This window comes from Nocardia sp. NPDC052316 (assembly GCF_044547795.1).
Lineage (GTDB): Bacteria > Actinomycetota > Actinomycetes > Mycobacteriales > Mycobacteriaceae > Nocardia.
In genome coordinates, this window is sequence record NZ_JBIUBB010000006.1 from 627,661 (window position 1) to 683,279 (window position 55,619).

53 protein-coding genes and 1 riboswitch (1 of these 54 running past the window's edge) are annotated in these 55,619 nt (G+C 68.7%); of the genes, 32 read left to right on the plus strand and 21 right to left on the minus strand.

Annotated features, from left to right (window positions below):
• The 3 genes from ACIHA7_RS30450 to ACIHA7_RS30460 all read right to left on the minus strand — a co-directional run.
• A protein-coding gene (locus tag ACIHA7_RS30450) for a hypothetical protein (RefSeq protein WP_397294339.1) crosses the window boundary here: on the minus strand, positions 1 to 226 show its 5' portion. 50 nt of this gene lie to the left of the window's left edge; 226 of the gene's 276 nt are visible here — the first part of the coding sequence; it begins with the start codon at positions 224 to 226; its stop codon lies off the left edge, out of view.
• Between the two features lies 1 nt (position 227).
• Complete coding sequence (locus ACIHA7_RS30455) at positions 228 to 803, minus strand: sigma-70 family RNA polymerase sigma factor (protein ID WP_397294340.1); 576 nt, start codon at positions 801 to 803, stop codon at positions 228 to 230.
• Positions 804 to 1,166: 363 nt separating this feature from the next.
• Positions 1,167 to 1,460, minus strand: a complete 294-nt coding sequence (locus ACIHA7_RS30460; RefSeq protein ID WP_014981828.1) for a WhiB family transcriptional regulator — start codon at positions 1,458 to 1,460, stop codon at positions 1,167 to 1,169.
• A gap of 627 nt (positions 1,461 to 2,087) precedes the next feature.
• Here ACIHA7_RS30460 and ACIHA7_RS30465 point away from each other — a divergent pair.
• The 3 genes from ACIHA7_RS30465 to ACIHA7_RS30475 all read left to right on the plus strand — a co-directional run bounded on the left by ACIHA7_RS30465 (position 2,088) and on the right by ACIHA7_RS30475 (position 4,783).
• Entirely contained in the window at positions 2,088 to 2,957 is an 870-nt protein-coding gene (locus tag ACIHA7_RS30465; protein ID WP_397294341.1) for a hypothetical protein, read from the plus strand.
• 178 nt (positions 2,958 to 3,135) lie between these two features.
• A complete protein-coding gene (locus tag ACIHA7_RS30470; protein ID WP_107654257.1) occupies positions 3,136 to 3,714 on the plus strand; it encodes a sigma-70 family RNA polymerase sigma factor in 579 nt (192 codons plus the stop codon).
• A complete protein-coding gene (locus ACIHA7_RS30475; protein WP_397294342.1) occupies positions 3,707 to 4,783 on the plus strand; it encodes an anti-sigma-D factor RsdA in 1,077 nt (358 codons plus the stop codon). Before ACIHA7_RS30470 ends, ACIHA7_RS30475 begins: the two co-directional genes overlap by 8 nt.
• Before the next feature lie 183 nt (positions 4,784 to 4,966).
• Here ACIHA7_RS30475 and ACIHA7_RS30480 read toward each other — a convergent pair whose 3' ends face one another.
• Positions 4,967 to 5,380, minus strand: coding sequence for a DUF5319 domain-containing protein (locus ACIHA7_RS30480; protein WP_022567296.1), 414 nt, complete (start codon positions 5,378 to 5,380; stop codon positions 4,967 to 4,969).
• Between the two features lie 225 nt (positions 5,381 to 5,605).
• On the opposite strand from ACIHA7_RS30480, the gene guaB reads away from it, so the two are divergent.
• Entirely contained in the window at positions 5,606 to 7,150 is a 1,545-nt protein-coding gene (guaB, locus tag ACIHA7_RS30485; RefSeq protein WP_397294343.1) for an IMP dehydrogenase, read from the plus strand.
• Positions 7,151 to 7,501: 351 nt separating this feature from the next.
• Positions 7,502 to 8,656 carry a GuaB3 family IMP dehydrogenase-related protein gene (locus ACIHA7_RS30490; protein WP_397294344.1) on the plus strand — a complete coding sequence of 385 codons (1,155 nt, stop codon included), beginning with the start codon at positions 7,502 to 7,504 and terminating at the stop codon, positions 8,654 to 8,656.
• Between the two features lie 3 nt (positions 8,657 to 8,659).
• On the opposite strand, the gene ACIHA7_RS30495 is transcribed toward ACIHA7_RS30490, so the two are convergent.
• Entirely contained in the window at positions 8,660 to 9,460 is an 801-nt protein-coding gene (locus ACIHA7_RS30495; RefSeq protein WP_397294345.1) for an alpha/beta fold hydrolase, read from the minus strand.
• A 135-nt stretch (positions 9,461 to 9,595) separates the two neighbouring features.
• On the opposite strand from ACIHA7_RS30495, the gene guaA reads away from it, so the two are divergent.
• Complete coding sequence (gene guaA, locus ACIHA7_RS30500) at positions 9,596 to 11,197, plus strand: glutamine-hydrolyzing GMP synthase (RefSeq protein ID WP_397294346.1); 1,602 nt, start codon at positions 9,596 to 9,598, stop codon at positions 11,195 to 11,197.
• Positions 11,198 to 11,259: 62 nt separating this feature from the next.
• Here guaA and ACIHA7_RS30505 read toward each other — a convergent pair whose 3' ends face one another.
• Both ACIHA7_RS30505 and ACIHA7_RS30510 read right to left on the minus strand, forming a co-directional pair.
• The gene (locus tag ACIHA7_RS30505) at positions 11,260 to 11,475 is read right to left on the minus strand and encodes a hypothetical protein (RefSeq protein ID WP_397294347.1); all 216 of its coding nucleotides are present in this window, start codon (positions 11,473 to 11,475) and stop codon (positions 11,260 to 11,262) included.
• On the minus strand, positions 11,468 to 13,087 hold the full coding sequence (locus ACIHA7_RS30510) for a PspC domain-containing protein (RefSeq protein WP_397294348.1): 1,620 nt from the start codon (positions 13,085 to 13,087) through the stop codon (positions 11,468 to 11,470). Before ACIHA7_RS30510 ends, ACIHA7_RS30505 begins: the two co-directional genes overlap by 8 nt.
• A gap of 157 nt (positions 13,088 to 13,244) precedes the next feature.
• On the opposite strand from ACIHA7_RS30510, the gene ACIHA7_RS30515 reads away from it, so the two are divergent.
• Positions 13,245 to 14,618: a PspC domain-containing protein gene (locus ACIHA7_RS30515; RefSeq protein ID WP_397294349.1), complete on the plus strand. Its 1,374-nt coding sequence runs from the start codon at positions 13,245 to 13,247 to the stop codon at positions 14,616 to 14,618.
• A gap of 127 nt (positions 14,619 to 14,745) precedes the next feature.
• Positions 14,746 to 15,381, plus strand: coding sequence for a response regulator (locus tag ACIHA7_RS30520; protein ID WP_397294565.1), 636 nt, complete (start codon positions 14,746 to 14,748; stop codon positions 15,379 to 15,381).
• A 13-nt stretch (positions 15,382 to 15,394) separates the two neighbouring features.
• Here ACIHA7_RS30520 and ACIHA7_RS30525 read toward each other — a convergent pair whose 3' ends face one another.
• Positions 15,395 to 16,519 (minus strand): serine/threonine-protein kinase, encoded by a 1,125-nt coding sequence (locus ACIHA7_RS30525; RefSeq protein WP_135234896.1) that lies wholly within the window; start codon positions 16,517 to 16,519, stop codon positions 15,395 to 15,397.
• A gap of 411 nt (positions 16,520 to 16,930) precedes the next feature.
• On the opposite strand from ACIHA7_RS30525, the gene ACIHA7_RS30530 reads away from it, so the two are divergent.
• Together ACIHA7_RS30530 and ACIHA7_RS30535 are read left to right on the plus strand one after the other, a co-directional pair.
• Positions 16,931 to 17,719, plus strand: a complete 789-nt coding sequence (locus ACIHA7_RS30530; protein ID WP_397294350.1) for a hypothetical protein — start codon at positions 16,931 to 16,933, stop codon at positions 17,717 to 17,719.
• A 139-nt stretch (positions 17,720 to 17,858) separates the two neighbouring features.
• A complete protein-coding gene (locus tag ACIHA7_RS30535) occupies positions 17,859 to 19,466 on the plus strand; it encodes a DNA polymerase Y family protein (RefSeq protein ID WP_397294351.1) in 1,608 nt (535 codons plus the stop codon).
• Here ACIHA7_RS30535 and ACIHA7_RS30540 read toward each other — a convergent pair.
• Positions 19,457 to 20,164, minus strand: a complete 708-nt coding sequence (locus ACIHA7_RS30540; protein WP_397294352.1) for a class I SAM-dependent DNA methyltransferase — start codon at positions 20,162 to 20,164, stop codon at positions 19,457 to 19,459. The two genes, ACIHA7_RS30535 and ACIHA7_RS30540, sit on opposite strands and share 10 nt — an antisense overlap.
• Before the next feature lie 187 nt (positions 20,165 to 20,351).
• Here ACIHA7_RS30540 and ACIHA7_RS30545 point away from each other — a divergent pair, with 187 nt between their 5' ends.
• Both ACIHA7_RS30545 and ACIHA7_RS30550 read left to right on the plus strand, forming a co-directional pair.
• The gene (locus ACIHA7_RS30545; RefSeq protein ID WP_397294353.1) at positions 20,352 to 21,134 is read left to right on the plus strand and encodes an alpha/beta fold hydrolase; all 783 of its coding nucleotides are present in this window, start codon (positions 20,352 to 20,354) and stop codon (positions 21,132 to 21,134) included.
• A 20-nt stretch (positions 21,135 to 21,154) separates the two neighbouring features.
• Positions 21,155 to 22,036, plus strand: a complete 882-nt coding sequence (locus tag ACIHA7_RS30550; protein WP_397294567.1) for a sucrase ferredoxin — start codon at positions 21,155 to 21,157, stop codon at positions 22,034 to 22,036.
• A 37-nt stretch (positions 22,037 to 22,073) separates the two neighbouring features.
• Here the strand turns inward: ACIHA7_RS30550 and ACIHA7_RS30555 are convergent, their stop codons facing one another.
• Positions 22,074 to 23,054, minus strand: coding sequence for an SDR family NAD(P)-dependent oxidoreductase (locus ACIHA7_RS30555; RefSeq protein ID WP_397294354.1), 981 nt, complete (start codon positions 23,052 to 23,054; stop codon positions 22,074 to 22,076).
• 156 nt (positions 23,055 to 23,210) lie between these two features.
• On the opposite strand from ACIHA7_RS30555, the gene ACIHA7_RS30560 reads away from it, so the two are divergent.
• The 5 genes from ACIHA7_RS30560 to ACIHA7_RS30580 all read left to right on the plus strand — a co-directional run bounded on the left by ACIHA7_RS30560 (position 23,211) and on the right by ACIHA7_RS30580 (position 29,361).
• Positions 23,211 to 23,666, plus strand: coding sequence for a hypothetical protein (locus ACIHA7_RS30560; protein WP_135234901.1), 456 nt, complete (start codon positions 23,211 to 23,213; stop codon positions 23,664 to 23,666).
• A gap of 23 nt (positions 23,667 to 23,689) precedes the next feature.
• Positions 23,690 to 27,043 carry an error-prone DNA polymerase gene (locus ACIHA7_RS30565; RefSeq protein WP_397294355.1) on the plus strand — a complete coding sequence of 1,118 codons (3,354 nt, stop codon included), beginning with the start codon at positions 23,690 to 23,692 and terminating at the stop codon, positions 27,041 to 27,043.
• A 92-nt stretch (positions 27,044 to 27,135) separates the two neighbouring features.
• Positions 27,136 to 28,068, plus strand: a complete 933-nt coding sequence (locus ACIHA7_RS30570; RefSeq protein WP_397294356.1) for a M48 family metalloprotease — start codon at positions 27,136 to 27,138, stop codon at positions 28,066 to 28,068.
• Between the two features lie 95 nt (positions 28,069 to 28,163).
• Positions 28,164 to 29,174 carry a DUF4349 domain-containing protein gene (locus ACIHA7_RS30575; RefSeq protein ID WP_397294357.1) on the plus strand — a complete coding sequence of 337 codons (1,011 nt, stop codon included), beginning with the start codon at positions 28,164 to 28,166 and terminating at the stop codon, positions 29,172 to 29,174.
• Positions 29,131 to 29,361, plus strand: coding sequence for a DUF167 domain-containing protein (locus ACIHA7_RS30580; RefSeq protein ID WP_397294358.1), 231 nt, complete (start codon positions 29,131 to 29,133; stop codon positions 29,359 to 29,361). The genes ACIHA7_RS30575 and ACIHA7_RS30580 overlap by 44 nt, the downstream gene beginning before the upstream one ends.
• A gap of 41 nt (positions 29,362 to 29,402) precedes the next feature.
• Here ACIHA7_RS30580 and ACIHA7_RS30585 read toward each other — a convergent pair whose 3' ends face one another.
• Positions 29,403 to 29,867 carry a tRNA (cytidine(34)-2'-O)-methyltransferase gene (locus ACIHA7_RS30585; RefSeq protein ID WP_397294359.1) on the minus strand — a complete coding sequence of 155 codons (465 nt, stop codon included), beginning with the start codon at positions 29,865 to 29,867 and terminating at the stop codon, positions 29,403 to 29,405.
• Positions 29,868 to 29,980: 113 nt separating this feature from the next.
• Entirely contained in the window at positions 29,981 to 30,889 is a 909-nt protein-coding gene (locus ACIHA7_RS30590) for an SMP-30/gluconolactonase/LRE family protein (protein ID WP_397294360.1), read from the minus strand.
• A 127-nt stretch (positions 30,890 to 31,016) separates the two neighbouring features.
• Here ACIHA7_RS30590 and ACIHA7_RS30595 point away from each other — a divergent pair, with 127 nt between their 5' ends.
• Both ACIHA7_RS30595 and ACIHA7_RS30600 read left to right on the plus strand, forming a co-directional pair.
• The gene (locus tag ACIHA7_RS30595) at positions 31,017 to 31,421 is read left to right on the plus strand and encodes a RidA family protein (protein WP_397294361.1); all 405 of its coding nucleotides are present in this window, start codon (positions 31,017 to 31,019) and stop codon (positions 31,419 to 31,421) included.
• 120 nt (positions 31,422 to 31,541) lie between these two features.
• Entirely contained in the window at positions 31,542 to 31,787 is a 246-nt protein-coding gene (locus ACIHA7_RS30600; RefSeq protein ID WP_228541161.1) for a DUF3017 domain-containing protein, read from the plus strand.
• Between the two features lie 27 nt (positions 31,788 to 31,814).
• Here ACIHA7_RS30600 and ACIHA7_RS30605 read toward each other — a convergent pair whose 3' ends face one another.
• Complete coding sequence (locus ACIHA7_RS30605; protein WP_397294362.1) at positions 31,815 to 32,456, minus strand: nitroreductase family protein; 642 nt, start codon at positions 32,454 to 32,456, stop codon at positions 31,815 to 31,817.
• Between the two features lie 75 nt (positions 32,457 to 32,531).
• Between ACIHA7_RS30605 and ACIHA7_RS30610 the strand changes: the two genes are divergently transcribed.
• Positions 32,532 to 32,903, plus strand: a complete 372-nt coding sequence (locus ACIHA7_RS30610; RefSeq protein ID WP_397294569.1) for a winged helix-turn-helix transcriptional regulator — start codon at positions 32,532 to 32,534, stop codon at positions 32,901 to 32,903.
• Positions 32,904 to 32,945: 42 nt separating this feature from the next.
• On the opposite strand, the gene ACIHA7_RS30615 is transcribed toward ACIHA7_RS30610, so the two are convergent.
• On the minus strand, positions 32,946 to 33,896 hold the full coding sequence (locus ACIHA7_RS30615) for an oxygenase MpaB family protein (protein ID WP_397294363.1): 951 nt from the start codon (positions 33,894 to 33,896) through the stop codon (positions 32,946 to 32,948).
• Positions 33,897 to 34,060: 164 nt separating this feature from the next.
• Between ACIHA7_RS30615 and ACIHA7_RS30620 the strand changes: the two genes are divergently transcribed.
• Positions 34,061 to 34,726 carry a TetR/AcrR family transcriptional regulator gene (locus ACIHA7_RS30620; protein WP_397294364.1) on the plus strand — a complete coding sequence of 222 codons (666 nt, stop codon included), beginning with the start codon at positions 34,061 to 34,063 and terminating at the stop codon, positions 34,724 to 34,726.
• A 45-nt stretch (positions 34,727 to 34,771) separates the two neighbouring features.
• On the opposite strand, the gene ACIHA7_RS30625 is transcribed toward ACIHA7_RS30620, so the two are convergent.
• From ACIHA7_RS30625 to ACIHA7_RS30635, 3 genes are all read right to left on the minus strand, one after another.
• Entirely contained in the window at positions 34,772 to 35,890 is a 1,119-nt protein-coding gene (locus ACIHA7_RS30625) for a homoserine O-acetyltransferase (protein ID WP_397294571.1), read from the minus strand.
• Between the two features lie 38 nt (positions 35,891 to 35,928).
• Positions 35,929 to 37,263, minus strand: coding sequence for a bifunctional o-acetylhomoserine/o-acetylserine sulfhydrylase (locus ACIHA7_RS30630; RefSeq protein WP_397294365.1), 1,335 nt, complete (start codon positions 37,261 to 37,263; stop codon positions 35,929 to 35,931).
• A 92-nt stretch (positions 37,264 to 37,355) separates the two neighbouring features.
• Positions 37,356 to 37,466: riboswitch (SAM riboswitch) on the minus strand.
• Positions 37,467 to 37,517: 51 nt separating this feature from the next.
• Positions 37,518 to 38,246, minus strand: a complete 729-nt coding sequence (locus tag ACIHA7_RS30635; RefSeq protein WP_397294366.1) for a TetR family transcriptional regulator — start codon at positions 38,244 to 38,246, stop codon at positions 37,518 to 37,520.
• Positions 38,247 to 38,380: 134 nt separating this feature from the next.
• On the opposite strand from ACIHA7_RS30635, the gene ACIHA7_RS30640 reads away from it, so the two are divergent.
• The gene (locus tag ACIHA7_RS30640; RefSeq protein ID WP_397294367.1) at positions 38,381 to 39,877 is read left to right on the plus strand and encodes an MFS transporter; all 1,497 of its coding nucleotides are present in this window, start codon (positions 38,381 to 38,383) and stop codon (positions 39,875 to 39,877) included.
• 305 nt (positions 39,878 to 40,182) lie between these two features.
• Positions 40,183 to 41,400 (plus strand): NADP-dependent isocitrate dehydrogenase, encoded by a 1,218-nt coding sequence (locus ACIHA7_RS30645; protein WP_397294369.1) that lies wholly within the window; start codon positions 40,183 to 40,185, stop codon positions 41,398 to 41,400.
• Between the two features lie 97 nt (positions 41,401 to 41,497).
• Here the strand turns inward: ACIHA7_RS30645 and ACIHA7_RS30650 are convergent, their stop codons facing one another.
• Positions 41,498 to 42,385: an NAD(P)-dependent oxidoreductase gene (locus tag ACIHA7_RS30650; RefSeq protein ID WP_397294370.1), complete on the minus strand. Its 888-nt coding sequence runs from the start codon at positions 42,383 to 42,385 to the stop codon at positions 41,498 to 41,500.
• 129 nt (positions 42,386 to 42,514) lie between these two features.
• On the opposite strand from ACIHA7_RS30650, the gene ACIHA7_RS30655 reads away from it, so the two are divergent.
• From ACIHA7_RS30655 to ACIHA7_RS30665, 3 genes are all read left to right on the plus strand, one after another.
• Positions 42,515 to 43,513, plus strand: coding sequence for a GlxA family transcriptional regulator (locus ACIHA7_RS30655; protein WP_397294371.1), 999 nt, complete (start codon positions 42,515 to 42,517; stop codon positions 43,511 to 43,513).
• A gap of 309 nt (positions 43,514 to 43,822) precedes the next feature.
• A complete protein-coding gene (locus tag ACIHA7_RS30660; RefSeq protein WP_397294573.1) occupies positions 43,823 to 44,989 on the plus strand; it encodes an MFS transporter in 1,167 nt (388 codons plus the stop codon).
• A gap of 52 nt (positions 44,990 to 45,041) precedes the next feature.
• Positions 45,042 to 45,686 carry a TetR/AcrR family transcriptional regulator gene (locus tag ACIHA7_RS30665; RefSeq protein WP_397294372.1) on the plus strand — a complete coding sequence of 215 codons (645 nt, stop codon included), beginning with the start codon at positions 45,042 to 45,044 and terminating at the stop codon, positions 45,684 to 45,686.
• 3 nt (positions 45,687 to 45,689) lie between these two features.
• On the opposite strand, the gene ACIHA7_RS30670 is transcribed toward ACIHA7_RS30665, so the two are convergent.
• Together ACIHA7_RS30670 and ACIHA7_RS30675 are read right to left on the minus strand one after the other, a co-directional pair.
• Positions 45,690 to 46,838: a serine hydrolase domain-containing protein gene (locus ACIHA7_RS30670; RefSeq protein ID WP_397294373.1), complete on the minus strand. Its 1,149-nt coding sequence runs from the start codon at positions 46,836 to 46,838 to the stop codon at positions 45,690 to 45,692.
• Between the two features lie 152 nt (positions 46,839 to 46,990).
• Positions 46,991 to 48,643, minus strand: a complete 1,653-nt coding sequence (locus ACIHA7_RS30675) for a purine-cytosine permease family protein (protein WP_397294374.1) — start codon at positions 48,641 to 48,643, stop codon at positions 46,991 to 46,993.
• A 389-nt stretch (positions 48,644 to 49,032) separates the two neighbouring features.
• Between ACIHA7_RS30675 and ACIHA7_RS30680 the strand changes: the two genes are divergently transcribed.
• The 6 genes from ACIHA7_RS30680 to ACIHA7_RS30705 all read left to right on the plus strand — a co-directional run bounded on the left by ACIHA7_RS30680 (position 49,033) and on the right by ACIHA7_RS30705 (position 54,882).
• Positions 49,033 to 50,238, plus strand: a complete 1,206-nt coding sequence (locus ACIHA7_RS30680; RefSeq protein ID WP_397294375.1) for a lipid-transfer protein — start codon at positions 49,033 to 49,035, stop codon at positions 50,236 to 50,238.
• Between the two features lie 55 nt (positions 50,239 to 50,293).
• Entirely contained in the window at positions 50,294 to 50,731 is a 438-nt protein-coding gene (locus ACIHA7_RS30685) for an SRPBCC family protein (RefSeq protein ID WP_397294376.1), read from the plus strand.
• Between the two features lie 61 nt (positions 50,732 to 50,792).
• Entirely contained in the window at positions 50,793 to 51,671 is an 879-nt protein-coding gene (locus ACIHA7_RS30690) for a MaoC/PaaZ C-terminal domain-containing protein (RefSeq protein WP_397294377.1), read from the plus strand.
• Between the two features lie 59 nt (positions 51,672 to 51,730).
• A complete protein-coding gene (locus ACIHA7_RS30695) occupies positions 51,731 to 52,609 on the plus strand; it encodes an SDR family oxidoreductase (protein ID WP_397294378.1) in 879 nt (292 codons plus the stop codon).
• Positions 52,610 to 52,636: 27 nt separating this feature from the next.
• Positions 52,637 to 53,899: an acyl-CoA dehydrogenase family protein gene (locus ACIHA7_RS30700; protein WP_397294379.1), complete on the plus strand. Its 1,263-nt coding sequence runs from the start codon at positions 52,637 to 52,639 to the stop codon at positions 53,897 to 53,899.
• Between the two features lie 125 nt (positions 53,900 to 54,024).
• Positions 54,025 to 54,882: an alpha/beta fold hydrolase gene (locus ACIHA7_RS30705; RefSeq protein WP_397294380.1), complete on the plus strand. Its 858-nt coding sequence runs from the start codon at positions 54,025 to 54,027 to the stop codon at positions 54,880 to 54,882.
• A gap of 170 nt (positions 54,883 to 55,052) precedes the next feature.
• On the opposite strand, the gene ACIHA7_RS30710 is transcribed toward ACIHA7_RS30705, so the two are convergent.
• The coding region (locus ACIHA7_RS30710; protein WP_397294381.1) for a hypothetical protein at positions 55,053 to 55,619 on the minus strand (567 nt) is incomplete at its 5' end.

Below are 55,619 nucleotides of genomic sequence, written 5' to 3' on the forward strand. Positions count from 1 at the left end.
CGGCGATGGCGGCGAGCAAGCGGGTGCGCAAGGTGGCCGGCGGTGGCGTCGCCGTCGTAGTGGCGAGCATGGCGAGTGCTTCTCTCGTCTGCCCGATCTCCCTGAGGAACTCCGCGCGTAGGGCGGGGTCTTCGGTGTCGAGCAGTTCTTGCACCTCATGGTGGTCTACGTCGTCGATCGATCCGAGCGCGACGGTGTGCGCGAGATCGACCTGGCGTTCGTTCATCTCACGTCACCCCCAAACTTCTTTTGAGTCGTGTCAATCCGTCCCGAATTCGGGACTTAACGGTCGGTAACCCTACTCCGAGGTAATGCGCTACCTCCGCGTAGGTCCGCCCGCCGTAGTAGGCGAGCGAGATGGCCTCCCGCTGGGTCTCGGTCAGTGTCGCGAGTCCATCGAGCACGGCCTGTTGTTCGAGCCTTCGCTCTACCTCTTCGGTTACTTCATCGAATTCGTTACCGAGAACCCGTATTCCGTAGGCGACCTCGCGTTGGGTGTGCGCCTGCTCGGCGCGTACCCGGTCCACCGCGCGCCGATGGGCGAGCGTCATCAACCACGTCACGGCCGACCCCTTGTCCGCGTCGAAACTCGCTGCGGTACGCCAGATCTGCAGGTAGACCTCCTGCGTCGTCTCCTCGGCATAGCCGGGGTCGTGCAGCACGCGCAGCACAAGACCGAAGACGCGCGCGGACGTCCGGTCATATAGCTCGGCAAAGGCTTCCTGGTCGGACTCGCCGCAACGATGTAGCAGGAGGGCGAGTTCGATGCTCTCGGCGGCGCGGGCCGTAACCGCAGAATCCACACCGGGTGGGAAGGCATCTCTTCGGAACGAGTCGCCCTCTGCGGCCGGCTGCCGCGTTGTCACAACGCTCCATTCTGTGTCATCGGTCACCACCGTAGCGTGCCGCTATAACCTCCTTCCGGCTGGGGTGTCGGCAAACCACCTGTGGCCCAGCGACTTTGCGGAAAACTTCGACACGCCAGGCGGCTCTCACAGGAGACACGCCGTGACACGCCGATAGCTAACCGCGAAACGCAGGGCTCGACAGGGTGTGCGGCTTCGGGTGGTCGCCGCCGCAGGCGTGGCGGTGGTGACCGCGTATCGCCTGCCGGTTGTTTGCTAGGGATTCGGCGCCCCGCGCCGTATGGATGGGAAGAATTTCAACTAAACCGCCATCCGGCGCCGATTGCGCCGGGCATGCATCTCGCGCTCGGTCTCGGACATGCCGCCCCAGATGCCGTAGGGCTCGCTGACCTTCAGTGCGTGACTGCGGCACTGCATCAGTACCGGGCAGGCCCGGCAGATCTCTTTGGCGCGCATCTCGCGCGCGGTACGGGCTCGGCCACGTTCGCCGTCGGGATGGAAGAACACGGCCGAGTCCTGCCCGCGGCAGGACCCTCGCATCTGCCAATCCCAGACATCGGCGTTCGGCCCGGGGAGGTGGGTCGGCATGGGCATTGTGTGAACTCCTCGTGGTGCGAGCTCGTCAGCGTTGTCGAGCAGTTGTTCTGCAAAGTGTGGTAGGCCACGGCGCTGTGTCGGCGGGTGCCCCTGTGCTCGCCCGTTGCGGTCGCTGCAATTTCGCGCGGCGCCGACCGTGGCGATGAGCTACGTTAGGTCCAGCCGCGAAATTCCGTCAATAGTTCGGCGCAGTAGTTTCCCAAATCTTAGGCTGCGAAATTTAACCTCCGAGCTGTTTACTTTTCGCATTGGTTCCGGCGATACTGATCGGTTGACCAGTGGCCGATGGCTCGCTGCTGCGCGGGGACAGGAAGTATTTCTGCTGGTAGACCCCATTTTTGGGGGCAGTGGGGCGGTCAGAGTCCATCGGCCGCCGGGTGGGGGCGGTCACAGTGGCGCACGGCGGCATGTGGCGCGAGCAGATCCGAGATGGCGGAAACGGGGCGCAGAGGTTAATTGCGCGAAACGCGTGTGAATTCCCATCGTGGGCGCTCGGGGATTGCCGGGACGAGATTTACCTGATGGAAACATCGCAAAGTCTCCGAAATGCTGAGTGGTTGCCGGTTGGCGGGCTCCGGTCTTTCTCCCGTCCACCTTGTGCGCACCCCGGCTAGAGTTTCCGCCGTGTTCGTACCTGCTCCGCTCGGAGATACCCGATTCGAGATCCTCGCTGAGAGTGCCTTCGGCGCGCGCCCCGGCTACGCCGCTGCCGAGTTGCCGACGGCGGCCGACGCACTCGGATCCTGGTATCGGGCGGTGATTCTCGGCGGCCAAGGCCGTTACGCCGCGGCCCGTGCCGAATTGCGCATCGTCCGCGCCCGCAGCACCGATCCGGTACTGCTTTCGCTGGCCGCGAGCACCGAGGGATCGCTGCTGCGCCAGCTCGGCTGGCATGCCCGCGCCGCCGCCTGCGACGGGCGGGCCGCGGCCCTGGTCTCGGCGCGAGCGCTCGGCGACCGCGCGGTGGACTCCGTGCGACCCGAGCCGCCGTTCGAGCGCGGCGACGCGATCAGTGACGCGCTGACCGGTCTCGCGGCCGACGCGCTCGGCGTCGGGCGGGTGGCGTTGGCCTGGCGGCTGCTCGCGCGCGGCGAGACGGTGCGGCCCGCGGCCGAGCTCGGCTGGCGGCCCGCCATCCGCAGACAGTGGGTCAGTGCCGAAACCGCGCTTGCCGCAGGCACTGTCGAGCCGGCGGGCACGCATGCCGCGGCGGCGCTCGAGCTCGCCGAGCGCGCGCCGTCGGTGCGGCATCTGGTCAAATCCCGGTTGCTGGTCGCCGCGGCGGCCGCGGCGGCGGGCGACCACGACCGGTCCCGTGAGCTCGCCGAGCAGGTTGCCGAACAGTGCCGCGAACACGGTCTGCTCCCGCTGCGCTGGGCGAGCGCCATGCTGCGCGCCGGGCTGGCCGTGCCCGGCGCCGCCGCGGAGGCGCGGGACTGCGCCGCGGCCATCGTCCGACGTGGCGGCCGGTTCCGGCCGAGCGCGGCGGGGTAGCCGACCGCAGCGCGTTAAGCCCGACTACATCAGGTTGTGCGGTGCCCATGGTTCCAACGGCGACCGTGTTGCCTTGTTCCGGGCGCTGTATCGCTATTGTTAGTTCCGTTCCGCCGCTTCGGCGGAAGCACTGGTCATCACGACCGTGCCACTTGTAACGCCAGGAATCTCTCTGACGATGACGAACATGGGCGAAGAGTTGGACCTCGCCGTCGCTGCGGCTGCGCAGGGCGACAGATCCGCTTTAGCTCAGGTACTGGAGATGATCCGCCCGCTGGTGGTGCGTTATTGCCGCGCGCGGATCGGAGCCGCGGAGCGTGGGCAGCTCTCCGCGGATGATGTTGCGCAGGAGGTCTGTTTGGCCGTGATGACCGCCTTGCCCAGGTATCAAGACCAGGGCAGGCCCTTCATGGCCTTCGTTTACGGAATCGCTTCGCACAAGGTCGCCGACGCCCATCGCAATGCCGCCCGTAACAAGGCGGAGGCAATGGCCGAAGTACCAGATGTCATATCCACCGACCATGGTCCGGAACAACGAGCTCTCGAATCGGAGACGAGCAGGCAGATGAACCGTCTGCTCGCGACACTCCCCGAAAAACATCGAGAGATCTTGATCCTGCGATTGGTCATGGGTTTGTCAGCCGAAGAAACCGCAGTCGCCGTGGGCAGTACGGCGGGGGCGATACGAGTGGCCCAGCACAGGGCACTCGCGAAACTGAAGTCTCAAGTGGCGAGGGCAGGTGAAATGTATGGCTAGGGATGGCGAGCGCGGTCGGGGTGACTGGAAAGCGCGGCTTGGATCGCGAAACAGCGGTCCCTACGCCGACGCGTCCGGAGACACCGGCCCGGTCGATATCGCCGCGGTACGCCGCGACGATGCGTTGATCGACGCCATCGCAAGCGATGGCCCGGTACGGACCGACAGCGCGGAGGAATATCAACTCGCGGCGATGCTCGCGGATTGGCGGGCCGAACTCATCGCACCGCCGATGACCGCTGCGCCGGATCTGGATGCGATCGTCGCCGCGGTGAACCAGGAGATCGGCGCCCGTCAGGTGCGCGTCGGCGCACAGGGCAGCGGTGGCCGCCTGCGGCTGGTTCGTCCGCTGCTCGGCGCCGCGGCGGCACTCGCCCTGGTCTTCGGCGGTATGACGGCGTTCTCCTACAACTCCGAGCCCGGCGATCCGCTGTGGCGGGTCAAGGAGGTCGTCTTCAATCAGGCGGCCCAGAGCACCGTGGCGCAGCGGGCAGGTACCGATCTGGACGAAGCGGCGAAGCTGATCACGCAGAATCCGGTTCAGGCCAAGGAACGCCTGGAGCAGGCGCGGGTGAACGCCGATCAGGTCGACAGCCCCGAAAAGCACGACCAGTTGATGCTGGAGTGGAAGCGACTCGTCAGCCAACTGCGTGCCATGGGGTACAACGACCTGGCCGATCAGCTGGATCAGGGCACGTCGACGAAGCCGTCCGACCCGGCGACCAGTACCACTACCAAGCCGAAGCCGGTACCGCCGGTCGATGCGACGTTGCCTCCGGTGCAGCAGACCAAGCCCGGCGATCCGAGCGACCAGCCGACCGACCCGACCGATCCGTCCACCCCGACCAACGACAAGCCGACTCTGCCGCCGACGGTGACCACGCCGCCGCCGACGGTGGAGCCGTCCGTCACCCAGCCGCCGTCGACACCGACCACCGTGGCCGAGCCGACGGCGGTGCAGCCGACCTCGGACAACGGCGGCGCGCCGACTCGGGTGCCGACACAAGGCAATCCGGCCACCACGTTCGTCGTACCCACCGGGTCCGGCGGCGCGGGGACCACCAGTTAGCCGACGGCGCCGGCAACCATCGAGAAACTTTCCAACAGGACGCGAACCGATTGCCAACGGGCAGTCGGTTTTCTGTTTGTCCGGGTGTCACGCCCCCGTGACGGTGCGGTGAAAATCACAGCGTTGTATGCCGCGGTGCGCGAGCCCCGAAGGGGACGCGTCATCGGTTCGGTGGCTCGAACCTCAGTTGTCGAATCCGTCGAATCCGTCGCCGTGGAAGGCCTCGTTCATCGAGGCATCCGCGTATCCCCGGCAGTAGTCCCAGGTGACATACGCTTCCGGCGTCGGATCGTAGGCGGGCTCGTGCGGGCGCACGGTGCCGTCGACCAACAGTTGAAGTAGGTTGGCGCGCAACATGTCCCAGTCGTGGTAGTGATCCTGCCGACAATCTTCGCAGCTGACCACGAGTCCGCGGATACCGCGGTGCGCTAGTAGCGCCTCGTAGACAGCGAGGTCGGCGAGATCTTCCTCGACCGCAAGGCGCTCGTGGGGATCCAGCGGCTCACCGGGCTCGATGGCGTCGAGCGCGGCGGACGGGTCGGAGGGGTCTCCGGCGAACGGATCCGGCGGCAAGCCAGGTGGTAGATGGTCACGCACATCCCCACGGTACGCAGAACAGGGTGGTCTGCGCCAGCTATGTAGGCCGCAAGTTTCGCCGGTGGGCTCACTTCGTCGATGAGTTTGCGGGACAGATACCATGGTGTCAGGCCCCGGCGAGCACCCGACACGATTCCCGGAGCCACCAGTCCATCCCATCAACTGCGCGCGGCGCCGGTGACCCCGGTGTCGGTCGCTGTCGACGTCCAGGAGGGGTCGATCCGAATGAGTAATCCCGTATCGGGCGAACGCACCGCTGTCCGCCCATCTACGGGTGGTGACGATCCGAACAAGATCGCCATGCTCGGCCTCACATTCGACGATGTGCTGTTGCTGCCCGCCGCCTCGGATCTCATCCCCAGCTCTGTGGAGACCTCCAGCCAGCTGACCAGGGACATCCGGCTGCGGACCCCGCTGGTCAGTTCGGCCATGGACACGGTGACCGAGGCGCGGATGGCCATTTCGATGGCCAGGGCGGGCGGCATGGGGGTGCTGCACCGGAACCTGGCCGCCGCCGATCAGGCCGCCCAGGTGGAGACCGTGAAGCGGTCCGAGGCAGGCATGGTGACCGACCCGGTGACCTGCCGCCCGAACGACACCCTCGCCGAGGTCGACGCCATGTGCGCCCGCTTCCGCATCTCCGGTCTGCCGGTGGTGGACGAGGTCGGCAGCCTTGTGGGCATCATCACCAACCGCGACATGCGCTTCGAGGTCGACCAGAACCGCAGGGTCGAAGAGGTGATGACCAAGGCGCCGCTGATCACCGCGCAGGAGGGCGTGACCGCCGAGGCCGCGCTCGGACTGCTGCGCAGGCACAAGATCGAGAAGCTGCCGATCGTCGATGGCAACGGCAAGCTGCGCGGGCTCATCACCGTCAAGGACTTCGTCAAGACCGATCAGTACCCGAACGCCACCAAGGACCGGGACGGCCGCCTGCTGGTCGGCGCCGCGGTCGGTGTCGGCGACGACGCCTGGTCGCGCGCCATGACGCTGTCCGACGCGGGCGTCGACGTGCTCGTCGTCGACACCGCGCACGGCCACCAGGCGCAGGTGCTGCAGATGGTCACCAAGGTCAAGGCCGAGGTCGGCGACCGGATCCAGATCGTCGGCGGCAACGTGGCGACCAGGGCCGGTGCGGCCGCGCTGGTCGAGGCGGGCGCGGACGCGGTGAAGGTGGGTGTCGGTCCCGGCTCCATCTGCACCACCCGCGTGGTCGCCGGTGTCGGCGCGCCGCAGATCACCGCGATCCTCGAGGCCGTCGCCGCCTGCAAGCCCGCCGGTGTTCCGGTCATCGCCGACGGCGGCATCCAGTTCTCCGGCGACATCGCCAAGGCCATCGCCGCAGGCGCGTCCACCGTGATGCTCGGCTCGCTGCTCGCGGGCACCGCCGAATCGCCCGGTGAGCTGATCCTGGTGGGTGGCAAGCAGTTCAAGAGCTACCGCGGCATGGGTTCGCTCGGCGCGATGCAGGGCCGCGGCCAGGCCAAGTCCTTCTCCAAGGACCGCTACTTCCAGGACGACGTGCTGGCCGAGGACAAGCTGGTGCCCGAGGGCATCGAAGGCCGGGTGCCGTTCCGCGGCCCGGTCAACCAGGTCATCCACCAGCTCGTCGGCGGCCTGCGCGCGGCCATGGGCTACACCGGCTCCCAGTCCATCGCGCACCTGCAGGAAGCCCAGTTCGTGCAGATCACCGCGGCCGGCCTCAAGGAGAGCCACCCGCACGACATCACGATGACCGTCGAGGCCCCTAACTACACTGGTCGCGGCTAGCCCGCATGATGGTCCTGCACGAGACCGTAAGGTCCGTGCAGGAACCAGGCCAGACCGATAGGGGTTCGGGGCAGGCCGATTGCACACGAAGCAGTTGGCCCATGCCCGGACCAGCCCGCCGACACCCGGCGCCGACCGCGCACGCGACGAGCTGCTGACCGCCGACGGCTAGCCTGAGCCGCAGCCTCCCGTCACGAGCACGGCCACCACAGGGCGCTTACGAGCGCCGTTCGTGGCCCGTCGCGCGTCCGAGCGGCCGAAGCGCATGCGCCGCAGGCGCGAGCCTCGGACACGCGGCACCGGGGGCCACGAACACGCCGCGCCCGCGCGGCCGATAGATAGGAGACAGACGTGCGCGACATGGTCGAGATCGGCATGGGCCGGACCGCCCGGCGTACCTACGAGCTGGACGATATCGACATCGTTCCGTCGCGCCGGACCCGCTCGTCGAAGCAGGTGTCGCTGTCCTGGCAGCTCGACGCCTACCGTTTCGAGATCCCGTTTCTGACCCACCCCACCGACGCGCTGGTGTCGCCGGAGTTCGCCATCGAGCTCGGCAGGCTCGGCGGGCTCGGCGTCATCAACGGTGAGGGGCTGTGGGCCAGGCACGCCGATGTCGCCGCGAAGATCGATCAGCTGCTCGAGCTCGTCGGTAAGGGCGGCTACGAGCGCGCCGTCTCGCTGCTGCAGGAGTTGCACGCCGCGCCGATGCAGCCGGAGTTGCTCGCCGCCGCTGTCGCTCAGGTGAAGGCGGCCGGTGTGACGGTGGCGGTCCGGGTGAGCCCGCAGAACGCCCGCGCGCTGACGCCGGCGCTGGTGCAGGCCGGCGTCGACCTGCTCGTGGTGCACGGCACGATCATCTCCGCCGAGCATGTCGGCGACGGAGAGCCGTTGAACCTCAAGACCTTCATCGCCGAGCTGGATGTGCCGGTGGTCGCGGGCGGAGTCAGCGATCACCGGACCGCGCTGCACCTGATGCGTACCGGCGCGGCGGGTGTCATCGTCGGCTACGGCTCGTTCCCCGGCGCGACAACCACCCGCGAGGTGCTCGGCATCGGCGTGCCGATGGCCACCGCCATCGCCGATGCCGCCGCCGCGCGCCGCGACTACCTCGACGAGACCGGCGGGCGCTACGTGCATGTCATCGCCGACGGTGACGTCGAAACTTCCGGGCAGCTCGCCAAGGCGATCGCCTGCGGTGCGGATGCCGCGATGCTCGGGGTGCCGCTGGCGCTGGCCGCCGAGGCGCCGGGGCGCGGCTGGTACTGGCCGTCGGCCGCAGCGCACCCCTCGGTGCCGCGCGGTTCGCTGCTCGGCGTCGAGTGGGAGCTGGAGGAGGGCACCGGTGACGCGGTGCGCCCCAGCCTGGAGCAGGTGCTGTTCGGCCCCTCGGACGATCCGTTCGGCTCGCTGAATCTGGTTGGCGGGCTCCGTCGTTCGATGGCGAAGGCGGGTTACTCCGATCTCAAGGAGTTCCAGAAGGTCGGGCTCAGCGTGCGCGCGTGAGCCCTACCGTGCGTGCGAGGGCGTGATCCGTTCGCGCAGGAACTGCCGCATGGCGACGTTCACCGGCTCCGGGTGCGTCATGGTGACCGCGAGCCTGGCTCCCGGAATCTCGACGTAGCTCGCGCCGGTGAGCCCCTCGGTCAGCTGCTTGGCCCGGTCGGGCGGGATGCCGCTGTCGGTGGCGTGAATCACCAGCGCGGGGCAGGTGATCTCGGACAACCGCTCCAGCACCGAGTCCCGGCTGAGCAGACAGCCCGCCGCGACCTCGATGCCGCGGCAGTCGCGCAGCATCCAGCGGGTGGTCCAGATGGTCCGATACCACTTGTCGTCGCCGATCAGCCAGGACGCCAACTGATTTGCCGCCTGCTGGCGGGAGCCGTCGTCGTACCACTGCGCCAGGAACTGCTGGGTGGCGTCGGACTGTTCGGGGGTCGGGCCGTTGGCCTCGGTGCTGATCAGGATCAGCGCGGACACCCGCTCCGGCGCGATGAGCGCGGTGCGCAGCGCGGTGAAGCCGCCCTGTGCGGTGCCGCCGACCACGGCACGTTCGGCGCCGAGGTGGTCGAGCACGGTCAGCGCGTCGCGGGCCGCAGTCCAGTAGGTGAACGGCAGGCCCTCGTCCCTGGTGCGGCCGTGACCGCGCGCGTCCCACGAGACGATCCGGAATTCCGGTGCCAGCGCGGCCATCTGAGCCGCGAACATCGTCCGGTCCATGAAGAATTCGTGTGCTAGCAGCACCACCGGGCCGCTCCCGCCGCTGTCCTCGTAGTGGATGTCGGCGTCGATCGCGCGGGCGAATGGCACGAGCACGAGGATAGCCAGCGGTGCGGGGGCGGGTGGGGCGATTTGCTGGCTCGCCTTTTTGCTTGCTGGAGCTGGGCTCCGCGCAGGTGCTGTGCCGATGGCTCGGGCACAAAGTGTGCTCACTAAACTGTGGCCGTGGCAGATACACAGAGACCGGTCCTCGTCGTCGACTTCGGCGCGCAATACGCACAGCTGATCGCCCGGCGGGTCCGCGAATCGAGTGTGTTCTCCGAGGTGATTCCGCACACCGCCACCGTCGAGGAGATCGCCGAGAAGCAGCCGCTCGCCGTGATCCTGTCCGGCGGCCCGTCCAGCGTGTATGCCGAGGGCGCACCGCAATTGGACGCGCGGCTGTTCGATCTCGACGTGCCGGTCTTCGGCATCTGCTACGGCTTCCAGGCGATGGCGCAGGCGTTGGGCGGCACGGTCGCGCACACCGGCACCCGCGAGTACGGCCGCACCGAGATCAATGTCGACGGTGGCGTGCTGCACGGCGGACTGCCCACCCTGCAGCCGGTCTGGATGAGCCACGGCGACGCGGTCACCGACGCGCCGGAGGGTTTCGAGGTCACCGGCACCACCGCGGGCGCACCGGTCGCCGCGTTCGAGAACCGGGCGCGCCGCCTGGCCGGCGTGCAGTACCACCCCGAGGTGCTGCACTCGCCGCACGGTCAGCAGGTGCTCAGCCGCTTCCTGCACGAGATCGCCGGCATCCGCGCCACCTGGACCCCGGCCAATATCGCCGACTCGCTGATCACCGCGGTCCGCGAGCAGATCGGCGACGGGCACGCGATCTGCGGGCTGTCCGGCGGTGTCGACTCCGCGGTGGCCGCCGCGCTGGTGCAGCGGGCCATTGGTGACCGCCTGACCTGTGTGTTCGTCGACCACGGCCTGCTGCGGGCTGGGGAGCGCGAGCAGGTCCAGCAGGATTTCGTCGCCGCGACCGGTGCCAAGCTGGTGACCGTCGACGCGGTCGAGAAGTTTCTGGGTGAGCTGAAGGGCGTCACCGACCCGGAGGAGAAGCGCAAGGTCATCGGGCGCGAGTTCATCCGGTCCTTCGAGGACGCGGTCTCCGAGGTCGTCATCGAGCAGGTAAACGAATCCGCATCTGAATCTGATGGTCGCTCCGCAGGCTCCGCTCCGAAAGTCGAGTTCCTGGTGCAGGGCACGCTGTACCCGGATGTCGTCGAGTCCGGTGGCGGCAGCGGCACCGCGAACATCAAGAGCCACCACAACGTCGGCGGTCTGCCGGACGACCTGGAGTTCGAGTTGGTCGAGCCGCTGCGCCTGCTGTTCAAGGACGAGGTGCGTGCGGTCGGCCGCGAGCTCGGGTTGCCCGAGGAGATCGTCGGCCGCCAGCCGTTCCCCGGCCCAGGCCTGGCCATCCGCATCGTCGGTGAGGTCACCGAGGATCGGCTCGCCACGCTGCGCCAGGCCGACGCCATCGCCCGCGAGGAGCTCACCGCGGCGGGGCTGGACCGGCAGATCTGGCAGTGCCCCGTGGTGCTGCTCGCGGACGTGCGCAGCGTCGGCGTGCAGGGCGACGGTCGTACCTACGGTCACCCGATCGTGCTGCGCCCGGTCTCCAGCGAGGACGCGATGACCGCCGACTGGACCCGGCTGCCCTACGAGGTGCTCGAACGGATCTCCACCCGGATCACCAACGAGGTGCCGGAGGTCAACCGGGTGGTCCTCGATGTGACCAGCAAGCCGCCGGGCACCATCGAATGGGAGTGAATCCCTACTAGCGCAACGAGAATGGCCCGTCCGATGGACGGGCCATTCATTGTTCGCCTCGGTCAGCCGCGTTTGCGCGGGGATACCACCAGCACGATGCCGACGATGATGGCGGCGAGCACCACGATCCAGCCGACCGGGACCGCGCTGGTCGTCGGCCACGACGCGGGGCCGACGAAGGCCCAGGCGCTCACGCCGAGGGCGAGCAGGCCGACGATCAGCAGCGAGGCGGAGGGGCCGCGGCGGGATTCGGTGGATTCGTTGGACTGGTCAGCCACGGTGCACCTCCGCGTTTCCGGCTCGGACATTGATGTTCAGGTCGAGCACGGGCGCGCCCTCGGTGGCCGGGCCGGTCAGGCCGTTGTCGCATTTGACCTCACCCATGGTCTGGGTGCAGTGGGTGTCGACCTTCATGTTGTTCGGCAGCCACACCTGGAAGTCGCCCATCCGGACCTCGACATCGACGGTGCGGCTCTCGGTCAGATTCAGCTGGCGCAGATCCAGCGTGCCCGATCCCATGTTGACGGTGTAGTGCGACTCCAGCTCGCTCATCGCGAGCGGTTTCCAGTCGTGCTGGCCCATCGCGCCGCGGTCGAAGTCGATCGGGCCGATCGCCGAGGCGAGCAGGACGAATCCGGCCAGCGGCGCGGTCAGTACCAGCAGGCCGTACCCGCGCCGCAGGAACGCGCCGAGGACCAGGCCGAGTCCGATCACCGCCAAGGCGGCCGCCGCGATCCGGCCTGGCGTCATCCACTCGACACCGGAGGCGGCCAGTGCGCCCGCGCCCGCGGCGGCGAGGATGGCCAGACCGAGGACCACCGGGGTCAGCCGGGAGCGTGGACGCTTCGGCGGCGGCGCGACGAGGGTGCGCACCGGGGTCGGCTCGGGCAGATCCCAGGCGAGCGGTGCGACGCCGAGCGGATCCCAGGAGGGCGGGGTGGTGCGGCCGAGCGTGGCGGGGGTCGGCGGCTTCAGCGCGGCGGGCGAGCTCGGTGCCGCTTTGCTGAGTGACGCGGTGCCGGCCTGGCCGGAAGCCGTTGGGCCCGCCGCGGTTCGCGGGTCGATGACCTCGGTGGTGTCGCCGCCCTTGTCGAGCTGGACAGTGTCCGACGTCGCGTTGTATCCACCTGGTGCTTCGGACGACGCCGCGGAATCGCTTGGCGCAGCGCCTTGATCGCCCGCGTCTGGCTTACGCAGCAGGTCGGTGTCGGCATCATGCGTCCGGCCGGTGTCGCTCGCTCCGGAATCCTGGTGCGGCAGCACGGTTTCGGTGCCCGACGTGTCCGGGACATAGGCATCCGGCAGTTTCGTGTACGGCGTGTACACGCTGGTCGGCGGCGCATAGACGTCGCTGGTGCGTGGCGCGCCCTGCGGGAAGACCGCACCGGGGTAACCGGTCGCCATGATCCCGCTGTCCGCGATGTACCCGCTGAACTCACTGGTGGTCCCCGGCGGTGGTTCCGGATTGCGCAGGTGCAGCAGCCACCAGCCTGCCAGCATCAACGCCATGCTGATCAGTCCCGACCCGCCGAGGCCGACCCCGACCGGGCCCATCGTGCTCACCGCGATGGCGAGCGCGACGATCAACACGATCGTCTTGGTCTGCGACTGCGAGCTGTGCCCCTTGCCGACCAGCGACTCCGCCGCCGACGACTCGTCACCGGCGGCGCTGAACAGCAGCCAGGCCAGCAGATAGAGCACGACTCCGGAGCCGCCGAAGATCGCGGACACCACGAAGGCCACCCGCACCAGTACCGGATCGACGTTGTACCGCTGCGCGAACCCGGCCGCCACGCCGGCGATCGGTCCCTGCCGAGGCAACCGCACCGGGCGCGTACGCCAGATCTGCTGGAGCTGATCCCCGAAGCTCGTTTTCGTCATGGTTCCCATAGTGTGCCTGACCAGCACATCCGCACATCGGGGATAACCCTGAAGAATCTACTGATCCTTTTGGACCCGGCCGGTCAGGTCGTCATCCGGGGCTCGGCAGAAGATCAGGGGGATTCCTGATGGCTAGCTGTCGGCGGGTCGTGCCACTATCGAATGCATGTACCCGTCTGCGCCCTCGTTCGACACCCGAGGGTTCGATACCACGCGGGGGTTCGAGGCCGCGCGCGGTTTCGGGCCCGCGCCGGTGTTCGATCCCGGGCCGCCGCCGCACGCCAGGATGGTGCGGCGCTCGGGCGGTCGGATCATCGGCGGCGTGGCGGGCGGGATCGCCGATCACCTCGGCGTCGACGTGTTCAAGGTCCGGATGGCGTTCGTGCTGCTCGCCGCGGCCGGGGCGGGCATCGTCGCGTACGGGTTGCTGTGGATCTTCACGCCGGGCGGCTCGGATGTAGCCAAGGCGCCCGGTTCCGAACGGCGGCAGGCGATCGGCCTCGCCATCCTCGGGCTCGGCCTCGCCGTCGGGGTGTCGTGGATGTTCAGCGGCACCGCGGCGAGCGTGATCGCGCCCATCATCGTGGTCGCGATCGGTGCGGCGCTGGTGTGGCGGGAGTACGACGCCGACGGCCCGAGGTCGCTGCTCGGCTTGCCCGCGCGCCCCTCGGTGGTGACGTGGGCGCGCATCGTGGCGGGCGGCACGTTGATCGTGGCCGGGCTCGGTGTGGTGGTGCTGGCCAGGATCGATCTGAGCTCGCTCGGGTCCGCGTTGCTCGCGGTGGCCGTCACGCTGGTCGGCGCCGGGCTGCTGACGGTTCCGCTGTGGCTGCGGATGATGCGGGCGCTGAACGCCGAGCGCTCGGCCCGCATCCGGAATGAGGAACGCGAGGAGATCGCCTCGCACCTGCACGATTCGGTGCTGCAGACGCTTGCCCTGATCCAGCGCCAGGCCGGTGACCCGCAGGAGGTGGTGCGGCTGGCCCGCAGCCAGGAGCGGGAACTGCGCAAATGGTTGTTCGAGGATGCCGGTCCTGCGCAGTCGAGCCTGGCCGCCGCGCTGCGCACCATCGCGGGCGAGGTGGAGGATCAGCACGGCGTGAAGGTGACCCCGGTGACCGTCGGCGACGTGTCGATGGATATCGGCGAGACCGGATCCGGCCTGCCCAAGGAACATTTCACCGCGCTGCTCGGTGCCAGCAGGGAGGCGCTGGTCAATGCCGCCAAACACGCGGGCGTCCCGGAGATCGACCTGTTCGCCGAGACCGAACCGCATCAGGTGAGCATCTTCGTGCGCGACCGCGGCGCCGGTTTCGACACCGCCGCCGTACCGCAGGACCGGCAGGGCCTGGCGAAATCCATCCGCGGCCGGGTCGAACGCCGCGGCGGCCAGGTGGAGATCCTGTCCAACCCCGGCCGCGGCACCGAGGTGCGAATCATCATGCCGCGCACCGACTCCGGTGAGCCGGAGCAGCCGGACGCGGAAGCGGCCGAGGTACCCGTCGACCCCGAGCAGGTGCCGGTTCATCCCGGGCAGTGACCGTTGTTCGAAGTGAGTTCGGTCGACTCGTGGCCTCATGTGGTACCGATGGGGTGTGGGCGGCCCATGGGCGCCTGCGCGCCAGGGTGGGTCGATCCACCGACAGTTGAGGAGAAGCAGGGTGGCCGTGCGGGTCTTTCTTGTTGATGATCACGCAGTGTTCCGGTCGGGGGTGCGGGCGGAGTTGAGCCGCGAGACCGACATGGAGGTGGTCGGTGAGGCCGGTGGGGTCGCCGAGGCGATCGCCGGGATCAAGGCGACCGACCCGGACGTCGTGCTGCTCGACGTGCACATGCCCGATGGTGGTGGCGTCGCGGTGCTCGCGGGCATCGAAGCGGGCCCCGTGTGCCTGGCGCTGAGCGTCTCCGATGCCGCCGAGGACGTGATCGCGGTGATCCGCGCGGGCGCCAGAGGGTATGTGACCAAGACGATTTCGGGTGCCGAACTGGCCGACGGTATTCGCCGGGTGGCCGGCGGCGACGCGGTGTTCAGTCCGCGGCTGGCGGGGTTCGTGCTCGACTCGTTCACCGGTAAATCACCGGTGCCCGAGCCACCGCTCGACCCGGAACTCGACTCGCTGACCCCGCGGGAACTGGAGGTGCTTCGGCTGCTCGCGCGCGGCTACACCTACCGCGAGATCGCCGAAAACCTGTTCATCTCGGTGAAGACCGTGGAAACCCACGCGTCCAATGTGCTGCGCAAAACTCAGCAGTCGAACCGGAATGCATTGACCCGCTGGGCCCATCACCGGCGCATCGACTGATCCGCGACGCCGGTTACATCACCGCGATGATGACGGCGATGATGATGACCAGGCCGATCAGCAGTCCGATGGCGATGGCCAGCGGCGCGTTGCTGGCCTGCGGTGCCTTGGTCCGCTGCGGTGCGGGGGCCGCGGCGGCGGCGCCCACCGGGGCGCGGTGCGGGCGCGGCAGCGGGGTCGAGTGCGGACTGCGCAGGCCGGAGGCCGAATTCCGCGCCGCCCAGGCCGGAATGGTGCCGTCCTCGGTGCGCACCGGCGCGCCGATGATGTAGGGCCCGGTACCGGGACCGAAAGCCGCGGTGAGGATTTCGTCCCTGGCCTCGGCCATCGTCGGCCGCCGCTGCGGCGCGGGCTCGAGCATGTGCAGCAGCGCGTCGGTGAGCATCCCGCTGCGCGTCGGCGGGATGATCTGTGCCATGGCCGCGCGGTGCACCAGCACATCGCTGTCCTCGTCGAGACCGAACGGCGGCTGCCCCTCGATCGCGGTGTACAGCGTGGCGCCGAGGGAGAACACGTCGCTGGCCGTGGTCGGCTGCGCGCCGCGCGCCACCTCCGGCGGCAGGTAGGCGGGGGTGCCGACGATCACGCCGTCGGGATCGTCGGAGTGCTCGCCCGCGCCGCGCGAGATGCCGAAGTCGCTGAGCTTGGCCATGCCGACGATCGGACCACGGTCGGCGACAAGGATATTGCCGGGTTTGATGTCGCGGTGCGTGATGCCCGCCGCGTGCGCGGCGGCCAGTGCGTCGGCGACCTGCGCGCCGATCTGCGCGACCTCGATGGGGGGCAGCGTGTCCACCAGCGCGAGCGCCTTGGCCACGTTGCGCGAGGGTAAGTGCTCCATCACCAGCCAGGGCTCGCCCGCCTCCAGCACCACGTCGTACACGGCGATCGCGTGCTCGTGGGAGAGCTTGGCCGCGACCCGGCCCTCGTGCATGATCTGGCTGCGGATCTCGTTGGCCTCTGCTTCGGGCAGCCCGGCCGTCGAGAGGACCTGTTTGATGGCGACGTCCCGGTCGAGCAGCCGGTCGTGCGCGAGCCACACCGCGCCCATGCCACCGCCGCCCAGCTTCGACTGCAGCCGGTAGCGGCCGGCAACCAGATAGTCGGGGCCGACAATGGGGCGAGCGCGTTCGGTCACGGTGCGAGGGTAGCGGAAAACAAGGTGCCCTACGGAGTTTGCTGACACGAACCGCGCCCCGGGTTTCGCCGACCCGAACGCCGGTGTCGCACTGGGTAGTCGATCTGTCTGCCGTGTCGTGAGTCGTGGTCGGCGGCCGTCGTCACTGTGACGCCCGCTCGAGACGGGTCTGCTGACTTGCTGCCGCGATAACGACTGAGTACAGACCGAACGGCGGTTTACAACGGCATCGTTTCGAAATCGTGGGGGCGGGGGTGGGCTCTTGACGGAACCCGGGGGTCGGTTTCTATTGAGCAGGTATCGAACGTATATTCGATACGGATCGATAGCTGAATCGGTGCTGACCTCTTGTACCTGGGGGTTCGTTCCGTGGCGTCGCCTCGGGTCCATCGTGGGAAGTAGGTGGTAGAGATGGGTTCGGATGCGAAACCGCAGGAGGGGGCACAACCGCGGGCGGTGCCGCTCGGGATGGCTCGGGAGAGCCCGCCCACGGTGGCTGAGCTGCGCAGAAGAATGGCGGCGATACCCGGTCGCGGCGAAGCGGCGGCCGAGCGTATCCCGCTGGACGCCGAACTGCGCCGGGAGTCGCTGGCGGTGCCGCCCGCGCTCGCTGCGCTGTTGCCCGGCGGTGGCCTGACCAAGGGGTCGGTCGTGTCCTACACGGGCGCGCGGTCGCTGCTGGCCGGTTTGCTCGCCGCGGTGACCGAGGACGGTGGGCATGCCGCGGTGGTCGGGGTGCCCAGGCTCGGCCTGCTCGCCGCGGTGGAGATGGGCGCTCAGCTGGAGCGGCTGGCCGTGATCCCCGATCCCGGCCCGGACCCGGTGGAGGTGGCCGCCGTCCTGCTCGACGGGCTCGACCTGGTGGTGCTCGGCCTCGGCGGCGCCGCCGTCGCCCCGGCGCGTACCAGGGTGATCGCCGCCCGCGCCCGCAGCAAGGGCGCCACCCTGGTGGTCACCGACGGCCGCTGGCCCGGCGCCGCCCTGCATTTGGACGCGCGGATCGCCGGTTACTCGGGTCTCGGGCACGGTCGCGGCCGCCTGCACTCCCTCGGTCTCGAGGTCGAGGTGCGCGGCAAGGCGGGCCCGCCACGGCGCGGGCGCCTCGATCTCCGTTCGAACTCCGGCCGGGTCGAATGGGCGGCGCACGAAACACCTACGCGCACCGCCGCACCGGTCGACGCCAGGGAAGCGGCGTCGTGAGGGCCGGGGTGTCCGTGCGGTGGGTTCCACCGCTGCCCACGCTTGCCTCGGCTGCTCCGAGCGGAGCGACACCGAGATCGGCGGGTCTGTCCATCGATGCGGCCGCAGGCGGCGGAGTCGTTATGTGCGGTGCGGCACCGTGATCCTGCCCAGCCGAGCGAAGGGCGCTGCGCGGGTATTGGCGCTGTGGTGTCCGGATTGGCCCGCGGTCGCCGCCGCCGCGGTGGCCGGGTTGCCCGCGATGCGGCCGGTGGCCGTGCTCTTCGCCAACCGGGTGATCGCGTGCTCGGCGATCGCGCGCGCCGACGGGGTGCGGCGCGGACTGAAGCGGCGCGAGGCGCAGGGGAAGTGCCCCGATCTGTTTCTCGCGCAGGCGGATCCGGATCGGGACGCACGGCTGTTCGAGCCGGTGGTGGCGGCCGTGGATGCCACGGTGCCCGGGGTGGAGGTGCTGCGGCCCGGGCTGCTGGTGCTCGGGGCGCGCGGTGCCGCCCGGTTCTTCGGCTCCGAGGAGGCGGCGGCCGAGCGGCTCGTCGACGCGGCGGCCGCCACCGGGGTGGAGGCGCAGATCGGCATCGCCGACGAGTTGTCCACGGCGGTGATCGCCGCCCGGCGCGGCGCCATCGTGCCCGCCGGGGCGGGTGCGCGGTTTCTCGCGCCGATGCCGGTGCGTGAGCTCGCGGTGGAGCCGAGCCTGGCCGCGCCGGAGCGCGACGATCTGGTGGATCTATTGCACCGCTTGGGTTTACGCCGCATCGGTGATTTCACCGCGCTCTCGCCCGCCGAGGTCGCCTCGCGGTTCGGCGCCGACGCCGTGCTGGCGCACCGGTGCGCGCAGGCCCAGCCGGAGCGCCCGCCCTCCGCGCGGCAGCCACCCAAGGATCTGACGGTGCAGCACCGCTGCGACCCGCCGATCGAACGGGTCGATGCCGCCGCCTTCGCGGGCCGCATGCTCGCCGCCCAACTGCACGCCGAGCTGTCGAACGCGGGCCTGGCCTGCACCCGATTATCTATATTCGCGGAAACCGATGCGGGGGAGGAGCTTTCCCGGATCTGGCGGTGTGCGGAACCGCTGACCCCGGACGGTACCGCCGACCGGGTGCGCTGGCAGCTGGACGGCTGGCTCACCCGGCGCGACCGGCCCACCGCGCCGATCACCCTGCTGCGCCTGGAGCCGGTCGAGGTGGTGGCGGCGGGTGCGTTGCAGCTCGGGCTGTGGGGTGGGGTCGGCGAGGAGGAGGAGCGGGCCCGGCGCGCGCTGGTCCGGGTGCAGGGCCTGCTCGGTGGTGAAGCGGTGCGGGTCGGCGTGCTCAGCGGCGGCCGCGGGCCCGTCGAGCGCATCACCCTGGTCGCGCTCGGTGACGAACCCGTGCCCGCCGCCGACCCGGCCCAGCCGTGGCCGGGCCGGTTACCCGAGCCCGCTCCCGCGCTCCTGCTGCTCAATCGGCCGCAGGTCCGCCTGGAAGCGGTGGACGGCACGCCGATCCGGGTCACCGAGCGCGCGCTGTTCAGCGCCGACCCGGCCCGCCTGCACTGGGGCAGCAGGCAGTGGCGGCTGACCGGGTGGGCGGGGCCGTGGCCGGTGGACGAGCGCTGGTGGGTCCCGGATCCGACCGAGAACGCCGACGCCCCAACCACTTTCACCGCACGCGCGCAGGTTCAGCTGGACGGTGCGCCGCCCGACGTCCGCGTACTACTGCTCGTCTACCACGACAAGGTCTGGCGCGCCGAAGGACTCTACGACTGAGCGGGCCGCGACCACACCGTCGCCATGGTGAAGGGCTGTCCGCGCAGATCCCGCCACTTCGGCTTGGCCGCGAGCCAGGTGTCGTCGATCAGCGTCTCGGTGAGCTCGGCGAGCACCCAACCCGCGTCCAGCGCCGCCGTCACATGCTCGCTGAGCAGGTGCAGGTTCGTGCTGATCGCTACCGGCTCGCCACCCTGGGGCGTGTAGTGCGTCGGCATCCCGGTCGTCATCATGAATTGCGGGTGGAAACTGACCAGCACACACAGCGCGCCGGGCGCGGCCAGCCGCCACGCCTCGGCGTAGAACGGTGCCAACTCGGGCAGGTGTTCATCGATCAGCGAGGCGATCACCAGGTCGTAGCTGCCGTCGGGCAGCCCGGTGGCGCGCACGTCCGCCTGGGTGAGCGTGGTGTGTGCCCCGCGCGCCGCGGCCCGCTCCAGCATCCCCGCGCTCACATCGACGCCGTCGATATGGGAAACCCCCTGCGCGCGCAGCCAGGCGCCGGTCCGCCCCGTTCCGCACCCCAGGTCGGCGGCGCGGCGGACCAGGGACCACTCCGGTCGCCGCAGCCGGGCCAGCAGCGCGAGATCCATCTCGTCCATGACGGTCTGCTCGTAGGTGGGTGCCCATCCGTCGTATCCGGTGGCCACATCGACGGTGCGGTAGTTTCGGCGGTCGTAATCCGCGAATGACGGCATGCGCGGAGTATTTCGCGGCCAACCAGGATTCGCCAGGCAATTTCGGCTGCTCTGCTCGCCGGGACTACCCCGGCTCTGATGGCGTTGCGCCCGAGTCCTGCACTCGACACGCGGGCGGCGAAGGGCGTGCGACCTACGATGTGGTGCCCGGCTCACGTGATCCGTGCGACAAGTCGCAGGTCGGTAGATGACAACCCCAGTACTCTCGAAGATCGTGGATCTCGCGGTAACCAGACTGGCCTTCGGTGACGTGCGGATCGCCTACCGGGATTCGGGGGCGACCGCGGCTACCGACGTGCCCGTGGTCCTGGTGCACGGCATGGGCGGGGACGGGCACACCTGGGACCGGTTCGCCCGCGCGCTGGTGCAGGCCGGCCGCCGCGTCATCATTCCCGACCTGCGTGGCCACGGCCGCAGCTCACACACCGACTCGTACCGGTTCGACGAATTCGGCTCCGACGTGCTGAAACTGTGCGACCGGCTGGAACTGTCCACGGTTGATCTGGTGGGCCATTCGCTGGGCGGCTACGCCGTATCCTGCGTCGCGCAGGAGCGCCCGGAGCTGGTGCGCCGGCTGGTCATCGAGGAGTGCCCGCTGCCCCTGCAGTCCGGCGCCGAGGAACTGCGGCTGACCCGTCGTTTCCCGACCGTGCCCGAGCTGTGGCACGCCACAAGCAGCCTGGCCAGGCATCCGCGCGCGGTGCTCGCCTTCGACCGGTCCATGACCAGGACCGCGCTGGAACAGTTCCGCAAGCCGAACCCGGAGTGGTGGGACCGGCTCTCCGACATCACCGCGCGGACGCTGGTGCTGCGCGGCGGTCCCGGCGGCATGGTCGATCCGGCGAAACTGGCGCTCATGCGCGCCGCCATCGCCGACTGCACGGTCACCGCCTTCGCCTGCGGTCACAGCATCCACCGCGACCGCTACCGCGACTTCGCGGCCGCCGTTCATCCTTTTCTCGCAGCGTGAACCACACCGGCTTCGAAGGGATGCCCTGTTCCGCCGCCGCGGCGCAAACCCCGCTGTCCGGCAGTGCCACCGAGGTGACCGGCTGGTTGTGTATCGAACACCCCGGTGCCTGGGGTCGCGATGTGATCGGCGACGAGGTGCTCGGCCCGGAGATCACGCCCGAGCTGGCGGTGCGGACCGCCGCCGCGCACGTGCGTCCGACCTTGATCCGGCGCCCCGGTCGCCATGAATTCACCGGCACCCGAACGGTGTTGATCGCCAGTTCGCGTCCGACGGGTTCCTGGTGCGAGCGTTTCGAGATCACCGATCTGAAGCAACTGCTCGATGTCGACCTGAATCTGCTGGCCGGTCCGCCGCCCGGAATCGGTGTGCCCGTGGCTGATCCGCTGGTGCTGGTGTGCGCCCACGGCAAACGCGACCAGTGCTGTGCGCTGCTCGGCCGCCCGATCGCCGCGGAACTGGCGACGAAATACCCTGGGCAGGTGTGGGAGTGCTCGCACACCGGCGGTCACCGCTTCGCGCCCGCCTTGGTGCTGCTGCCGTCCGGACTCACCTACGGCCGACTCGACGCCGCCTCTGCTGCGGAGATGGTCGAAGCGGCTCGGCGCGGCGCGGTCTCGAACACCGGCCTGCGCGGCCGCAGCTGCTACTCGCCGGTCGAGCAGGTCGCGGAAGTCGCGGTGCGCGAACAGGTTTCCGCCGCCGTCGACGATCTCACGGTCGCTCTCGACAGCGACCCCGCCGCGGCGGGCGCCGCGCTGGTCACTCACCGCGACGGCCGTCGCTGGCGGGTTACCGTGCGCACCATTGCTTTTCCGGCCCGGCAACCAAGCTGCAACGCCGCTCCCAAGGCGGTAACCGCCCTCGCGGTGGACGCGATCCAGGCCATGCCTGACGACTGACCGCGACGCCACGGAGCGAGACCTCCGATATGCGGGATTACCAGTGGGTGCCTGGTACCCAGCGGGCGGCGCGGCGCAGGGCGGTGCCGGTGACCCGGCGGGCCGCCGAGCGCGGGCGCGGGGCCGGTTGGGGGACAGCGGGTTCCGTGGCTTCTTCGGTGTCTTCCACCTGCTCGCCCTTGGCGGCGGGGGAGTCCGGCAGGGCGCGGTAGTAGCGGTGCAGGATGCGGTCGCGGAACTTGGGGGTGAGCAGGGCGCCGTATTCGGCGAAGGTGCCCAGCGGCACGTCGATGCGCTTGGGGCGTTCGGTCAGCGCGCGCACGATGGTCGCGGCCGCCCACTCGGGGGATTCGGACGGGCCCTGGTCGCCGCTCGGGGTGATCATCGGGGTGCGCACCAGCGGCATGTGGATGGTGGTGAAGGTGACGCCGTCGGCCATGGTCTCCACCGAGGCCACCTCGGCGAACTTGTCCAGCGCCGCCTTGCTGGCCAGGTAGGCCGCGAAGCGCGGCGTCGCCACCTGCACGCCCGCGCTGCTGATGTTGACGATGTGGCCGAACTTGCGCTCGCGCATCTGCGGCAGCAGGGCCAGCGTCATCCGCAGCGCGCCGAAGTAGTTGACCGCCATGGTGCGTTCGAAGTCGTGCAGCCGGTCGGTGGAGCGGTGGATGGCGCGGCGGATGGACCGGCCCGCGTTGTTCACCAGCATGTCGACGTGGCCGTGTTCGTCGAGAATGGTCTTCACGACGTGGTCCACCGAGTCGGAGTCGGTGACGTCGCACTGGTATCCGTAGGCACTGCCGCCCGCGGCCTTGATCTGCTCGACCACCGAGGCGAGTTCGTCGGCGCGGCGGGCGAGCAGGAACACGGTGGCGCCCTTGCCCGCGACAGCGATCGCGGCCGCCTTGCCGATCCCGGAGGAGGCGCCGGTGATGAGGACATGCCGACCCGTGATGTCGCGGCTGCGACGGCCGCGCCGGGTCTCGGGCAGGCCGACGTCAGCGGATGCTTGGCTCATCGCTGCTCCTTTGCAGTTTGGATGGGCATGAACTTACTCCCAAGTAAGTTTACCCGCCAAGTGGCACTGCTCACTTTTCGGGGCTTGGGTCGAGGTGGTGAACACGGGTCGAACAGCCTCTCGAAATCGATCGAACATATGTGCGATACTCGGCGCATGGCGGACGATCGGATGGCGGACATCTTTGCCGCGGTGCGGCTCGGTGGTGGGGACCAAGCGGCGGCGCGACAGGCGCTGGAGAAGTTGTGGGACGAGATCGGTGAGGGCGGTGATCCCTTGCACCGCTGCGTGATCGCGCATCACCTAGCCGATCTGCAAGACACGGCCGCCGACGCGCTGCGCTGGGACCGGCGGGCACTCGCCGCGGTGTTCGGCCCCGGCATCCCGCTGGACGAAGGGCTCCGCAGTTTCCTGCCGTCGCTGTACCTCAACCTGGCCGACAGTCACCGCCGGGTCGGCGACTTCGAGGCCGCCCGCATGCAGCTGGCCATCGCCCGCGGGCACCTCGATGTCCTCGCCCACGACGCCTACGGCGCCCTGATCCGCGCTGGCCTCGACGATGTCGAAGCGGCGCTCGCCGAGGGCTCGACGGCGCCCCTGCCGACCAGCTGACGTATCCGAGGAGGTGAGCCGCGGTGGGGTGGAGCAACGGTCCCCCTACCTGGTCCGAGCTGGAGCGGGTGCTGTCGGGGCGGCCCGGCCGGACGGACCCGGACGCGATGTACCCCGGCGACGGCGGCGACAGCCCGGCCTGGTCCCGCAAGCGCGGGGAGTACCTGGCCGAGCCGGTGCTGCCCGCCGACGGACCGACGGTGCCGTACGCGGAGCTGCACACGCACTCGGCCTACAGCTTCCTCGACGGCGCGAGCCAGCCGGAGGAACTGGTGGAGGAGGCGGTGCGGCTCGGCCTGGAGGCGATCGCGCTCACCGATCACGACGGCTTCTACGGCACCGTGCGGTTCGCGGAGGCGGCCAGGGAATGGGGGATGCCGACGGTCTTCGGGGCCGAGTTGTCGCTGGGCACGCAGGCGGCGTCGGCCCCGCGCCGCGGGCCCGCCACCATCCCGGATTCCATGCCGCGCACCGGATCCCCCGATCCGACCGGCCCGCACCTGCTGGTGCTCGCACGCGGCCAAGAGGGCTATCGCCGGCTATCTCGGGAGATCGCGGCCGCCCATATGGCGGCAGGGGAGAAGGGCATCCTCCGCTACGACTTCGACGCGCTCACCGCGGCCGCCGAGGGCCACTGGCAGATCCTGACCGGTTGCCGAAAGGGTCATCTGCGTCAAGCACTCGACCACGACTTGCGTTCGGGCAGTACGCGGCTCGTGCGCGCCGAAGCCGCGCTGCGCGATCTGACGGAGCGGTTCGGCGCCGACCGGGTGAGCGTGGAACTCACCCACCACGGCATCCCGGAGGACGACGAGCGCAACGCCCACCTCATCGCCCTGGCCGACCGCCTCGGCCTGCCCGTATTGGCCACCACCGGAGCGCATTTCGCCGGGCCGGGTCAGCGTCGCCGGGCCATGGCGCTCGCGGCGATCAGAGCCAGGCAGAGCTTGGACGAGATCGCCGGTTGGCTGGCCCCCACCGGCGGCGCGCACCTGCGCTCCGGCGCGGAGATGGCGCGGTTGTTCGCCGACTGTCCGCAGGCGGTGCGCAACGCGGTCGCGCTGGCCCGCGAATGCGCCTTCGACCTGAAGTTGATCGCGCCGAAGCTGCCGCCGTTCGACGTGCCCGCCGGCCACGACGAGAAGTCCTGGTTGCGGGCGCTCACCCTCGCGGGCGCCGCGGCGCGCTACGGCCCGCCCGAGCGAAACCCGCAGGCGTACCGGCAGATCGAGCACGAGCTCGCGGTGATCGACGAGCTGGAGTTTCCCGGCTACTTCCTGGTGGTGCACGACATCGTCAGCTTCTGCAAAGACAACGACATCCTGTGCCAGGGTCGTGGCTCGGCGGCCAACTCGGCCGTCTGCTACGCGATCGGCATCACCAATGTCGACCCGGTCAGCAACAACCTGCTGTTCGAACGCTTCCTCTCGCCGGAGCGCGATGGGCCACCCGATATCGATGTCGACATCGAATCCGACCGCCGCGAGGAGGCCATCCAGCACGTCTACACCAAGTACGGCCGCGAGTACGCCGCGCAGGTGGCCAATGTGATCACCTATCGCGGCAAGTCCGCGGTCCGCGATGCCGCACGCGCACTGGGCTTTTCGCCGGGCCAGCAGGACGCATGGAGCAAGCAGGTGAGCCGGTGGACCGGCGTCGGCGGCGAGACCGGTACCGACATCCCGGCCGAGGTGCTCGGGTTGGCCGCCGAAATCGAGGGATTGCCACGACATCTCGGGATCCACTCCGGCGGCATGGTGATCTGTGACCGCCCCATCGCCGACGTCTGTCCGGTGGAATGGGCGCGGATGCCCGGCCGCAGCGTGCTGCAGTGGGACAAGGACGACTGCGCCGCCGTCGATTTGGTGAAGTTCGACCTGCTCGGTCTCGGCATGCTCTCCGCGCTGCACTACATGATCGACCTGGTGCGCGAGCACACCGGCGAGATCGTCGAACTGCACCAGCTCGATCTGAAGGAGGCCGCCGTCTACGAGATGCTCTCGCGCGCCGACTCGGTGGGTGTGTTCCAGGTGGAGTCGCGGGCCCAGATGGCGACGCTGCCCCGGCTGAAGCCGCGTGAGTTCTACGACCTGGTGGTGGAGGTGGCGCTGATCCGGCCCGGCCCCATCCAGGGCGGTTCGGTGCACCCCTATATCCGACGCCGCAACGGTGCCGAGCCGGTGACCTATGACCATCCGGCGCTGGAGAATTCGCTGGCCCGCACGCTCGGCGTGCCGCTGTTCCAGGAACAGCTCATGCAGATGGCCGTCGACGTCGCGGGCTTCACCGCCGTCGAGGCCGACCAGCTGCGCCGTGCGATGGGCTCCAAACGCTCCCCGGAGCGCATGGAAGGTCTCAAGGAACGCCTCTATCGCGGCATGCGTGAGCTGCACGGGATCACCGGCGAAGTGGCCGACCGTATCTACGAGAAGCTGTACGCCTTCGCGAATTTCGGTTTCCCGGAGAGTCATTCGCAGAGCTTCGCCTCGATCGTGTTCTATTCGTCGTGGTTCAAGCTGCACCACCCCGCGGCCTTCTGCGCCGGTCTGCTGCGGGCGCAGCCGATGGGCTTCTACTCCCCGCAATCCCTGGTCGCCGACGCCCGCAGGCACGGCGTCGTGGTGCACGGCCCCGACATCAACGCCAGTCGCGCCGAACCGACCCTGGAGCGGGACGGCACCCAGGTGCGCCTCGGCCTGGCTGCGGTCCGGCACATCGGTGCCGACCTCGCCGAAAAGATCGTCGCCGCACGGGATCAGGGACCGTACACCTCCTTCCTCGACCTGACCGGGCGCGTGGAACTCACTGTCGTGCAAGCGGAATCGCTCGCCACCGCGGGCGCCCTCGGCGGGCTCGGCAGCACCCGGCGCGAAGCCCTCTGGGCGGCGGGCGCCGCCGCGGGGGAACGCGCGGACCGGCTGCCAGGTACCGGCGCCGCCACCACCGCTCCCGTGCTGCCTGGCATGAGCGACCTGGAACTGGCCGCCGCCGATGTCTGGGCCACCGGCGTCTCCCCGGGCAGCTATCCCACCGAATTCCTGCGCCCGCAACTCGACGCACTGGGCGTGATTCCGGCCGCCGGGCTGCTCGCCGTGCGGGACGGGTCGCGCGTGCTGGTCGGCGGCGCGGTGACGCACCGCCAACGTCCGGCCACCGCCGCGGGTGTCACCTTCCTCAATCTGGAGGACGAGACCGGCATGGTGAACGTCGTCTGCTCGGTCGGCCTGTGGGCCCGCTACCGCCGCCTGGCACAGAGTGCCCCCGCCCTGCTCATCCGCGGTCGCGTGCAGAACGCCGAGGGGGCGGTGAGTGTCGTCGCCGAACACCTGCGGCGGTTGGACCTGCGCGTCGACTCCAAGTCCCGCGACTTCCGCTGAGCCCCCGAAAAACTCGTCTTCCTGCTCGGATGCCGCCGCCATAGGATGAGGCGTTCTGCCCAGCGCGGCCCCGTCGGGAATCGGGAGACACCATGCCAGCGCATTCGGATGCCGGGTCGCCACGGCGCGCCACCACGCCGGCCGTGCGTCCTCGCTACCTGGCGATGATCGTGACGCTGTTGCTCGCGTTGCCGACCGTATTGCTCAGCGTCGCAATCATTCTGGTCCTCGGCGCGTGGGCGGGGATCTGGTTGTCGGTGACGGCCGTCGTGGTGTGGGTGTTGGCCGGCGTCAGCCTCTTCGATGCGGCGTGGTTCACACCCAATCGTGCGAAATTCGCCAAGGCATTCGGGTTACGGCGCCCGATCCCACCGGAGGACGAGCTCCTCGACGCGGCATGGGCGCAGCTCACCAGCGCGCCGGGCGTGGACGGGTGGCCGTACTCGCTGTGGGTGGAGCAATCCGAACATCCCAATGCGCTCGCCGCGCCGAGCCGCATTGTCGCGGTGACGAGTTCGGCGCTCGCCGACCTGGACTCCAGGCAACTCGGCGCGGTGCTCGCCCACGAACTCGGACACCACATCAACGTCGATCCCCGGGTGCGACTGGTCGACGCGTGGCTCGCCATGCCGGGGCGCGTGCTGTGGGCGGTGTGCAGGCGACTCGGGCGGATCGCGGGGATCCTCGGCCCGCTCGCGCCGTTCGCCCGACTCGTCGCGGCGGTGGGTCTACTGCCTGTCGTGGCCATCGTGCTGACACCGGTCGTGGGATTCGGTGCCGCGCTCTTGTTCGTTGTCCTGCTGGTCACGGAGCCGTTGACCAGGAGCGCGCAGTGCCACCGCGACGAATACGCCGCCGACCGGGTGGCTGTCGACCTCGGCTACGGCCGCGAACTGGCGGCCGCCCTGCGCGGCTGGGAGCCCGAGACGACTCCCCGCCTCGTCGCACTGCGTCAGCGCCTCTACAGCACGCATCCGCCGCTGGCGCCGCGGATCAGGAAGATCACCGCCAGGCTCGGCGAATGACCTGGCCGCCCACACTTTTAGAGAAGTGTTAGAAGGGCTCTAGAGAACAGTTATGTCGGGCTGTTCGCGCGGCAACAGGGGCTACTGTGCGAATCATGCGGAAGCTTGCTGTGCTGTGCATCGGTCTGCTCGGTCTGACGTTGCTCGTCGGCTGCGGCGGCGGCGACAACGACGCCGGCAGAGCAGCGCCGCCGGACCGGCCGTCCACCTACGCCACGGTGGAGTCCGCGCCCGCGCCCGCCTCCGTGCCACCGGCGCTGCGCGACCAGGGGGCCGCGCCGCGTAAAGACAACTCCGGCAATGAAACCGTCACGGCGCGTAAGGAAGTCGTCACCGGCAGCGTCGAGATGACCGCGGGCAAACCGATCGAGGCGGCGAGCAAGATCGCCGACCGGGTGCGCGAGGCGGGCGGCCGGATCGACAGCAGGACCGAACAGCCCGGCACCGAGGACGCCGACCCCAGCGCCACCCTCACCGTCCGGATCCCCGCGGACAAGACCGACGCGTTCATCGACGGTCTCGGCGGCCTCGGCCGCGTCACCCGGGTGCACACCAACCGCGACGACGTGACGATGCAGTGGGAAGACCTGGACGCCAGGATCCGGGCACTGCAAGCCTCCGTCGACCGGCTGCGCGGGCTCATCGCGGGCGCGACCAACACCGCCGATCTGCTCAACGCCGAGCAAGCGCTGTCGAGCCGCCAGGGTGAGCTCGACAGCCTGACCGCGCAGAAACGCCACCTCGACGACGACGTCGCGCTGTCCACACTCAATATCGACATCACCACCGCGACCACCAAGGCCGAGCAGGACCGCGCCGACAACTTCTGGGAGGGAATCGTCGCTGGCTGGCACGCCCTGGTGGACTGGCTGAAGGACGCGGTCGTGTTCACCGGTAAGGCGCTGCCGTGGCTCGGCTTCCTGGTCGTGCTCGCCGCCGTGGTCTGGGGCATCGTGCGGCTGGTGCTGCGGCGGGGCAAGCGCGGCGCTGCGGCAGAATCGACGCCGGTGGGTGCCGCGAAGGTTACCGGCCCCTCGGGTAGTACGGCGACGGGAGACAAGAGTGCCGACAACGGTCCGGGCGACCATAAAACCGAACAGCCGTAAGGGCCCGCTCGTCGAAATCCTCGACGACGGCTCCCTCCAGCTGTACGTGCGCGCCCCCGCCGTCGAAGGCAAAGCGAACCAGGCCGCCATCGAACTGCTCGCCGAGCATTACGGAGTGCCGAAGAGCGCCGTCCGCCTGTCGGCAGGCGCCACCTCTCGCTTCAAGCGTTTCGAGATCGATCACTGAACCGCCGGACAGCTTGCGCGACAGGGCTCGTCGCGCCGCGGTCACACCCCGCTGTCGAACCCGACCTGTCGCCACGCCTCGTACACCGCGACCGCCGCCGCGTTGGACAGATTCATCGAGCGGCGACCCGGCAGCATCGGAATGCGCAGCTGATCGGTGACGTGCGGATCATCGAGTACCGCCGCGGGCAACCCTGTCGGCTCGGTCCCGAACAGCAGCACATCACCTTCCCGGTACGCCACGTCGGTGTACCGGGTAGTGGCTTGGGTGGTGAACGCGAAAACCCGCTGCGGTCGCACCGCGGTCCATGCCGACGCCAGATCCTTGTGCACCGTCACCGACGCCAGGTCGTGGTAATCCAATCCGGCCCGCCGCAACTTGGCCTCCGATAGATCGAACCCCAACGGCTCGACCAGATGCAGCTCACACCCGGTCCCCGCCACCAATCGGATCGCATTCCCGGTGTTTCCGGGTATCGCGGGCTCATGAAACATCAGACGGAACACGGCACCTAGTCAATCAGGTGGCCGCCCCTGCGCTTCGCCGACCTACCGCCGGGTCCGCGAACCCGACGCCGCACGCAACGGGCCGGGTTGTGGGTGGCGCTTGGTCACCGGGGTCAGGGGAGTTCGATCGGGGTGAGGTCTGTGTCGGGTGGGGGTCGGAGGCGGCGGACGGTGCCGTCGAAGAGGGTGGTGTAGAGGGCCCACGCGTTGCCGTCGGGGGCGATGCGGACCGAGCTGGGGCCGGCTTGGCCGATCGCGAGGCCGGCGGCGATGACGCAGGTCGCGCCGGTGTTCGGGTCGACGCGGTGGATCTCGCCCGCGGTGTGGGCGGCGATATAGAGGGTGCCGGAGCGGGATGCGGTCAGGTCGTCGAGGCCGGGGAACAGGCCGGGGATGGTGGCGATGACGGTCCATCGGTCGGGGGCGTCCAGCGGGACCCGGATGACTCGGCCGGTGAACAGGTCGTCGGTGTAGACGGCGCGGTGCTCCGGGTCGAGGGCCAGGCCTTCGGAGCGTGGCACCGGCGACCAGTTGAGGACGGTGGCGCCGGTGTCGGGCCGATAGCGGGTCAGGCCCTTCGACGGGCCGCCCTCGGTGCCGACCCAGGTGGTCAGCAGATCACCGCCCGGCAGCCGAAGCAGACCGTTGCCGTCGAGCGGTGCCACCGAGGTCAGCCGTTCGGTCCCGGTGTCCAGCTGCCACAACTGGCCCCCGGCAAGGAAATACAGATTCGTGCCGACCAGTTGCAGGCCGCGAGGAACCCGCAGGTTCGCCAGCACCGTACGTACCTGGCCTGCGGCATCGAGGTGATAGATCTTCGAATCCGCGGACATGTAGAACCCGCCACGACCGTCCGGTTCGAGGTTCTCCAGCTGCTCCAGACCCCGGACGAGGGTGTCGACCTGCCAGCCGGCGCAACCCGCGGCGCTCACACCCTGCGCGGGCCCCGCAGCGGCACCGGCCCCCGCCGCGAGCACCACCGCGACGCACAAGGCGCGAATGCGTTTGCCCACCATCCCCATTCCGCGCAGCCTATGCCGCGGCACCCAGGTGGTCGACACCGCAGAACCGTTGGCCCCAGCGCGACGGTCACCGCTGCCGGAAACCCTTGTGCGGCAGGCAAGCTCATCCGGCAGTTAGGATGCCCGGATGGGGAGCACCTCGCACAATCCGGCAGATACCCAACCACCCGCACCGGGCTTCGCGCACGCCACCGCGGCCACCGGCAGCAGGATCATTCACATTTCCGGGCAGGTCGGCACCGACGCGTCGGGCCGAGTGGTCGAGGGCGGCTTGGCCGCCCAGACCACGCAGGCCTTGCTCAACCTGGGCCGTGCGCTCGAGGCGGCGGGCGGTAAGGCCGCCGACCTCGTCAGCGTCCGGTTCTATGTGGTCGATTGGGATCCGTCGAAGTTCGAGGCGCTCGGCGCGGCCGGTGCCGCGGCCCGCGCGCACTACGAGTTCCCCGACACCGCGGTCACCCTGGTGGGCGTCGCCGCCCTGTTCACGCCGGAACACCTCATCGAGATCGAGGGCGTCGCGGTCGCCGACTGAGCCCGTCGACGGCGGCGGGGCGGGGGAGTCTGTCAGAATCGGGGAGTGACCGATGCCGACACGTCCACCGCGGACCACCGGGCAGCCAGCAGCTCCCCGTTCCTGCGCTGCCACCTGCCGATGGTGGTCGTAGCGCTGGTCATCGCGGTGGCGATCGTGTTCGTGGCGCAGGACCGGTGGCGCCGCGGCGCGCTGTTCTTCGGCGGGGCGACACTACTGGCCGCGGCGTTCCGGCTCTGCCTGCCGACCGCACAGGTCGGCTTGCTGGCCGTGCGCAGCAAGCCCTTCGACGTCGGCGCGCTGACGGTGCTCGGCTCCGCCATCGTCTTCATCGCCGCGACCATCAACACCCTGGGCGTCGGCTAGTCCCGAAAGCGTTGGCGGCCACCGTGTTCAGCAAGCGTACTGCTCTGCGAAGACCGTCCGATCACGCTGCCTGCGACCGGGGTGCGGCGGGACGGTGTCCTGGTATCCGACCGCGACCAGCACCGCGATGGCCAGCTCGGCCCGGTCGCCGATGCCGATGGCCTGCTTGACCAGGTCGGCATCCCAGCCGTTCATCGGGGCCGAGGCCAGACCGAGGCTGGTGGCCGCGAGCATGACGTAGCTGGCCGCGATCATCGCGTTCTTGACGGCGTTCTCCCGGAGCAGGCCGCGTTCGCGCAGCGAATGGAACTCGCTGCGGGAGTTGAACATCGCAGTGAACTCGGCGTTCCATGCGCCGTTGCGCACGGCCAGGTCGGCGATGTCGGCATTGCTGTCCCGCCAGGCCGTGGGGTCGGCGACGAAGACGAGGACGACGGGCGCCTCCAGCGGCTGTGGTTGGCCGAACGCCGCTTTCGACAGCGCTTGCCGCCCGTCCTCGCTGGTGACGACGACGATCGAGCGGTCCTGCATGTTCCACGCGCTCGGTGCCTGCACCGCCAGGTCCAGCAGTTCGTCGAGCAGCTCCGGCGCTACCGGAGTCGGCTGGAAGTGACGGGTGGTGCGGCGAGCGCGGATCGCGGCGGGTACCGAAAGTGGCTGTGTTTCCATAATTCTTACTATTGGAGAGTGAGGCTCCAATGGGAAGAAGGCACTTTTTAGTGCGTTACTCTCGGAAGGGTGCGCATGCTCATCGAAGGCTCCGGACTGCCCGCCGACATCTACTCGGCCAAATGTCCCACCCGGCAGCTGCTCGACCACCTCGCGGGCAAGTGGACGGTGCTGATCATCGATGCCCTGGCCGACGGCACCATGCGCTACACCGACCTGCGCAAGCGCATCGACGGCATTTCGCAGAAGATGTTGACGCAGACCCTCCGTCAGCTGGAGACGGACGGATTCCTCACCCGCACAGTGCATCCCACCGTGCCGCCGCGCGTCGAGTACACACTCACCGACCTGGGGCACAGTCTGCGCATACCCATTGCGGCACTACGCGAGTGGATAGAAACCAACATCAATCTGATCGAGCGGGCCCGCCGTTCGGCGGGCCACTGAACAACCCGCCGCACCCCTCGACGCGGCGGGTTGTCCCGAAACTCAAGCCGGTTCGGCCACCAGCTCGGCCCGCCCGGATCGCCCACCGTACAAGGCCCGCGCCTCGGCCGGGGTCACCGTCTCGAGCCTGGTCGGCGGCGCCGCGTTGAGGTGCTCCTTCAGGATCTGCCCCGCCATCGGCGCGATGAACGGCGCCGCGACGAGCAGGCCGAACGAGTTGAACCGGCTGAACCCCCACACCAGCACCTTCGCGGGCAGTCGCACCGCGAGATCGATGATGCCGAGCCGATCGAAGCGCCCCAGCTTGCGCATCCACTTCGGCAGGGTCGCCACCGACGCCAGCGAAAGCAGCCTGCTCCCTACGGCATACGAGAGCCCGGCCCCGTTGCGCGGCGAGGTCCACAGCAGGTGGTGCATGCCTTCTTCGGCCCGCTCAGAGGTGCACAGCCGCGGGCGCACTCGCTCGAAGTACGCGCGCACCTCGTCGCGTGAGCGCGGCACATCCTCGGGTTTGCAGGTCTGCAGCTCGGCCGCGATCGCGCATTCCTGCCAGAACCGCGTCTCCTCCGCGGGCGTCAGTCCCGGGCCGAACACCTCGTATGCCTTGAGCACGGAATGCCAGCCGGTGATGTGGATCCACAGCTGCGTCTCGGGGCTGTTCGCGCTGTAGCGAGTTCGGCTGATCGGCTCGATCCCGGTCATCGGCGCGTGGATCCGCATGAGGTGCTCGGCCGCCTGGATGGCGGTGCGCCCGTCGGCGATGGCGGCGATCAGGAAGTAGGAGAAGGTGTGGTCGAGGCGTTTGCGCGGGTCGCTGTAGATGCCGCGGGAGTCGGCGACCGCCGCGGTGAGGAACGGGTCGAAGTGCTCGAGCACGACGGCCCGCTGGAAGCCGATGACCGCGGTGGGCGCGGTCCAGACCTTCCAACTGGGCGAATCTGGACCGAAGAACCCGTAGTCGTCCCGGCGCAGGGTGGTCGGATCGAAGTGCATCACGTGCTCCTTTGCGGTGATCGCCCCGGCACCGGGGGTGAATACAACGCAACCGTAGCAATTGCGTGCACTGAATACAACGGGTGCGTAGCATTTGTGCTCGACGGGATGCGGAAACGCGGCCGCGATGCTGTCAGGATGGAGCGCATGGAGGTGAACCGGCAGTGACCACATCGCGCACCGCGGCGGACCGGCCGCGCAGGCGTTACGCGCCGCGCCTGCCGCCGGAACAGCGCAGGGCGCAGCTGCTCGACGCCGCCTTCGCGGTGCTGAGCCGGGTGGAGCTGCACGAGCTGAGCATGGAGGCGGTCGCCCAGGAGGCGGGGGTCGGTAAGCCGGTGCTCTACACCGTGTTCAAGACCCGCGCCGAACTCGTTGCGGCGCTACTGGAACGGGAGCGCGAGCGCGGCCTCGAACAGGTCGCCGCGACCCTGCCGACCGATCTGATGGGTGCCGACCCGGTGGTCGCGGCCTCGGCCACCGTCGAGGCGTTCGTCGGTGTGGCACTGGAGAATCCGACCCGGTGGCGACTGATCCTCGCCGGGCCGGGCAACGCCCCCGACGAATACCGTGCGGCACTGCGGCATTCGCGTGCGGGCATCTTCGATCAGGCCGAGGCGCTGGTACGCATCGGCACCGCACTCGAACCACGCTGGGCCGGAGTGGATTCCGCGCTGCTCACCAACTCACTGCTGCAGATCGCCGAGATGCTCGGCAGGCTCGCGGTCAGCGAACCCGACGAGTATCCCCGCGAACGCCTGCAAGGATTCGTGCACGCCATCGTCGGCCTGCTGATGGGCGCGCCCGCGCCGAAAGGCACCGGCGCATAGCGTACCGCCGGCCCGTGCGGCGAAACCGCTGTGCGCGAAGCGAATTCAGCTGGCAGGCTGACGGCTCTGCTGCGCCAACCGCATCGTCTCGGTCAGCAACTTCGACACCGCAGCGGCCTCGGTGAGGAACCCGTCGTGCCCGTCGCGCGAGTGCACCACCTCGAGTCCATCGCAGCCGGGCAGCCCCTCGGCGAGTTCCTGCTGCGTGCGCAGCGGATACAGCCGGTCGGAGTCGACGCCGCCGACCACGCACGGCACCGGCGTCGCGGCCAGCGCGGCGGCGACCCCGCCGCGGCCGCGGCCGATGTCGTGCCGGTTCATCGCCTCGGTCAGCAGCACGTAGGTGGCGGGATCGAAACGGCTACAGAGCTTGTCGGCCTGGTGATCCAGGTAGCTCTGCACCGCGTATCGCCCGCCGCGCCAGGGATCCTCGGCGCCCTGCGCGTTGTTCTCGAACCGGTGATCCAGCTCGTCCTCGGTGCGATAGGTCAGATGCGCGATGCGCCGGGCGATGCCCATGCCGGTCATCGGCGCGCGGTCGGTGTCGTGGTAATCGCCGCCCTGCCAGTCCGGATCGGCCTTGATCGCCGCGATCTGAGTGGTCTGCGTGCCGATCTGGTCCGCGGTGGCGCGGGCGCCGACGGCAAGCACCAGTGCGGAGCCGACCCGATCCGGTGCGCCGACCATCCACTCCAGCACGCGCATGCCGCCCATCGACCCGCCGACCACGGCGGCCAGCCGCGCGATGCCGAGCCGATCGAGCAGCGCCGCCTCGGCGGCCACCTGATCCCGGATGGAGATCTCCGGAAACCGGGAGCCCCAAGGCTTTCCGTCGGGCGCCAGCGTCGAGGGCCCGGTGCTGCCCTTGCAGCCGCCGAGCACGTTCGTCGCGACGACACACCACTCGTCGGTGTCGAGCGGACAGCCGGGGCCGACCATCCCGTCCCACCAGCCGGGCAGCGGGTGGATGTCGTCCGGGTGCCCGACCACATGCGAGTCGCCGGTCAGCGCGTGCTCGACCAGCACCACGTTGTCCAGGGTGGGGGAGAGCTCACCCCAGCGCTGCACGGCCAGATGCACCTGCGGAATGACCGCGCCGCTCTCCAGCCGGACGTCGCCGACGGGGATGATGCCGAGCCGCCCGTCCGGGGGCGGCAGGGCCACCCCGGACGAACGGGCCACACTCGGTTCGCTGCTCACCTTCACGTCGCCGCCGCGAAACCGGCGCGCAGATCGGTCAGGATGTCGTCGATCCCTTCGATCCCCACCGCCAAGCGGACCAGGCCCGGAGTGACCCCGGCGAGCAGTTGCTCGGCGGGCGTCAGCTGCGAATGTGTGGTCGACGCGGGGTGAATCACGAGGGAGCGCACATCTCCGATGTTAGCCACATGGCTGTGCAGGACTAATCCGTCCACGAACTTCTTGCCCGCATCGACACCGCCGCGCAGCTCGAAGGCGACGATCGCGCCGGGGCCCTTGGGCGCCAGCTGCTTGCCGCGTTCGTACCAGGGCGAGGAGGGCAGACCGGCGTAAAAGACCTGCTCGACGTCCGGGTGGGTGCTCAGGAATTCGGCCACCGCCTTGGCATTGGCGACGTGCCGCTCGATCCGCAGGCTCAGCGTCTCGATGCCCTGGCTGATCAGGAACGCGTTGAACGGCGAGACCGCCGAGCCGAGGTCGCGTAGCAGTTGCACGCGCGCCTTGAGTGCGAACGCGGGCGCGCCGAGATCGGCGAACACCGCACCGTGGTAGCTGGGGTCCGGGGTGGTGAAGCCGGGGAAGCGCGGCTGACCCTGCGCGTCGGTGACCGTCCAGTCGAAGGTGCCGCCGTCGACGAGCACGCCCGCCACCGCGGCGCCGTGCCCGCCGAGGTACTTGGTCGCCGAGTGCACGACGATGTCGGCGCCGTGCGCCAGCGGCTGGATCAGGTACGGCGTGGCCACCGTGTTGTCGACGATCAGCGGCAGCCCGGCCTGGTGCGCGACGGCGGCGATGCCGGGAATGTCGAAGATGGCGCTGCTCGGGTTGGCGATGGTCTCGCCGTAGAACGCCTTGGTGTTCGGCCGGATCGCCGCGCGCCACTGGTCCAGGTCGTCGGGGTCGTCGACGAAGGACACCTCGATGCCGAGCTTGGGCAGCGAGTAGTGGAAAAGGTTGTAGGTGCCGCCGTAGAGGTGCGGGCTGGACACGATGTGGTCGCCGGCCGAGGCCAGGTTCAGGATGGCGAACGTCTCCGCGGCCTGTCCGGAGGCCAGCAGCAGTGCGGCGACACCGCCTTCGAGCGCGGCGACGCGCTGCTCCACCACGTCCTGGGTGGGGTTCATGATCCGGGTGTAGATATTGCCCGGCTCGGCGAGCCCGAACAGCGCGGCGGCGTGGTCGGTGTCGCGGAAGGCGTATGAGGTGGTCTGGTAGATGGGCAGGGCCCTGGCACCGGTGGTGCCGTCGGGGGCCTGTCCCGCGTGCACCTGCTTGGTCTCGAAGGACCACTGCGCGGTCGGGTCGACGTCGGCCGCGGGCACGGTGGAATCACTCATGAGCTTTGCTCCAAAGAAAAGGTTGTTCGCCAGAACTAACGGGTTATCGGGGCAACGGCGAAGTACAACAACACATTTCGGGAACCTCCTGGAAAGCGCGCTTGCTCTCGACCTTCGAGAGCCCGGTCATCACCCGGAGCACCCCACCGCTGCTGGAGGGTTGCCGTCCAGCGAGCCGGGGCTTGGCGCTGGCACTCATGACCTGACGGCATCATAACCGGCGCCGGATCAACCGCCGAAATCCGGAGCCGAACTCAGCGGGCCGCGCCGGGTCGCGCGCCGCCGCACACGCGCGTGAACTCGTCGAAGGCGGTGGTGAAGGAGTCGCGGCCTGCCGCAGCGGCCGCCTGCGGATTGTCGTAGTCGAACATGCTCTCGCCGCACTCCATCGCGAGGTGGCCGATGAGCTGCCAGGCGCCGAGGATCAGCCGCACCGGCAGCGCGTCGGGGGTGCTGTCGAGTCGTTCGGCGACCACCGCGGCGATCGCGACGTTCTTGCTGTCGGCGTGCTCGAGGCTGCGCGCGCTGACCGACGGGCTGCTGCGCATGATCCGCTGCATCTGCTGGAACTGCCGGAACGAGACCGGTCCCTCGGCGGACTCGCTCGCGGCGTGGTCGATCACCCGCAGAAACGCCTCGCGGATCGACTCCAGTTCGTTGCCGGTGACGGGAAGCGTGCGCAGCGTCTCCGCGACGGTCTCGCCGAAGTCCTGGATCGGACCGAGGACGATGTCCTCTTTGCTGTCGAAGTATCGGTTGATCGTGCGCGGCGAGACGTCGGCGGCGTTGGCGATCTGTTCGACCGTCGTCGCGTCGAATCCCTGTGCGTCGCAGAGGTTCAGCGCGACCTCGATGATTCGCAACCTGGTCTTCTGCTTCTTGCGCTCCCGTAGGCCGGGATGGGCGGGCGGCCCGGCATTGACGGGGGCAGCCGGGGTCTCCGCTGCGGTACTCGCGGTCGTCGGCGTCGGTGACTCGAGCATGTTCACACCCTATCGCAACCTAGTGTTTTCGTGTCCTTAACCGCCAAATGTCGTGCTACGACATTTTTCGCTTGACGCCAATTGTCGCCAAATGTCAGGATAGCCGCACAGTGTCTAGGGATGAGGAGACCACGGTGACCGAGACTGTGGAAGCGGTAGAAGTACCGGAAAAACAAGGCGGCTCCGCCCGCTGGTTCGCTCTCGCGGTGATCGCGTTGGCCCAGCTCATGGTCGTGCTCGACGCCACCATCGTGACCATCTCGCTGCCGTTCGCGCAGCATGATCTCGGCATCAGCGACGGCAACAAGCAGTGGATGCTGACCGCTTACACGCTGATCTTCGGCGGCCTGCTGCTGCTCGGCGGTCGGCTCGCCGACTACCTGGGTCGACGCCGGATCTTCATCGTCGGTCTCGTCGGTTTCGCCGCCGCGTCGGCACTCGCCGGTCTGGCGCAGAACGGCGCGGAGATGTTCGCCGGGCGCGCGCTGCAGGGTGCGTTCGCGGCCTTGCTCGCGCCCGCCGCGTTGTCGTTGCTGTCGGTGACTTTCACCGAACCCGGTGAGCGCGCAACGGCGTTCGGCGTGTTCGCGGGAATCTCCGCCGGTGGCGCCGCGCTCGGTCTGATCGCGGGCGGAGCGCTCACCGAGTACGCCTCGTGGCGCTGGTGCCTGCTGGTGAATACCCCCATCGCGCTGCTCGCCCTGCTCGGTGCGCTGGCATGGGTGGTCAAGGACGTGCCGACACCGCGCACCGGCGGCTACGACGTGCCCGGCGCGGTCACCGTGACGCTCGGCCTGATCGCGATCGTGTACGGCTTCAGCCGCGCGGCCGACGACGGCTGGCTGGCGGGCAGCACCCTCGGCCTGCTCGTCGCCGGGACCGCGCTGCTGATCGCCTTCGTGGTGATCGAACGGCGCTCGGCCAATCCACTGCTGCCGCTGCATATTCCGGGTGAGATCAACCGGGGTGGCGCGTTCCTCGCCGCGTTGCTCGTGCCGATCGCCATGTTCGCGATGTTCCTGTTCCTCAGCTACTACTTCCAGATCACGCTGGGTTACTCGTCGCTGAAGGCGGGCTTCGCCTTCCTGCCCTTCCCGGCGGGCATCGCGATCTCCGCGGGCGTCACCAGCGCGCTGCTGCCCAAGATCGGTCCGCGGCCGCTGATGGTGGCCGGTGCCGTGCTCGGCGTGCTCGGTTTGGTGTGGCTGGCTCAGCTGGACTTCGGCGACGGCTTCGCGACGAGCGTGCTGCCCGCCCAGGTGTTGATCGCACTCGGCATGGGCCCGCTGTTCGTCGGCATGCAGACGGTCGCGCTGCACCAGGTGGAGGAGGAGGATTCCGGCGTGGCCAGTGCGCTGCTGAACGCGGCGCAACAGGTCGGTGGTGCGGTCGGCACGGCGCTGCTGACCACCATCTCGGTGCAGACGGCCAAGACCTACGCCGAGAATCACCCGACGATCGACAACCTGGTCGCCCGCGCCTCGATCCACAGCTACGACGTGGCGTTCTATGTCGGAGCGGGCTTCTTCCTCGCCGCCGTCCCGGTGATCGCGCTGATGATCCGGGACCGGCCGGAGAACCTGATCGAGGGCTCCGAGGACGGCGCCCGCCCGGTGCACGTCGGAGTCTGACCGACGCGACCACCCCCGCGGTCCGCGTGTCGCCTGCCCGGCGGTGCGCGGACCGCGCTCGTCCGGCGCGGCGACCTGCGAATTGCGCAATGACCTACCAGTCAGTAAGTTCGTGGGGTTTCTCACTCGGGGGGCTGCCCGCACACCACGATCATCGGCAGCAGTACGCTTGTCTTGTTTGCACCACACGTCTCGCGGACAACGCGGGGCATATACGTTGTCTGTTGGAACAGCTGGGGTCCGCTCACAAGCGTGTTCACCTGGCCGTGCAATGAGGGCACCATCCTAGGAGGACACGAAGATCCATGTCCAAAATCAAGGTTGAAGGTACCGTCGTCGAACTCGACGGCGACGAGATGACCCGGATCATCTGGCAGTTCATCAAGGACAAGCTGATCCATCCGTATCTCGATGTGAATCTCGAGTACTACGACTTGGGCATCGAGTACCGGGACAAGACAGACGACCAGGTCACCATCGACGCGGCCGAGGCGATCAAGCGCCACGGGGTCGGCGTCAAGTGCGCCACCATCACCCCGGACGAGGCCCGCGTCAAGGAATTCGGCCTGAAGAAGATGTGGCGCTCGCCCAACGGCACCATCCGCAACATCCTGGGTGGCACCATCTTTCGCGCGCCGATCATCATCTCCAACGTGCCGCGCCTGGTGCCCGGCTGGACCAAGCCGATCATCATCGGCAGGCACGCGTTCGGCGACCAGTACCGCGCCACCGATTTCAAGGTGTATCAGGCTGGCACGGTCACCGTGACCTTCACGCCCGAGGACGGCAGCGAGCCGATCCAGCACGAGGTCGTGAAGATGCCCGAAGAGGGCGGCGTCGTCATGGGCATGTACAACTTCAAGGAATCGATCATCGATTTCGCGCGGGCCTCGTTCAACTACGGCCTGCAGCAGAACTACCCGGTGTATCTCTCGACGAAGAACACCATCCTCAAGGCCTACGACGGCATGTTCAAGGACACGTTCCAGGACGTGTTCGATGCCGAGTTCAAGACCCAGTTCGACGCGGCGGGCCTGACCTACGAGCACCGCCTGATCGACGACATGGTCGCCTCCTCCATGAAGTGGGAGGGCGGTTACGTCTGGGCCTGTAAGAACTACGACGGTGACGTGCAGTCCGACACCGTGGCGCAGGGCTTCGGCTCGCTCGGCCTGATGACCTCGGTGCTGCTCACCCCGGACGGCAAGACCTGTGAGGCGGAGGCCGCGCACGGCACCGTCACCCGGCACTACCGACAGCACCAGCAGGGCAAGCCGACCTCGACCAACCCGATCGCGTCGATCTTCGCCTGGACGCGCGGGCTCGAGCACCGCGGCAAGCTGGACAACACCCCCGAGGTGATCGGCTTCGCGCAGACCCTCGAGGATGTCGTCATCAAGACCGTCGAAGGCGGCCAGATGACCAAGGACCTGGCCTCGCTCGTCGGCGGTGACCAGGGCTACCTGAGCACCGAGGAGTTCCTCGGCGCGCTCGATGCGAACCTGGCTCGCGCACTGCGTTGAGTTGGTGAACAAACCCGGCGCTGGCATTGATCCGGCGCCGGGGGATGAGCTCCGCGGGCACCCGCACCACTCGGTGGTACGGGTGCCCGGATTGTTTCTAGGTGCGGGCTGGACTGTTGAGCAGCAGCGGAACGACTCGCGTCAGGCTGTCGGCGCCGTGGCCGTGCTCGACGCCCGCGTCGAACAACCGCAGCAGCGGATCCAGTAGGTCGGTCGGCAGGTCCTGCTCGCGGTTCGTCGCCAGCAGCATCCGCAAGACGAATTGATGCTCCTCGACGCTGGCCATGGTCGGCGGGAACTCACCGTCATCGATTTGGGCGGCGAGTGCGGGCAGCGTGTCGATGACCGAGTGCAGCCACGGCACCAGTAGTGCACCGGTGGGGTCCGCCGCGTTCCGGTTCGCGCGGCTCAGCATGCCAACGGCTTGGAAGAACCCACCGAACAGGCCGTACATGCCCGCCAGTATCGCGAGGTCGTGCACGCCGGCCAGCCCGACCTCCGTCCCGAGGTGCTTCGCCGTGCCCAGTTCGGCGATCACCGCGTGGTGGTCGGCCGAGGCCTCGGCGGAGCCGCTGTAGATGATCGTCGACTCCGGCGTGCCCATCGTCTCCTCCATACCGAGGATCGAACCGTCCAGGAAGCGCCCGCCCTGTCCGGCGATCCAGGCTTCGAGCTCGCGCGCCTCGGCCGGGCGTCCCGTCGATAGATTCACTACGGTGCGGCCTGCCATCGCCTCCGGTGCGGTGTGCAGGAGCGTCGCCGCGATCGCGGTCTCGGGCACCGAGATGACGATCAGCTCCGCGGCTTTCAGCGCCTCGGTGAGCGAAACCGCCCGGACCGCACCGAGCGCGTCCAGGTGCGGTGCCCGACCGGCACTGCGATTCCACACCGTGACGGGGTGGCCGTTGCGCAGTAGGACCTGGGCGGTCGCCGCGCCCATGCGGCCGAGACCGAGCACGGTCACCGCTGTGCGGTCGCTGGTCATGATTCCTCCGTGAGTGTCGTGCGTGCTGATGAAGTGGGCGCCCGCAGACCAGTTTTCAAGCTCGGGCCGTCAGGGTGTGAGTGGCAGGACCGCCCTCGACCGAACGTTTCCTGCCATATGCTGGCGGCCATGACCGGTCATGTCGTCGCGATCGCCGTCACGCCGGGCGCGCTGCACCCCTGGGACCTCTACGAGCTCGGCGTGATCGCCGCGATCTTCGGTACCCCGCACCCCGACCTCGCCGATCCCTGGTACGAACTGCGGGTGTGCTCGGTGCTGCCCGCCGCGCCCGAGTCGGCGATCGGCGGCGGCGCCTATCTGCGGGCGGAGTACGGCCCGGACGAACTGCTGCGCGCCGACACCGTCTTCGTGCCCTCGATCGCCTACGACTGCGTCACCGGCGAGCGCCCGGTGCCGCCGGAACTGCTCGACGGGCTCCGCGCGGCGCATCGCGGGGGAGCGCGGATGGTCGCCCTGTGCAACGGCATGTTCGCGCTGGCCGCCGCGGGCCTGCTGGACGGACGCCGGGTCACCGCGCACTGGGAGCACGCGCCGATCCTGGCCCGCCGTCATCCGGCCGTCCGGGTCGACGGCACGGCGCTCTACGTCGATGACGGCGACATCCTCACCAGCGGGGGAATGACCGCCGCCGTTGACCTTTCGCTGCACCTGGTGCGCCGCGACTTCGGTGCCGCCGTCGCCAACCGGCTGGCCCGACGCCTGGTGACCCCGCCGCGACGGTCGGGCGACCAGGCGCAGTTCGTCGACCTGTCCGTGCAGGCCCGCGCCGAGGCCGACCTCGGTCCGGCGCTCGAATGGGCCGTCGCCCACCTCGATCAGCCACTCACCGTCGAGGAACTCGCGGCCCGCGCCACCATGAGCCCGCGCACCTTTCACCGGCGCATGCGGCAGTCCATCGGGGTCACACCGAAGCAGTGGTTGCTCACCCAGCGGCTGGCCCGCGCGCAGGCGCTGCTGGAGTCCACCGACTTCGCTGTCGAGCGGATCAGCAGGCTGTGCGGTTTCGGCACCGCCGCGAATCTGCGCCGCCACTTCGCGGCGGTCGTCGGTGTCACCCCCGCCGAGTATCGGCGCACCTTCGAGCAGCGCGAGTCGCCCGCGGCCTGAGCCGAATGGCTCGACGGCGGAAGCGAATCCGATGACGCTGCCCACATCCAGTCGGCGGCGGCCGGAGCCCTTTTGGGTACGTCATTGTTTCCGAATGGAATTTGCCAGGTCGTGCCGCAAAAGGTGTCCCTATTGCGCGGTTTTACATTCTGACCTGCACGTTTTCTTTACGGTGGCGTGTCTCACCTCACGTTTACTCGGGAAGCGAAACCGCCTGCGGAGGCGTTTCATGGATACGTGACCACTCCCCTCGCCACCCAGGCCCCCGCACGCCCCGAAGCCGCGCGGACGACTTGGCATCTGCCTGCCATGCTCGCGCTGGCACTCGGCGGGTTCGGTATCGGCACAACAGAATTCGTCACCATGGGTTTGCTGCCGGACATCGCGCGCGCCATGCATGTCTCCGAGCCGACCGCGGGCCACGCGGTGTCGGCGTACGCGCTCGGCGTGGTGATCGGCGCGCCGGTGCTCGCCGCCCTGTGCGCGCGGGTGTCCCGCAAGAAGCTGCTCATCGCCTTGATGGTGGCGTTCACGCTGGGCAACGCGGCGACCGTGCTCGCGCCGACCTTCCACACGCTGGTGCTCGCCCGGTTCGTCTCCGGGCTGCCGCACGGCGCCTACTTCGGGGTGGCCTCGCTGGCCGCCGCCACGCTCGCCCCGGTCGGGCAGCGCGCCAAAGCGGTTGCCGCGGTTATGCTCGGGTTGAGCGCCGCCAATGTTGTCGGCGTTCCCGCCGCGACCTGGCTCGGCCAGCACCTCGGCTGGCGCGACGCCTACGTGGTGGTCGCGGTCATCGGGCTGGCGACGGTCGCCGCCCTGATCAGGTACGTCCCGGAGCTCACCGGCATCACCATGACCAACCCGGTCACCGAACTCGGCGCCCTGCGCCGTCCCCAGGTGCTGCTGACCCTGCTGGTCGGTGCGATCGGCTTCGGCGGCATGTTCGCCGTCTACACCTACATCACCACCACCCTCACCGGCGTCGCCGGGATGTCCGCCGCCCTGGTACCGGTGGTGCTGATGCTGTTCGGCGTCGGCATGGTGGTCGGCAATATCGTCGGTGGCGTGCTCGCCGACCGCGGCGTCGATCGGGCCATCTACGCCTCGATGATCGGCATGGCCGTGATCCTCGCCGTCTTCGTCGCGGCGGCGCACAACCCGTACACCGCCGCGATCGGCGCGTTCCTGGTCGGCGCGACCGGCGCGTCCCTGGCGCCCGGATTGCAGACCCGGCTGATGGACGTGGCGCACGAGGCGCAGACCCTGGCCGCCGCGCTGAACCACGCCGCGCTGAACATCGCCAACGCCGCGGGGGCCTGGCTCGGCGGGGCCGTGATCGCCGCCGGTCTCGGCTACACCGCGCCCGCCATGGTCGGGGCAGGCCTCGCCGTGGTCGGCGTGCTGCTGTTCGCGATCACCGTCGCGGTGGCTCGCCGGGACGCTCGCCTGGTCGCGGCGGCCGCGCTGGTCGCCTGACGCTCGCCGTCATCTGAACATACAGAGCTGTATGTAAGTGTAGAATCGCCGGATGGCCAGGATCGAAGTCGCGAAACCGCAGCGCCGCACCCAGGAACAGCGCAGCACCGAGATGCGGACCCGGCTGCTCGACGCGACCATCGACTGCTTGGTCGAGTACGGCTACGCGGGCACGACCACGCCGCGGGTCGCCGAACGAGCCGGGGTCACCCGCGGCGCGCAGGTGCACCACTTCGGCTCCAAGACCGATCTGGTGGTGGCCGCGATCAGCCACCTGGCGCAACTGCGCGCCGAGACCGCGATGCGGGAGATGGCCAAGGTCGAGCGCGGCGACGATCCGGTCGCCGCGGCGCTGGAGTTCCTGTGGGAGCTGCACCAGGGTCCGCTGTTCATCGCGACCGTCGAACTGTGGGTGGCCGGGCGCACCGATCCGGTGCTGGCCGCCGCGATGGAGAAGGTCGAGCCGTTCGTCAACAACGCGGTGTTGATGGCGGTCGCCCGGTTCGTGCCGGACGAGATCCGGCGCAAAGAGGCGCGCGATTTCATCTACACCGCGATGGATGCGCTGCGCGGCATCCTGATCTCCAACTTCGTCGACCCGGACAACGAACGCGCGCAACGCCGTTGGCGCCGCGCCACCACGCACCTGCGCAACATCGCCGAAGCCGCCCTCGCCGACGTTCGCGCGGCCGACTGACGCCTATTCGCCGCACAACCCCTCGGCGAGCACCGACCGCGCCCTCGCGGAAAGCTCGGCCACCTGCTCGAGGTCGTCCATGCGCACGCCGGGACCGGTGGTGATCGATACCTCGATCCGCGAACTGCCATCGGCGGTGCTGTAGGCGTCGGAGTAGTAGCCGGGAACGCCGCCGTTGTGGCCGAGACCGACACAGTCCGGGCCCAGCTCCTGCTCCATCAACCCGAGGCCATAGGCCAGCCCGGGCGCGATCGCCCGGGTCGCCCGCAGCTCGGCGAGCAGCGGTGGCGCGAGGAGCCGGCCGCCGAACAGCGCGGTCAGGAAGGTGTCGAGGTCCCGGGTGGTGGAGATGATCTCCCCGGCGGCCCCGGCCCAGGTCGGATTCTGGCTGGTCATGTCGGCGGTGATCTGTGCGTCGCCTTCGCCGTAGGACAGGTAGCCGTGTGCGTGCGGTCCGATGATCTCCGGCCAACTGCCGGGAACCAAGGTCTCCCAGAGGGCCAGCGGCGCCACGATTCGGCCGTAGATCTGCACGCTGTACGGCAGGCCGGTGACCTTTTCGATCAGCAGTCCGGCCAGCTGATAGTTCGTGTTGGAGTAGGACCAGTCGGCGCCGGGTTCGAACAGTGCGGGCTTGGCCAGTGCGGTCCGGATCAGTTCGTCGGGCCGGTAGTCCCGGCGGACGGCGTCCACGGCCGCCCTGCCGGAGGTCGGCAGGATTCCCTCTTCGAAGCTGCCGTCGGGCTTCAGTTCGCCGGTGTAGTTGAACAGGCCGCTGGTGTGCTGCAACACCATTCGGACGGTGATGCGCGGGTCGAGGCCGAACTGCGGTAGGTGCCGCTGCACCGGATCGTCCAGCCCGAGCCTGCCCTCACCCACCAACTGCAGCAGCACCGTGGCCACGAACATCTTGGTGATACTGCCGATACGGAACCGGCCGTCCGCCGGTACCGGCTCCGGCCGGTCCACCTGCGCTACGCCGGCGGTACCGGTCCACTCGCCGCGCCCATCGTGCACCCGCACTTGGATACCGGCCGCGCCCGCGGCGATCAGCTCGTTCATTGCCCGTTGCAGTGGCGCGCGATCGGTGACCGCCGGAGCGGCCACCGCGCCCGTCGCCGCCGAGCCGACCAGCACGATTGCCGAGATCACTGCAATCCCGAACCGCCGCAACAACATCCGACCCCCTGGGTGGGTAACGTGGCATCGACTCTAGCCGAAATCGCAGCGACAGAGCGGCTTACCACGCGTTGCTCCGCGCAGGGACATGGCAGCGGCGTGCGCGGCCATGCCCCTGGCGGCGGTCAGTGCTGCTGGGGGAGCAGGTGGTGACCGTGTTTGTCGGTGGACAGTGCGAGCGAGCTGATGTACTGGATTTCCCCCTCGGGACCGGGGACCGCCGAGGCGATCATGTCCGGGCGTTCGAACTCCAGTCCGGTGACGTGGCAGGTCAGCGTTTCGCCGGACGGGTTGCCGTGCTCGTCGAACATCGGCAGGTCGATGCCGTCGTCGCTGCGGCGCAGGTAGTACTTGCCCTTGGTGGCGATCGCGGTGAGCGGGGTGGCGACGAACGCGACCACCAGCGCGACGATCGGTGAGTACGGCTTGAGCAGGTCGCCGAAGAGGCCGAAGAACGTCATGATCGACAGCACCGCCGAGAGCCCGAAGCCGACCAGGCCGACGGGGTTGAAGTCGTAGAGCATGCCGCGGCGGAACTCCGGTTGCTTCGGCGAGATCTTCAGCAGGTACTTGTTGACCGCGATATCCGTTGCGACGGTGACGATCCAGGCGATGCCGCAGTTGGCGTAGAAGCCGAGGATGTTGTTGAGGAAGTCGAACATGTTGGCTTCCATCAGGATCAGCGCGATCACCAGGTTCACCGCGAGGAAGATGAGCCGGCCGGGGTAGGACTTGGTGACCCGGGTGTAGGAGTTGGTCCAGGCCAGCGACCCCGAGTACGCATTGGTGACATTGATCTTGATCTGGCTGATCACGACGAGCACCACGGCCAGCGTCATGGCCAGCCAACCCGGCACCATGTCCCGGTAGATCTCCAGGAACTGGTGCACCGGCTGGTTGGCGATGCCCTGCGCGGCAGGCAGATTCGCGATCAGATACACCGCGAGGAACAGCCCGACCACCTGCTTGAGCGCACCGAAGACCACCCAGCCCGGTCCGGCGAGCAGCATCCAGCCCCACCACTTACGGGCGTTCTCCGGCGTGCGCGGCGGCATGAAGCGCAGGTAGTCGATCTGCTCGGCGATCTGCGCGATCAGCGACAGGCACACGCCCGCGGCCAGCAGCGTGCCGGAAATGCTTACCCCGGAACCGTTCTCGCCGCCGTAGGCGAAGAACGACGACACCGAATCCGGGTGGCGCACCAGCAGGAACCCGAACGGCAGCACCATCAGCAGCAGCCACAGCGGTGTCGTCCAGACCTGCAGCTTGGCCAGCGTGTTCATGCCGTAGATGACCAGCGGGAAGATCAGCACCGTCGACACGAGATAGCCGAGCCAGAGCGGCACGCCGAGGCCGAGTTCCAGCCCCTGGGCCATGATCGACCCCTCCAGCGCGAAGAAGATGAAGGTGAACGAGGCGAACACGACATTGGTGAGCACCGAGCCGTAATAACCGAATCCGCTACCGCGGGTGATCAAGTCGAGATCGAGGTTGTAGCGCGCCGCGTAATAGGCCAGCGGAAATCCGGTCAGCATCACGACGATCGCGAAGAAACCGATTCCGAGCAAAGCGTTTCCGGTGCCGTGCGCGATACCGATATTCGCGCCGATGGCGAAGTCGGCCAGGTAGGCGATGCCGCCGAGGGCGGAGATCCCGACGACGGCCGGGCTCCATTTCCGGTAACTGCGTGGCGCGAACCGCAGGGTGTAGTCCTCGAGTGTTTCCTTCGCCGCGGCGATCCCGTCCGCATTCGACGATCGGGTATCGAGCTCGACCACGTTTACTCCTCATCCCCGCATCAACAACAGCAACCGTTCGACGGTCGTACACGGTTGTGGACGGGGAATTTCCGAACGATTACGCGGCTGTTACGTCATCGCGGGCGGTGAGTCACGTCACAGCAATGCGGTGAGCGCGGCGCGCGGGTCGCTGGGAAGGCGTGCGTACCAGCCTGAACTGGCAAGACATACACCTTTGGCTGTATGTCGGCGACCAGGCGCTACCACCTGGCTATTAGATATCCGCAACCTCGGGTAACGCTGACAGCCTTGCGTACTTACATACATCTCTGTATGTTTGTTTCAGCGGATCCGGACGGATCGGTCACCGCCCCCTGCGGGCGGCACCCGGCGAGGCACGCCGGGACGGGCACAACCTGAGGAGTTCGATGGCGAACAAGGTCTACGTCGTCGGCGTCGGCATGACGAAGTTCGAGAAGCCGGGCCGCCGCAAGAACGAAGACGGCAGCGATTGGGACTACCCGGACATGGCGCGGGAGTCGGGGACCAAGGCGCTCGCCGACGCGGGCATCGCCTACGACCTGGTCGAGCAGGCCTACGTCGGCTACGTCTACGGCGAATCCACCTCCGGCCAGCGCGCGGTCTACGAGCTCGGCATGACCGGCATCCCGGTGGTCAACGTCAACAACAACTGTTCCACCGGCTCGACCGCGCTCTACCTCGCGGCACAGTCGATTCGAGGCGGCCTGGCCGACTGCACGCTGGCGCTCGGCTTCGAGAAGATGCAGCCCGGCTCGCTCGGCTCCACCTGGGACGACCGCGAACAGCCGATGGCCAGGCACATCATGGCGCTCGCCGAGATCTCCGAGGTGCTCTTCCCGGTGGCGCCGTGGATGTTCGGCGCGGCCGGTCGTGAGCACATGAAGCGGTACGGCACCACCGCCGAGCACTTCGCCAAGATCGGCTACAAGAACCACAAGCACTCGGTGAACAACCCGTACTCGCAGTTCCAGGACGAGTACTCGATGGACGACATCCTCGGCTCGCGCATGATCTACGACCCGCTCACCAAGCTGCAGTGCTCGCCGACCTCCGACGGCTCCGGTGCGGTGATCCTGGCCAGCGAGGCCTTCGTGGACAAGCACAATCTGGCCGCCCAAGCCGTCGAGATCGTCGGGCAGGCGATGACCACCGACTTCAAGTCGACCTTCGACGAGACCGCCAAGAACCTGGTCGGCTACGACATGACCGTCCACGCCGCGCAGCGGGTGTACGAGCAGTCCGGCCTCGGCCCGGCGGATTTCCAGGCCATCGAGCTGCACGACTGCTTCTCGGCGAACGAGCTGCTGACCTACGAGGCGCTCGGCCTGTGCGGCGAGGGCGAGGCCGGAAAGCTGGTCGACGACAACCTGACCACCTACGGCGGCAAGTGGGTGGTGAACCCCTCCGGCGGTCTCATCTCCAAGGGGCATCCGCTGGGCGCGACGGGTCTGGCGCAATGCTCCGAGCTCACCTGGCAGCTGCGCGGCACCGCGGACAAACGCCAGGTCGACAACGTCACCGCCTGCCTGCAGCACAACATCGGCCTCGGCGGCGCTGCGGTCGTGACCGCCTACCAGCGCGCCGACCGCTGAGCGCCGCGCCAACCGCACCGAACTCGCACAACGACACTCGACGAGGAGTCATCTCATGGGACACATCGAAGCCACCAAGGACGTCAACGCCACCCCCGAGGCGCTCTGGACGGTCGTCTCCGACCCGAACACCTGGGACAAGTGGTTCACCATCCACGAGCGCTTCATGGAGGAGCCGCCCGCCGTGCTGACCGAGGGCGCGAAGCTGGTCGCCAAGATCGTCATGCTCGGCATGGCGAACAAGCTCGAATGGACCGTCGTGTCCGTCGAGCAGCCGACCAAACTGACCCTCGGCGGCATCGGAATGGCCGGTGTGAAGACCGAATTCACCTTCGACATCCAGCCCAAGGGCGACGGCGGCAGCACCATCCTGGTCTCCGGCGACTTCGAGGGCGCGCTGATCAAGGGCGCGCTCGGCAAGGCGGTGGAGAAGGACGGCCTCAAGCAGCTGGACAAGTCGCTCGAGCAGCTCGACGCGCTGGCCTCGGCATGACGACCGGCGGCCGCCTGGGTAACCACGCAGGGCTTGCGGCTCCCGTCGAAAGGGGCGCAGCATGACTTCGGAGACCAGTGCGGCGCGGTTGGTCGAGTTCGACGACGCCGGTCTCGAAACCTGGTGTGACGACGAGACATTCGAGGTGACCGGGGAGCGGATCGCCGAATACGCCGCGGCCACCAACGATCCGATCGAGGCCCACCTGACGGGCAAGGTCGCGTCGCCGGTCTTCGCGATCGTCCCCGTCTTCGAGGCGATGATGATGCCGGTGATCGAGGTCGCGCCGATGGACATCTTCGGCCGAGTGGTGCACGGCGAGCAGGACTTCCACTTCCACCGGGCCATCCAGCCGGGCGACAAGCTGGTCTCGCGCGCCAAGGCGACCGGTTACACCAGCCGGTCCAACGGCACCGCCATCACCATCCTTATCGAATGCCGCACCGAGGCCGGGGAACTGGTCAACGAGCAGTACCTGACCGCGTTCTTCCGCAATATCGACGCGGGCAAGACGGTCGGCGCCGCGGCGCCGCCGCACAAGTTCGACGACAGCCTGCGCGCGCAGCGGCCGGTGGCCGTCGTCGCGCAGCACGTCGACGACGACCAAACCTTCCGCTACTCACCGGCTTCCGGTGATCCGGTGCCGCTGCACCTGGACGATCAGGTCGCCAAGGATGCCGGGCTGCCCGGCATCATCGCGCACGGGCTGTGCACCATGGCCTTCGCGTCCTGGGCGGTGCTCACCGAGGTCGGCGGGTCGGATGTCAACCGGCTCAAGCGATTTGCGGTGCGCTTCGCCAAGATGGTCTTTCCCGGTGACGATCTGGAGACCCGCATCTGGCAGGTGGGCTCGGCGGACGGCGTGACGACCTATGCCTTCGAGACCGTGCGCGGCGAAGACGTGGTGCTCAGCGACGGGCTCGCTGAGATAGCCGACTGACGGCGAAGCCGGTATCCCGCCGCACTATTCAGCACAGAATTCAGGAAGAGGAGACATCGATGGGTGCACTCGAAGGTCGAGTAGCCGTCATCACCGGTGCGGGTCGTGGCATCGGCCGCGAGCACGCCCTGCTGTTCGCGCGGGAGGGCGCGGCCGTGGTCGTGAACGACCTCGGCGGCAGCAACGAGGGTGAGGGCTCCGACCTCACCCCCGCACAAGAAGTCGCCGACGAGATCATCGCCGCGGGCGGCAAGGCGATCGCGAACACCGCGAACATCGCCACCTGGGACGGCGCGAAGAGCGTCATCGACCAGGCGGTCGCCGAGCTCGGCGGCCTCGACATCGTGGTCAACAACGCGGGCATCCTGCGCGACGCGTTCATCGCGGGCATGGACGAGGCGCAGTGGGACGCGGTGATCGCGGTGCACCTCAAGGGGCACGCCGCCGTGCTGCACCACGCCGCCGCCTACTGGAAAGACCAGAGCAAGGCGGGCAATCAGCCGAACGCCGCGGTGATCAACACCGCGTCCGCCTCCGGCACCACGGTGCCGAACGCGGGCCAGGCCAACTACGGCGCGGCCAAGGCGGGGATCGCCGCGCTGACCCTTGTCGCGGCCGACGAGCTGGCCCGCTACGGGGTGCGGGTCAACGCCATCGCGCCGATCGCACGCACCCGCCTCACGCTGGCCACACCCGGCATGGGCGCCATGATGGCGGCCGAGGCGGACGAGATCGAAGAGGGCGAGTTCGACGCGTTCAGTCCGGCCAATATCTCGCCGCTGGTGGCCTACCTGGCCTCGGACAAGTGCCCCATCACCGGCAAGGTGTTCGCGGTGCAGGGCGGGGCCATCTCCGAGTTGGCCGGTTGGCACGACGTGAAGACGATCGAGACCGACGGACCGTGGCTGATCGACGACATCTCCGCACGGCTACCGTGACGTACGGGCGAGAGTAGGAGAACAACGATGTTCGAATGGTCCGAGACCGATGTGCTGATCCGCGATGCCGTGCGGACGTTCATCGACAAGGAAATCCGGCCCAACCTGGACGCGCTCGACAGCGGCGAACTGTTGCCGTATCCGATCATCCGGAAGCTGTTCAGCGAGTTCGGGATCGACGCCATGGGCGGCGAAGCGGTGCAGAAGCTGCTGGCGAAGCAGCGTGCCAAGGCTGAAGCGATCGCCGCGGGCGAGCCGTTACCGGAGAAGAAGCGGGACAAGTCCTCCGGCGGCAGCCCGTTCGCCGGGCAGGAATCGCTGATGGCGGTGCTGATCGGTGAACTGTCCGGCGTCTGCATGGGGTTGGTCACCGCGATGGGTGTCAGCATCGGTCTCGGCGCCACCACCATCATGTCGCGCGGCACGCTGGCGCAGCAGGAGCGTTGGCTCACCGACATCGTGACCATGAAAAAGGTTGCGGCGTGGGCGATCACCGAGCCCGACTCGGGCTCCGACGCGTTCGGCGGCATGAAGACCTACGTCCGGCGCGACGGCGACGACTACCTGTTGAACGGTCAGAAGACCTTCATCACCAACGGTCCGTTCGCCGACGTGATGATCGTCTACGCCAAGCTCGACGAGGGCGACGGCGGCGACAAGCGCGAACGCAAGGTGCTCACCTTCGTCCTCGACCAGGGCATGGACGGTCTCACCCAGGGCAAGCCGTTCAAGAAGATGGGCCTGCACGCCTCGCCCACCGGCGAGCTGTTCTTCAACAACGTGCGCCTCGGCAAGGACCGGCTGCTGGGTGAGACCGAGGAGCACAAGGGCGGCGACGGCCGGGACAGCGCCCGGTCCAACTTCACCGCCGAACGCATCGGGGTGGCCTTCATGGCGCTCGGCATCATCAACGAATGTCACCGGCTCTGCCTGGATTACGCGAAGAACCGCAAACTCTGGGGTCAGGAGATCGGTCGCTTCCAGCTCGTCCAGCTCAAGCTGGCCAAGATGGAGATCGCCCGGATCAACGTGCAGAACATGGTGTTCAACACGCTGGAGCGGGGTCGCGCCGGTAAGCCGCCGACGCTCGCCGAGGCGTCGGCCATGAAGCTCTACGCGTCCGAGGCGGCCACCGAGGTCGCGATGGAGGCGGTGCAGCTGTTCGGCGGTAACGGGTACATGACCGAGTACCGCGTGGAACAGCTTGCGCGCGACGCCAAGTCGCTGATGATCTACGCGGGCAGCAACGAGATTCAGGTGACCCACATCGCCAAAGGTCTGTTGGCGTAACGGTTTCGCCGAGCCCCGGGCGCGCCACAACGGCGTGCGCGCCCGGGACTTCTCGTCCTGCCCTCGAAACGCCGTTAGTCGCGCGCACCCCGCGTGGTTGCGTGCTGGTAAGGGGCAATCGGCCGATGATCACTGAAACCACCGCCCGCTACAACGATGTCGGCACCCGAGTGCTCTCGGTATCGGGGACCGGCACGCCGATCCTGCTGTTGCACGGTTACGCCGACAGCGCGGACACCTGGCGTGGCGTTCTCGCCGGCCTGGCGGCGGCGGGCCGTACGGCGTTCGCCGTCGACCTGCCCGGCTTCGGGCTGGCGGACCAGCGGGCACCTGGGCCGTTGACCCCGCAGTTCGATGCCTTCGTGGACGCGATCATCGCGGAACACGGTCCATTGACCCTTGTCGGCAACTCGCTCGGTGCGGCGACCGCGTTGCACGCTGCCGCACGTCATCCGAGTGGTGCGGTCACCGCGGTGGTCACCCTCGACGAGCCACTGCTGGCCCGTCACTGGTTGGCCAGGGTGGGTCGGCTGCGCGAATACCGCAGGTTCTTTCGTCTGGTCGGGTCGCTGCCGATCCCGACCGCCCTGGTGCGCTGGGCTGTACGGCGCGCGGTAGCGCTGTTCGTCTATGGCCCAGGCGTGGTCGCCGACCGTGAATTCCTCACCTCCGCAGTACGTTCGGTACCCGACATGGCGGCCGTCGCCGCCCGTGGCCGTGATGCCGTCCGCTACGCCCGCGAACACCCGTCCGGCCACACCGATCTCGTCCTCACCTGCCCGGTCCTCATCGTGCACGGCACCGAGGACCGCATCATCCCAGTGTCCGCCGGTCGTGCGTTGCACGCCTTGTTGCCCGATAGCGAGTTCGTGGCACTTCCCGGTGTCGGCCACTGCCCACAACTCGATGTGCCCGACGAGATCTGCCGACTCCTGTTGGGATTTCCCCGCAGCGACAGCAAGCAGACCGGCGTCGCATCCTGAGCTCACGCCTCCGGCGGCAACCGAGTCGAGTTGTCGCGGTTGCGGATCGGCCGAACCCGATCCCCGACGCATCCCTTCCCTTCCAGCGGGGTCAGTGCGGATGCCTTGTGACCGTGCCGGCAACCAGCCGAGCGACCATCGCCGGACCGCCGTCGTGTCCTGCACACCGGCTACCCCTCAACCTCGTGCGGCACCAACCGTTGCTTCCGCAGTAGCTCGACCACCAGATCGAGAGTCACCGAGTTCTGCTGCACCGCCGAAGTCAGTTGAGTCATCTGACCTTCGACCCGGCTCACTCGCACTGTCAGTCCGTCCACTTTTCCTGCCAGGCCGTCAACTCGTTCTGTAAAGCCGCCCATCTGTTCTGCGAGGCCGCCCATCTGTTCTGTGAGGCCGTCGATCCGGTCTGTCAGGTTGTCGACGCGTCCCATGAGGCCGTCCACTCGTTCCGTGAGGCCTTCGACACGCCCTGTGAGGCCATCCATCCGGTCCGTCAGGCCGTCGACGCGCCCCGTGAGGCCAGCCATTTGCCCTGCCAGGCCGTCGATCCGGTCCGTCAGGCCGTCGACGCACCCGGTGAGGCCGTCCATTCGTTGCGTGAGGTCGTCGACTTGCCCTGCCAGGCTGTCGATCCGGTTTGTGAGGCCGTCGACGCACCCGGCGAGGCCGTCCATTCGTTGCGTGAGGTCGTCGACTTGCCCTGCCAGGCTGTCGATCCGGTTTGTGAGGCCGTCGAC

Coding starts and splice junctions, on each gene's coding strand:
- ACIHA7_RS30635 (WP_397294366.1), bottom strand. CDS start 38,246: ATGCTCGAGTCACCGACGCCGACGACCGCGAGTACCGCAGCGGAGACC.
- ACIHA7_RS30540 (WP_397294352.1), bottom strand. CDS start 20,164: ATGCCGTCATTCGCGGATTACGACCGCCGAAACTACCGCACCGTCGAT.
- ACIHA7_RS30690 (WP_397294377.1), top strand. CDS start 50,793: ATGACTTCGGAGACCAGTGCGGCGCGGTTGGTCGAGTTCGACGACGCC.
- ACIHA7_RS30705 (WP_397294380.1), top strand. CDS start 54,025: ATGATCACTGAAACCACCGCCCGCTACAACGATGTCGGCACCCGAGTG.
- ACIHA7_RS30685 (WP_397294376.1), top strand. CDS start 50,294: ATGGGACACATCGAAGCCACCAAGGACGTCAACGCCACCCCCGAGGCG.
- ACIHA7_RS30645 (WP_397294369.1), top strand. CDS start 40,183: ATGTCCAAAATCAAGGTTGAAGGTACCGTCGTCGAACTCGACGGCGAC.
- ACIHA7_RS30575 (WP_397294357.1), top strand. CDS start 28,164: ATGCGGAAGCTTGCTGTGCTGTGCATCGGTCTGCTCGGTCTGACGTTG.
- ACIHA7_RS30650 (WP_397294370.1), bottom strand. CDS start 42,385: ATGACCAGCGACCGCACAGCGGTGACCGTGCTCGGTCTCGGCCGCATG.
- ACIHA7_RS30530 (WP_397294350.1), top strand. CDS start 16,931: ATGGGTTCGGATGCGAAACCGCAGGAGGGGGCACAACCGCGGGCGGTG.
- ACIHA7_RS30515 (WP_397294349.1), top strand. CDS start 13,245: ATGTACCCGTCTGCGCCCTCGTTCGACACCCGAGGGTTCGATACCACG.
- ACIHA7_RS30560 (WP_135234901.1), top strand. CDS start 23,211: ATGGCGGACGATCGGATGGCGGACATCTTTGCCGCGGTGCGGCTCGGT.
- ACIHA7_RS30550 (WP_397294567.1), top strand. CDS start 21,155: ATGCCCTGTTCCGCCGCCGCGGCGCAAACCCCGCTGTCCGGCAGTGCC.
- ACIHA7_RS30610 (WP_397294569.1), top strand. CDS start 32,532: ATGCTCATCGAAGGCTCCGGACTGCCCGCCGACATCTACTCGGCCAAA.
- ACIHA7_RS30510 (WP_397294348.1), bottom strand. CDS start 13,087: ATGGGAACCATGACGAAAACGAGCTTCGGGGATCAGCTCCAGCAGATC.
- ACIHA7_RS30655 (WP_397294371.1), top strand. CDS start 42,515: ATGACCGGTCATGTCGTCGCGATCGCCGTCACGCCGGGCGCGCTGCAC.
- ACIHA7_RS30570 (WP_397294356.1), top strand. CDS start 27,136: ATGCCAGCGCATTCGGATGCCGGGTCGCCACGGCGCGCCACCACGCCG.
- ACIHA7_RS30605 (WP_397294362.1), bottom strand. CDS start 32,456: ATGGAAACACAGCCACTTTCGGTACCCGCCGCGATCCGCGCTCGCCGC.
- ACIHA7_RS30555 (WP_397294354.1), bottom strand. CDS start 23,054: ATGAGCCAAGCATCCGCTGACGTCGGCCTGCCCGAGACCCGGCGCGGC.
- ACIHA7_RS30630 (WP_397294365.1), bottom strand. CDS start 37,263: ATGAGTGATTCCACCGTGCCCGCGGCCGACGTCGACCCGACCGCGCAG.
- ACIHA7_RS30595 (WP_397294361.1), top strand. CDS start 31,017: ATGGGGAGCACCTCGCACAATCCGGCAGATACCCAACCACCCGCACCG.
- guaB (WP_397294343.1), top strand. CDS start 5,606: ATGAGTAATCCCGTATCGGGCGAACGCACCGCTGTCCGCCCATCTACG.
- ACIHA7_RS30590 (WP_397294360.1), bottom strand. CDS start 30,889: ATGGGGATGGTGGGCAAACGCATTCGCGCCTTGTGCGTCGCGGTGGTG.
- ACIHA7_RS30700 (WP_397294379.1), top strand. CDS start 52,637: ATGTTCGAATGGTCCGAGACCGATGTGCTGATCCGCGATGCCGTGCGG.
- ACIHA7_RS30470 (WP_107654257.1), top strand. CDS start 3,136: ATGACGAACATGGGCGAAGAGTTGGACCTCGCCGTCGCTGCGGCTGCG.
- ACIHA7_RS30695 (WP_397294378.1), top strand. CDS start 51,731: ATGGGTGCACTCGAAGGTCGAGTAGCCGTCATCACCGGTGCGGGTCGT.
- ACIHA7_RS30600 (WP_228541161.1), top strand. CDS start 31,542: ATGGTGGTCGTAGCGCTGGTCATCGCGGTGGCGATCGTGTTCGTGGCG.
- ACIHA7_RS30460 (WP_014981828.1), bottom strand. CDS start 1,460: ATGCCCATGCCGACCCACCTCCCCGGGCCGAACGCCGATGTCTGGGAT.
- ACIHA7_RS30665 (WP_397294372.1), top strand. CDS start 45,042: ATGGCCAGGATCGAAGTCGCGAAACCGCAGCGCCGCACCCAGGAACAG.
- ACIHA7_RS30615 (WP_397294363.1), bottom strand. CDS start 33,896: ATGCACTTCGATCCGACCACCCTGCGCCGGGACGACTACGGGTTCTTC.
- ACIHA7_RS30545 (WP_397294353.1), top strand. CDS start 20,352: ATGACAACCCCAGTACTCTCGAAGATCGTGGATCTCGCGGTAACCAGA.
- ACIHA7_RS30475 (WP_397294342.1), top strand. CDS start 3,707: ATGGCTAGGGATGGCGAGCGCGGTCGGGGTGACTGGAAAGCGCGGCTT.
- ACIHA7_RS30660 (WP_397294573.1), top strand. CDS start 43,823: ATGCTCGCGCTGGCACTCGGCGGGTTCGGTATCGGCACAACAGAATTC.
- ACIHA7_RS30680 (WP_397294375.1), top strand. CDS start 49,033: ATGGCGAACAAGGTCTACGTCGTCGGCGTCGGCATGACGAAGTTCGAG.